This is a genomic window from Pseudomonas sp. R25(2017) (assembly GCF_002112565.1).
Taxonomy (GTDB): domain Bacteria; phylum Pseudomonadota; class Gammaproteobacteria; order Pseudomonadales; family Pseudomonadaceae; genus Aquipseudomonas; species Aquipseudomonas ekonensis.
In genome coordinates, this window is sequence record NZ_NEHZ01000001.1 from 510,187 (window position 1) to 558,185 (window position 47,999).

Consider the following 47,999-nt stretch of genomic DNA (forward strand, 5'->3'; position numbering starts at 1 on the left):
CCACCAGATAGCCGTCCTGACCGACCCGCAGGCACAGATCCACGACGTTGAGCGTCTGGGTCAGTTCCTGCTCGTCCAGCCCTCCCGCTGCCTGGAACAGCGCCTTGCGAATCATCAGGCAATCGCCGCCGACGGCACTCAAATCGTGGGCCGTCTGCAAGCGGTACATGTAGCCGTCCGCCTGCATCGGCTGACCGTAGAACGGCAGCCCGACGGCCCCTTGCATGCCCAGCACCAGGCCGGCGTGCAGCACGCAGCCGTCCGGGTTGTAGATCTTGGCGCCGACCACGCCGACCTCCGGGCGCTGGGCGTGATTGAGCAGTTCGTCCAGCCAGTCCGCCTGGGTGATCACCGCAAAGGAGTTGAGCATCAGCACGTATTCGCCGCGGGCCTGGCCCACCGCGAAGTTGTAGGTGGCGGCCGGGTTGCCCTGCTGCGGGTAACGCAACACGCGCAGCCGGTCGCTGCCCAACTGCGCCATGCCGTCCAGCCACGCCAACGCCTCGGCGCTTTCGCTGCCGTTGTCGACCAACAGCAGTTCGTACTCGCTGTAGGCGGTCTTTTCCAGCAGCGTCTCGACGCAGCGCTGCAAGGCCGCCGTCTGGTCCTTGGTGACGATGACCACCGACACCAATGGGCGGCGGGCATGGCGATAGTCGATGCGGTTGAGCAGGTCGATGCTGCCGCGGCGCAGCTCATGGGCAACGCCCAGGCGTTGCAGGTGCGCTTCGAGCACCCGCGGGCTCTGTTCGACGACGCCCGGTTCGGCCAGCCATTTGGCCAGGTCGAAGACCGATTCCAGCATCACTTCGGCGATATGGCCGACCACGTGCGTGCCGCCGCTTTCGACCATGCGCCACAGCACATCGTGAGGCGCCAGCTCAGCGAACTCCGGCGCAAAGCCGCCCAGGTCCAGGAAGCGCTCGCGCTGGAACGCCAGCGCACGTCCGACGTAGGGGTAACTGCGCATGAGGTCGAGGTTGAAGTCCGGCTTGAACGCCGGCTCCGCCGACTCGCCGTTGCGCAGGCTGCCTTCGTCGCCGTACAGGCAGGTCAGCGACGGGTTGTGCACGATCCGCTCGGCCATGACCAACAGCGCCGGGGCCACCGGACGGTCACCCGCCTGCAGCAGGTAGAACCAGTCGGCCCCTTCCAGTTGCGGCAGCAGCGCATTGATCTGCTCCAGGCCGTCGCCCTGCAACGGCATGCGGAAGACCTGGCCGTCCAGCGCCGGCTCGGAACAGTCGGCGGACAGCACCAGGATCAGTTCCGGCGGATAGTCTTGGGCGGCCAGCGCCTCCAGCGTGCGCTCGACGCCGTCGCGGCTGCCTTCTGCGTCGATGACCACCGGCACGATCCGCGGCTTGTGCGACCAACTGGCGAAGGTCTCCGGCAGCAGTCGGCGCTGGGCTTCGCTGAGCACGCGGCAGCCCAGCCATTGCGCGTAGAGCTCGGCAAAGCTCCAGCTGTCGATGCCGACGCACCACTCCTGACGGCTCTGCTTGGAGCCCAGGGTGCGGCTCAGGGGCAGCTCTTCCCAGGCGCGCGGCGACTCGTCGGCCTTGGCCAGCGGCACATAACGCACCCAACCCGGGGCCGGCGCCGATTCGCCGCTGCGGGCCTTGAGCATCTGCGTCATCCACTCGCGCTCGACCTCCACCGCATCCTTCATCGGCTGGCTGGCGCTCAGGCGCTCGGGGTACAGCCGCTCGGCGCTGAGCACGTTGTTGGAGATCGCCACGTTGCCGCGCCGCATCAGGCAGATGTACAGGGCGAAATCCAGAGACGCGGTGAAGCAGTGGCCTTCCTGGGTCAGCGCCGGCAACAGTTCCTCAAGATCGGTGCGCCGGAACAGGGCGTTGCTGAAGCCGCCCAGGACGTTCACCGGAAACTTCTCGAAGATCGCCAGCAGGTCGTCGCCCTTGAACAGGCCGCTGGCCGGCGACAGCGAGGTGTTTTCCAGGCGCGCCGGCAGGATGATGTCCTGCGCGTCCCAGAGCAGCCGCTGGGCCAGCACCAGGCTCACTTCGTCGCGCACCAGCTCGTGGGCCTGCTGCTCGATGCAGGAGGCGTAGAGGTGGTCGTCGTCGCACAGGAACTTGACGAACTCGCCCCGCGCCTCGGCCAGGCAGGCCTTGAGGTTGCCGATCATGCCCAGCGTGCGCGGGTTGCGCACGTAGCGCACCGCAACGCCGGACTGCTCGCTCACCGAAGCGACGATCTCCTGGATCTGGCTGCCGCGGCTGTCGTCGCAGACGATGATTTCAAGAGAACCGTAGGTCTGGCTCACGGCGCTGTTCAACGTCCGCTCGAAGAAGCGCGGGTTGAAGGCGGGGATGACGAGGCTGACAAGGGGGAGTGAATTCACGGCGGACTCGCAAGCGGCGGGAACCCGCCCGGTACAGCGAGCCCTTCGAAACCGCAAAAGAAGACAAAGAAAGAACGGTGGGGAAACGGGCGCTCGCGCGCCCGCTCATCCTCAGATCCTGTCGAACAGGCTCAACTGGGAGATCTTGCTGAACGCCAGTTGGGCGGCCTGCAGCATGGTCTGCTGCAGGGTCAGGCGGGTCATCACCTCGGCCGGATCCGAATCGCGGATCGAGCTCTGGGTGGTGGCGTTCGCCGCGGTCAGGCTGTCGTTGGTGGTGGTCTGCTCTTCCAGCGCCTGCCCGCGGGCACCGATCGAGGTGACCGCAGAGCCGATCTGGTTCACGGCGCTGTCGATGTTGCCCAACGCCGACTCCATGGTGCCCTGGAATTTCTGCTTGGCCACCGGGTCGCCGTCGATCGGCGCCTTCAGCGCGGTGATCATCTGCCCCAGGGTGTCGAGCACGTTCTGGGTCTGGTGGTTGTTCGACTGGATCGAGAACTGGTCGCCGTTGGCCGGTGTGCCGCCGATGGCGAAGGTCACGCCGGCGGCGACGGCGTTGCCGCCGACCATGGTGCCCGACGAGATCGGCTTGCTGTCGGCCGTGATCGGCGCGGCATACAGGTCGAAGGCGGTGGCGCTGGTGAACTTGAGCACCGTGCTGCCGTTCGCCGGGAAGGTGTTGGTGTAGTCCGACTGGTTGGTGATGGTGGAGCCGGTGATCACCGCCGTCGACGGGTTGCCCGGGCCGCGCGCCGTGGTGAACGAGTCAGGGCTGGCCGACAGCTGGAAGCTGTGGCCGGCGATGACGGCGTCCGGGTTGGTGTCGCCGGGCTTGAGGTTGATGTTCAGCTTCATGTCCACGCCACGGAAGCTGACCGTCTGGTTGGCGCCGTTGCTGTTGCTGATCACGCCGTTCTGGCTGGCTTCGGCGGTCACGTCGTTGCCCAGGGCATCGGTGATCTTGATCTGGGTGCTGCTCAGGAAGCTGACGGTGTACGGCTGGCCGCCGCTGAACTTGGCGTTGTAGGTCGCGGCGGTGCCGACGGTGCCGTTGGACAGCACCACACGGCCGTCGTCCACGGCCGGGGCGGTCATGGCGGTCTGGGTGCGGCTGGTGTTGATGGTCTGCTGGAACGCGTCCCAGCCGGTGGTGTTGGTGCCCACCGTCAGGCCGTCGCCGATGCCCAGGTTGATCTGGGTCTGGTCGCCGTTATAGGTGAAGGTGCCGTCGGCGTTCTGCGAGTACGGCGCGGTGTCGGTCTTGGAGCCGGAGAACAGGTAGTTGCCGTTGGCGTCCTTGGAGTTCATCAGGCCCAGCACCTGTTGCTGGATCTGGCCCAGTTCTTCGGCGTAGGCGCTGCGGTCGGCGTCGGTCTTGAAGCCGTTGTTGGCGGCCAGGCCCAGTTCCTTGGCGCGCGCCAAAGCGGTGTTGATCGCGTCCAGGGTGGATTCCTGCAGGTTCAGCGCGCTCTTGGTGCTGCTGATGTTGCCCTTGTACTGCTCCAGGATCGCGCTCTGCTGACCCAGAGCCAGCAGGCGGCCGGCGCCGACCGGATCGTCGGCGGCGGTGTTGATTTTGGTCAGGTTGCTGGCTTCGTTGCTGGTCGCCACGGCGTTGCTGTAGTTGCGCTGGTAGTTCGCAGCTTGCGTCTCGTAATACTGGGCGGTGGAAATGCGCATGGATTACGACTCCTTAAAGGCTGTTGATCAGCGTGCTGAAAGTTTCCTGCGCAGCCTTGATGATCTGCGAAGACGCGGTGTAGTACTGCTGGTACTTGACCAGGTTGGCGGCCTCTTCGTCCAGGACGACGCCGGACAGCGAGTCGCGGGCGCCCTTGGCCTGGTTCAGGATCACCGTGGTGGCGGCGCTGTCGGACTTGCCCTGGGCCGCCTGGGTGCCGACGTTGGTCACCAGCTTGTTGTAGGCGTCGGTCAGGCTGATGCCCTTGCTCGCCGAACCGGTGTCCACGGTCTGCTTGGTCTGCAGGCCGACCAGCGCCTGGGCGTTGCGGTTGTCCGAGGACGCCGCGCCGGTCAGGTTCATCGTGAAGGTCTCGCCGGCCTTCGGCGTGGCGCCCACGGTGGTCTGCACGGTGAAGGTCTTCTGCACCGGCGGCACGACGCTGTTGTCCATCACCGGCGCGCCGGTGGCGTCGACCATGCCCACGTTCAGGTTCAGGGTGTTGGCCTGGCCCGGCACGATGGTGCCGGTGCCGATGCTGTTGCCCTTGGCGTCGACCATGCTGTAGGACTGGCTGCCGCCGCTCACCGCGCCGAACACCAGCTTGACCGGCGTCGAGTATTTGAGCGCGGTCTGCATTTCCGCCTGGGCGGCCGGGTTGTAGATGTCGATGGTGCTGGTCAGCGTCGGCTGGGTGTAGGTGCCCGAGTTGTTGGCGCTGGCCACGCCGGTCAGCGGGCCGGCTGCGGCGATTTTCTTCGGATCGGTCAGCACGGTCTGGATGCTGGCGGCCGCGTTGCGGGTCGGCGTCACCTTGAACGAGTCGCCGGCGCTCAGGGCACCGCCGTTGAGCGACAGGGTGAAGCCGTCGATCACCGGAGGCGGCGTGGTGGTGGTGCTGAACGTGCCCAGGTCAGTGCCGTCGGAGCGCTTGACGGTGTAGTCGGTGGCGCTGGTGAAGGTCACCTGGTAATCGCTGGTGGTCAGCTTGCCGGTGTCCTTGATGGTCACATCGAGGTTGCCGGAGCCGGCGCTGTTGCCGTCTTTGCCGATGCTGCGCTGGCTGATCAGCGCGGCGCTGTTGATGTTGTTGAAGATCGCCGCGCCGAAGTCACCGTTCTTGTCGATGCCCTGGGCCTGCTGGCGGTTCATCTGGTCGGCCACCACCAGTGCGACGCGGCCCAGCTCGTTGAGCGACGGGTCGAGCACTTCTTTGCGGTAGGTGAGCAGGCCGCCGATTTCGCCGCCGCTGACCACCGAGGTGATGTCGATGGTGCTCGAGCCGCGGTCCATCTGCAGCGCCATGCGCGACGGGTCGTCCTTGCTCGGCACGGTGCTCAGGGTATTGATGGTGTTGCCGACGACCAGTGGCTGGCCGCTGCCGACATAGACGTCGAGGCTGGTGCCACGCTCGACGACCTGGGCGCCGACCAGCTCGGACAACTGGCGCACGGCCTCGTTGCGGCTGTCGAGCAGGTCGTTCGGCTGGCCGCCGCTGGTGGAGATCTCGCCGATCTTCTGGTTCAGCGTGGCGATCGAGGTCGCCAGCTTGTTCACCTGGGACGCCATGTCCGACAGGTTGCCGTTGATCGTGGTGTTCTGGTCGTTCAGTTGCTTGGCCAGCGCGTTGAAGCGGCTGGTCAGGGCCTGGGCGCCGGTCAGGACGGTCTGGCGGGACGTGTCGTCGGTGGGCGACGTCGCGACCGACTGCATCGACGAGAAGAACTTCTGCAGCACGCCCGTCAGGCCGGTGTTGGTTTCCGACAGCGAGGCATCCAGCGCGCTGGCCTGGACCTGGTAGGCGGCCGCTTCGCTGTTGAGCGAAGTGGCGGTGTGCAGCTGGGCCTCAAGGTAGGAGTTGTACACCCGGCGCACGTCGGCCAGGGTCGTGCCCGTGCCGATGAAGACGTTGCCGTACTGCTGCGAGGACTTGGTGCCCTGCACGGTTTGCTGGCGCGAATAACCGGCGGTGTCGACGTTGGCGATGTTATTGCCTGTCGTCGCCAGCGAGGCTTGGCTGGCGGACAGCCCCGACATCCCGATATTGAGCAAACTCATGATTTAAACCTTATTCCTTATGCCCTAGAGAGGCGTGGTGGAGGCACCCGCCGCAGCGTAGTTGGGGTAACTGCCCATCTGCCTGGCTATCTGCGAAATCTTGGTCGCGTAGTTCGGGTCGGTCGCGTAACCGGCCTTTTGCAACTCGCGTACAAACTGTTCTGGGTTATCGGCCGACTTCAGCACTTCTTGATAGCGATTGTTGCTCTGCAGCATCGTCACCAGATCGTGGAAGCTGTCCTTGTAGGAGGCGTAGGAACGGAACTCGGCCGTCTCCTTGACCATCTGGCCGTTGCGGAACTCGCTGGTGATCGCCCGGGCCGAATCGCCCTTCCAGTTGCCGCTGGCCTTGATGCCGAACAGGTTGTGGCTGCTGCTGCCGTCCTGGGCGCGCATGACCGACTTGCCCCAGCCGGTCTCCAGCGCGGCCTGGGCCACCAGGTAGCGCGGGTCGACGCCGATGCGCGCGGCGGCCTCTTTGGCCATCGGCAGCATGGTGTTGACGAATTCGTCGGCGTCGCTGAACGCGCGTTTCGCCGGCGCCAGCGGGATCTGCGCCATGGCGCGGCCGTAGATCTGCATCTGCCCGCCCGAGGCCTTGTCCGCCTCGGCCCGCGCCAGCCAGTCGCCGTTGTACAGCGGGCCTGCGCCGGTGTTGGCGGCCATGGCATTGGTGTTGGCGCCGACAGTGCTGCGCTGCGGCAACACGGTGTTCGTGGCCGTCGAGGCGGACGGCACCAGGCCGGCGAGCAAGCGGTCGGCCAGCTTCGGCGGCAGGGCCAGACGGCGCCGGTTGATCATTTCCATGTCGTTGCGGTGGGAAAGCTCGACGTTCGGCGCACGCAGCGAACGCGATGCCCACAGCGGACGCTCGCCGCTGACCCGCGACAGCGGGCCGGTGGCGGCGGTGCCGGCGGCGATCGGCGTTTCCACCGCGGCCGCCTTGGCCGCCGCCTCGCCCGGCGCCACCGGCTTGTTCTTGGTCATCTGCCGCATCAGCACGTCGGCCAGGCCGATGCCGCCGCCCTCGCGGGACAGCGACACCGCCAACTGCTGGTCGTACATTTCCTGGTACTGCTTGGCTTCCGCGGTGTTCATCGGGTTGTCCTTCCCGAGAGCCTCGGTGGCCGATCGCATCGACTTGAGCATTTCGCCCAGAAACAGCGATTCGAACTCCTGCGCCACCTTGCGCATGTTCGCGTCGCTGTTCTTGTCGCCGACCTTGAGCTGGTTCAGGCGATTGAGGTCCGAGTAGGCCCCCGAGTCGCTGCTGCTGACCAGACCGCTCTTGCGCATATCCATGGTCGCCGTCCTCAGATCACGATCAGATCGGCTTGCAGCGCGCCGGCCTGTTTCAATGCTTCAAGGATCGCCATCAGGTCGCCCGGCGCTGCGCCGACCTGGTTCACCGCACGCACGATCTCGTCGAGGGTGGTGCCCGGGCCGAACTTGAACATCGGCTTGGCTTCCTGCTCGGCGTTGACCCGCGAGCGCGGCACCACGGCAGTCTGGCCGTTGGACAGCGGGCCCGGCTGGCTGACGATCGGGTCTTCGGTGATGGTCACGGTCAGGCTGCCGTGGGTCACGGCGGCCGGTGCCACTTTCACGTTCTGACCGATGACGATGGTGCCGGTGCGCGAGTTGATGATGACCTTCGCCACGGCCTGGCCCGGATCGATTTCCAGGTTCTCCAGGATCGACAGATAGTCCACGCGCTGGCTCGGATCCAGCGGCGCGGTGACGCGGATCGAGCCGCCGTCGATGGCCTGGGCCACGCCCGGGCCGAGCATGTCGTTGATCTTGTCGACGATGCGCTTGGCGGTGGTGAAGTCGGAACGGTTCAGGTTCAGGGTCAGGCTGTTGCCCTGATTGAAACCGCTCGGCACCGCACGCTCCACCGAGGCGCCGCCGGGGATCCGGCCGGCCGACGGAACGTTGACGGTGATCTTGGAGCCGTCACGGCCTTCGGCGTCGAAGCCGCCGACCACCAGGTTGCCCTGGGCCACGGCATAGACGTTGCCGTCGATGCCCTTGAGCGGGGTCAGCAGCAGCGTGCCGCCGCGCAGGCTCTTGGAGTTGCCGATGGACGAGACGGTGATGTCGATCTGCTGACCCGGCTTGGCGAACGCCGGCAGGTCGGCGCTGACCGACACGGCCGCGACGTTCTTGAGCTGCACGTTGCCCGATCCCGGCGGCACCTTGATGCCGAACTGCGAGAGCATGTTGTTGAAGGTCTGCAGGGTGAACGGGGTCTGCGTGGTCTGGTCGCCGGTGCCGTTGAGGCCGACCACCAGGCCGTAGCCGATCAACTGGTTGGAACGCACGCCGGAGATGCTGGCGATGTCCTTCAGCCGTTCGGCGTGTGCGTTGAAGGCCGCCGACAACAACAGCGCGGCCATCATGAGGCGCTTGAAATTCAAAGTAGCCACCTAGAAAGGGAACAGCGGGCTGAGGAAGAAACGGTCGAACCAGCCTGGCTGGCTCGCATCGGCGAACGAACCGGTGCCCGAATAGGTGATGCGCGCATCGGCGACCCGGGTCGAGGACACGGTGTTGTCGGTGGAGATGTCATCGGCACGCACCAGGCCTGCGATCCGCACCAGCTCGTCGCCGGTGTTGAGGGTCATCCACTTCTCGCCGCGCACGGCGATGATGCCGTTGGGCAGCACGTCGGCCACGGTCACGGTGATCGAGCCGGTCAGGGTGTTGCCCTGGGCCGCCTTGCTGTCGCCCTTGGTCGCGCGGTCGCCGCTGTAGCCGACGTCCAGGCTCAAGTCATTGCCGCCCAACGGGTTGTTGGTGGTGCCGCTGCCGCCGAACAGCGAAGTCAGGCCGATGCCGGTCTTGCTGTTCTTGGCCACCTGGGAGTTGGCGTTCTTGCTGGCCTGGGTCTTCTCGTTCAGGGTGATGGTGATGATGTCACCGACCCGGAACGCCTTGCGGTCGCTGTACAGGTTCTGCTCGAAGCCGGCCTGATAGATCGAGCCGTTGTTGGCCGCCGACGGCAGCGGCGTGCGCGGCAGCACCGGGGCGTAATAAGGGTCATTGGGCTTGGGCGTCGGCGCGACGCAGCCCGCGAGCGAGACCGCCCCACTCAATGCCAGAACGGATACAAAGCGATTCATGACCCTTACCTCACGGTGTTGCCGGCGGCCTCATGGCCGCCGTTCGGACTTGATTACAGATTCTGCGTTACGAACGAGAGCATCTGGTCGGCGGTGGAGATCACCTTGGAGTTCATCTCGTACGCGCGCTGGGTGGTGATCATGTTGACCATCTCTTCCACGGTGCTGACGTTGGAGGTTTCCAGCATGTTCTGCTCGGTGGTGCCGAAGCCGTTCAGGCCCGGGGTGCCGACTTGCGGCGCGCCGGAGGCGGCGGTCTCCAGGAACAGGTTGCTGCCGATGGCCTGCAGGCCGGCCGGGTTGATGAAGTCGGCGGTCTGCAGGTTGCCGATCACTTGGGAGGCCGGGTTGCCGGCGACGGTGATCGACACGGTGCCGTCCTTGCCCACGGTGAAGGTCTTGGCGTTGTCCGGGATGACGATGGCCGGCTCCAGGGCGAAACCGTTGGCGTTGACGATCTGGCCGTTGGCGTCCAGGTGGAACGTACCGTCACGGGTGTAGGACGTGGTGCCGTCCGGCTGCAGGATCTGGAAGAAACCGCGGCCGTCGATGGCCATGTCCAGCGGCTGCTCGGTGGTCTGCAGGCTGCCGGCGGTGAAGTTCTTCTGGGTGCCGACGATGCGCACACCGGTGCCCACTTGCAGGCCCGACGGCAGTTCGCTGTCCTGGGTCGACTGGGCGCCTGGCTGACGCTTGATCTGGTACAGCAGGTCCTGGAACTCGGCGCGGTCGCGCTTGAAGCCCGTGGTCGACACGTTGGCCAAGTTGTTGGAAATGGTGGTCAGGTTGGTGTCCTGGGCGGACAGACCGGTTTTGGCAACCCATAGAGCCGGAAGCATTCGATTCTCCTCGTGCGCCTGTTTTACGGCGCGACGTTCTGATAATTAGCTGATCTGCAAGACCCGAGCCATGGCCTGGTCGTCGTCTTTGGCGGTGTTCATCATCTTGACGTGCAACTCGAACTGCTTGGCCAGGGCCAGCACCGAGGTCATCTCTTCGACGGCGTTGACGTTGCTCGACTCCAGGAACCCCGACACCAGCTTGACGTTGGCGTCGGCCGGCGCAGGCTGGCCGTCCTTGGTGTGGATCGAACCGTCCAGGCCCTTGGTGATGGTCTTGATGTCCGGGTTGACCAGCTTGATGCGGTCGACCTCGGCCATGACCCGCGGGCCCTCGCCCATCGCGCGGATGCTGATGGTGCCGTCTTCGCCGACTTCCACCTGCTGCTCCGGCGGCACGGCGATCGGTCCGCCGTTGCCCATGACCGGCATGCCGTTGCCGGCGCGCAGCACGCCCAGGGCGTCGATGTTCAGGCTGCCGGTGCGCACGTAGCTCTCGCCGCCGTTGGGGTTCTGCACGGCGATCCAGCCGTTGCCGCTCACGGCCACGTCCAGGTCGCGCCCGGTCTGCACCAGCGAGCCCGGGCTGAAATCCGTGGCAGGCCGTTCGCTCATGGCAAACGCACGCGCCGGAAAGCTGTCGCCGAACACCGGCATCGAACGCGCCTGTTCCAGGTCGCGCTGAAAGCCGTTGGTGGAGATGTTCGCCAGGTTGTTGGCATGGGCCTTCTGCGCCAGTGCGTTCTGGCTGGCGCCGGTCATTGCCACATAAAGGTACTTGTCCACGCTGTTTCCTCTGCCTGCCGGACGTTTGCCGCCCACTGCTGTACTGCGAAGCCATAAGCAATTTGCAGACCAACTTTTTTCTGGCGGCCGACAGCCCGGTAAACAAAGGGCTTGAGGGATTCAGCGGGGAATCGGGGGAATGGATCGAAGACGAAAAACCGGCGCGCTCCTGCCGCTTGGCGGCAATGTGTGGCGAGATGACCTGTGGCGAGACTGGCTCCCGCCGGACTGCGCAGCGTCCCCCAAGGATGTGAGCGCTTTGCGCTCAAGCGGGAGCAGGCTCCCGCGCCACTCCGGGGCTCGCTCAGGCCTCGGGGTCTTTGCCCACCTCGTACACGCGCAGTTTATTGGCGATCGTGGTGTGCGAGACGCCCAGCCGCTTGCCCAGTTGCCGGCTGCTCGGGTGCTCGGCGTACAACCGCTCCAGCACCGCCTTCTCGAAGCGCCCGACGATTTCATCGAGGCCGCCCTCCAGCGAGAAATCGCCAAGCGGCTGACGCACGCCGTAATCCGGCAGGCGGATGTGCTCGGCCTTGACCGTCCCGCCGTCGCACAGGGAAACCGCCTGGAACAGCACGTTCTCCAGTTGCCGCACGTTGCCCGGCCAGTGGTAATGGCTGAGGCGATCCATCGCCGCCGGCGCAAGCTTGGGCAGCGGGCAGCCGATCTGCCGGCTGGCCTGGTCGAGGAAGTGCTCCACCAAGGGCGTCAGGCCGTCGAGGCATTCGCGCAGGGGCGGAATGTGCAGCGACAGCACGTTGAGGCGATGGTAGAGGTCCTGACGGAACTCGCCCCGGGCGCACAGCTCGGACAAGTCCACCTGGGTCGCACAGATCACCCGCACATCCAGGTACACCTCTTCGTCGCTGCCCACCCGACGGAAGCAGCCGTCCTGCAGAAAGCGCAGCAGCTTCACTTGCAGGCGCGGGCTCATCTCGCCCACGCCGTCGAGAAACAGCGTGCCGCCCGCCGTCAGCTCCAGCAGCCCGAGCTTGCCTTCGGCCCGCGCCCCCTCGAAGGCGCCAGGGCCGTAGCCGAACAGCTCGGTCTCGGCCATCGACTCCGGCAGGCCGGCGCAGTTGAGCGCCATCAGCGGCGACTGCCCGCGCGGACTGGCCAGGTGGCAGGCCCGCGCCAGCAATTCCTTGCCGGTGCCGGTCTCGCCTTCGATCAGCAGCGGCGCATCCAGCGGCGCCATGCGCCGGGCCTCGCGCACCACCGCCGCCATGACCTTGGAACTCTGGAAGATGCTGTCGAAACCACGCAGCTCCTGCTTGCGCACGTTATAGATGCGCTCGCCGACCCGGTCCGCGCGGTGCAGGGTCAGCACCGCCCCGGCCATGGCCTCGCTGTCGTCATGCTCCGATTGCAACGGCGCGATGTCGGCCAGAAAGATGTCGCCCTTGACCTTGACCCGCATGCCGTTGATCCGCGACTTGTTGGCGCGCACCAGCTCCGGCAGGTCGAAGTCCTCGGCGTAGCGCGACAGGGGAATCCCCGGCACCTCGTCCACCCGCACCCCGAGCAGTTGCGCCGCTGCGCGGTTGGCCGCGACGATCGAGCCGCCCATGTCGATCGACAGCACCGGGAACTCTAGGGCCCCGAGCAGCGCGTTGAGTTCCATGTGCCGGCGCTCGCTGGGCATCAGCCCGACCCGCTTGACCCCGAACACCCCGGCGATGGCCTCGAACTTGGGTCGCAGCGCCTGGAACTGGAGGTTGATCAGGTTCGGGCAATGCAGGTAGATCGCGTTGCCGTGCTCCCCGCCCACCTCGCCGCGGGCGACGTTGATACCGTACTCCACCAGCAGGTTGAGAATGTCGCGCAGGATGCCGATGCGGTTCTGGCAGTGGACTTTGATACGCATAGGAAGCTCGGATAGCGGTGGATGGATGGAATGCCCGATGCAAAACCCTGTGGGAGCCAGCCTGCTGGCCCCTCCAGAGGGCGGCACCGCCCTGGATTTCTGTCGGGAGGCGAAAACAGTCGTCAAGATTATGTGACACACGAGCGCACTTTCAAACCCGAAAACCACCGCAAACGCGACGCGCCCCACAAAGCGTAACGAATAGTTTACGAATTATGGAGACCTTTCCTACGACAAACCCGTGCCGACCTGCTGCATTCCCGCCCCGCCTGCGCTAATTCTGAGTCCATCGCAGGACATAACAAGAACGAATTCCCCTCGCAGGAGAGCAGTATGAAGCACACGCAATACGTGGCCCGCGAGCCCGATGCGAACGGTTTTATCGACTACCCCGCCGAAGAGCATGCGGTGTGGAACACGCTGATCACCCGTCAGATGAAAGTGATCGAGGGCCGCGCGTGCCAGGAATACCTGGACGGCATCGAAAAGCTCGGCCTGCCCCACGACCGCATCCCGCAGCTGGGCGAAATCAACAAGGTGCTCGGCGAGACCACCGGTTGGCAGGTCGCCCGCGTGCCGGCGCTGATCCCGTTCCAGACCTTTTTCGAACTGCTGGCCAGCAAGCAATTTCCGGTGGCCACCTTCATCCGCACCCGTGAAGAGCTGGACTACCTGCAAGAGCCGGACATCTTCCACGAGATCTTCGGCCACTGCCCGCTGCTGACCAACCCGTGGTTCGCCGAATTCACCCACACCTACGGCAAGCTTGGCCTGCAGGCCACCAAGGAAGAGCGCGTGTACCTGGCGCGCCTGTACTGGATGACCATCGAGTTCGGCCTGCTGGACACCCCGCAAGGCAAGCGCATCTACGGCGGCGGTATCCTGTCCTCGCCGAAGGAAACTGTGTACAGCCTGTCGGGCGAGCCCGAGCACCAGGCCTTCGACCCGCTGGAAGCCATGCGCACCCCTTACCGCATCGACATCCTGCAGCCGCTGTACTTCGTCCTGCCGAACCTCAAGCGCCTGTTCGACCTGGCCCACGAAGACATCATGGCCATGGTCAAGCAAGGCATGGAGCTGGGCCTGCACGCACCGAAGTTTCCGCCCAAGCCCAAGGCCGCGTGACCCGCAGCTTTGACTTGCAAGTGAGTCTGTCCGTCGCCGCCGCTTTGGTTTAGCGTGGCGACACAGACGACCGATACGCCCCATAAAAAAAACACACACCCGATTTCAGGAAACATGCCATGTCCAGTTTGAACCAAGCCCATTGCGAAGCCTGCCGTGCCGATGCGCCACAAGTCAGCGACGAAGAGCTGCCGATCCTGATCAAGCAGATCCCTGACTGGAACATCGAAGTGCGCGACGGGATCATGCAGCTGGAAAAGGTCTACCTGTTCAAGAACTTCAAGCACGCGCTGGCCTTCACCAACGCCGTGGGCGACATCTCCGAGGCCGAAGGCCACCACCCTGGCCTGCTGACCGAATGGGGCAAGGTCACCGTGACCTGGTGGAGCCACTCGATCAAAGGCCTGCACCGCAACGACTTCATCATGGCCGCCCGCACCGACGACGTGGCCAAGACCGCAGAAGGACGCAAGTGATGCACTTCGACGCCATCGGCCGGGTGCCCGGCGACCCGATCCTCGGCCTGATGGAGGCCTACGCGCAGGATCCCAACCCGCGCAAGTTCGACCTCGGCGTGGGCGTCTACAAGGATGCCCAGGGCCTGACGCCGATCCCCGAAGCAGTGAAGATCGCCGAGGCGCGCCTGGTGGACAGCCAGACCACCAAGACCTACATCGGCGGCCACGGCAACCCGCTGTTCGGCAAGGTCATCAATGAACTGGTGCTGGGCGCAGACTCCGCCCTGATCGCCCAGCAGCGCGCCGGCGCCACCCAGACCCCGGGCGGCACCGGTGCCCTGCGCCTGGCCGCCGACTTCATCGCCCACTGCCTGCCGGGCCGTGGTGTGTGGCTGAGCGACCCGACCTGGCCGATCCACGAGACCATTTTCGCGGCGGCCGGCGTCAAGATCAGCCATTACCCTTACGTCGGCGCCGACAACCGCCTCGACGTGGACGCGATGATCGCCGCGCTCAACCAGGCGCCGAAAGGCGATGTGGTGCTGCTGCATGCCTGCTGCCACAACCCGACCGGCTTCGACCTGAGCCACGACGACTGGCACCGGGTGCTGGAGGTGGTGCGCAGCCGCGACCTGCTGCCGCTGATCGACTTCGCCTACCAAGGCTTCGGCGACGGCCTGGAGCAGGACGCCTGGTCGACCCGGCTGTTCGCCGCCGAACTGCCGGAGCTGCTGATCACCAGTTCCTGCTCGAAGAACTTCGGCCTGTACCGCGACCGCACCGGCGCGTTGATCGTCTGCGCGAAAACCGCCGACAAGCTGACCGACGTGCGCAGCCAACTGGCCCACATCGCCCGCAACCTGTGGTCGACGCCGCCGGACCATGGCGCGGCGGTGGTGGCGACCATCCTCGACGACCCGGAGCTCAAACGCCGCTGGGCCGACGAAGTGGAAGCCATGCGCCTGCGCATCGCCCAGCTGCGCAGCGGCCTGGTCGAGGCGCTGGAGCCCCATGGCCTGCGTGAGCGCTTCGCCCACATCGGCGTGCAGCGCGGGATGTTCTCCTACACCGGCCTGTCGCCGGAGCAAGTGAAGCAGCTGCGCGACCACCACAGCGTGTACATGGTCAGCTCGGGCCGGGCCAACGTGGCCGGCATCGACGCCACCCGCCTGGATCTGCTGGCCGAGGCCATCGCCAAGGTCTGCCGCTAAAACCCTTGCGGGGGCGGAAAAATCCGCCCCCGCAAGGGTTCGCAACCTCCCCTGTCGCTCACAAGCGTTGCATGCGCCACCAATACCTGTGGGAGCGGGCTTGCCCGCGATGACGTCAGCCCAGGCACCGCCGAACAGGATCCAGGCATCGGCTTCCACACTCCCGCCATTGACCTGTCTAGACAATCCCGCCCGTCGAAATAAACGGACATAAAAGCCTGATTGTCATTTTCAGTGCTGTATCCTTCCCAGGCTTTTTCAAAGCGCGGATCTACCAGATCTATCAACAGACTTAGCGAGGAGCGCAACCATGCACGAGATTCCGAATCTCCCCTTCCCAAGCCTGCACGTACCTGAGCAGACGACCACGCAACAGGCCGGCGCCCAACAGCCCGAGCCCAAAGAAGCCGCCGAAGGCCGCCCGGCCGACAGCGAAGAGTAAACCCCGCCGTACAGACCGTGTGGAAAGCGCTAACATGCGCTTTCCACACTGCCTGAAAGCCGACTCCGCCATGACCGACGAATCCTTCAACGAACAGCAGGCCGCCGTCCTGATCGACGCCACCGAGCGCATGATCGAGATCTGGAGCCGTCTGCCGCCGGAAAAACAGGCCGCCCTGCTCGCCCGCTTCGGCAGCGAAGAGAACGCCGTGGCCGCATTGGTCACCACGCAACTGGTCGCACCCGACAAATAGTTTTACTTTTGCACGCCCCTGCCCCATCCACGCCGGTATCATAAGCAGCCTATCTATCCTGCCTGTCCCGTGGATCGTTCCCCATGTCAGAAACCCGGCGCCCCTTGGCGGTCACGCTGCAAGTCGTCTCCATCGTCCTGTTCACCTTCATCGGCTACCTCAACATCGGCATTCCGCTCGCCGTGCTGCCCGGCTACGTCCACAGCGACCTGGGCTTCGGTGCGGTGATCGCGGGCCTGGTGATCAGCGTGCAATACCTGGCCACCCTGCTCAGCCGCCCTTATGCCGGCAAGATCATCGACAACAAGGGCAGCAAGCGTGCCGTAATGATCGGGCTGGCGGGCTGTGGCCTGAGCGGCGTGTTCATGCTGATTTCGGCGTGGACGCCCCATCTGCCGCTGCTCAGCCTGATCAGCCTGTTCATCGGCCGGCTGGTGCTGGGCAGCGCGGAAAGCCTGGTGGGCTCGGGCTCCATCGGCTGGGGAATAGGCCGGGTCGGCGCGGCGAACACCGCCAAGGTCATTTCCTGGAACGGCATCGCCAGCTACGGCGCCCTCGCGGTCGGCGCGCCGCTGGGGGTGTGGCTGGTCAGCCGCCTGGGCCTGTGGAGCATGGGCGTGAGCATCATCCTGCTGGCGGCGCTGGGGCTGCTGCTGGCCTGGCCGAAGACCGCCGCGCCTATCGTCGCCGGCGAACGCCTGCCGTTCATGCATGTGCTGGGGCGCGTCTTTCCCCACGGCTGCGGCCTGGCGCTGGGCTCGATCGGCTTCGGCACCATTGCCACCTTCATCACCCTGTACTACGCCACCCGCCAGTGGGACAACGCCGTGCTGTGCCTGAGCCTGTTCGGCGCCAGCTTCATCGGCGCGCGGCTGCTGTTCGGCAACCTGATCAACCGCCTCGGCGGCTTCCGGGTGGCGATCGCCTGCCTGTCGGTGGAAACCCTCGGCCTGTTGCTGCTGTGGCTGGCGCCGGACGCCCACTGGGCGTTGGCCGGGGCGGCGCTCAGCGGCTTCGGTTTCTCGCTGGTGTTCCCGGCGCTGGGCGTCGAGGCGGTGAACCTCGTACCGGCCTCCAGCCGCGGCGCGGCGGTGGGCGCCTACTCGCTGTTCATCGACCTGTCGCTGGGGATCACCGGGCCGCTGGCCGGGGCGATCGCGGCAGGGTTCGGCTTCGCTTCGATCTTTCTGTTCGCGGCGCTGGCGGCGCTGAGCGGCCTGGCGCTGAGCGTCTACCTGTACCGGCACACGCGCAAATATCCGCAGGACTAGAAGTCCACCTTGCCCCGTCCGGCCTTGATGTTGCCGCGCTTGGCCTTGGACTCCAGCCGACGCTTCTTGGAACCCAGGGTCGGCTTGGTCGGACGGCGTTTCTTCTCGACCTTGACGGCGCCCTGGATCAGCTCGGCGAGGCGCTCCAGCGCATCGGCGCGGTTCTGCTCCTGGGTGCGGTACTGCTGGGCCTTGATGATCAGCACGCCGTCGGCAGTGATGCGACTGTCGCGCAGCGCCAGCAGGCGCTCCTTGTAGAACTCCGGCAACGACGAGGCCGGGATGTCGAAGCGCAGGTGCACGGCGCTGGAGACCTTGTTGACGTTCTGCCCGCCGGCGCCCTGGGCGCGGATGTAGGTCAGCTCGATCTCGGCGTCGGGCAGGTGCACGTTGTTGGAAATCGCCAGCATGGAAAAGCGTCCGGATTCAGAGCGCGCAGGATACCGCGAAACCGCCCCGCCCTTGCCGCCAATCCATTGCGCAAAGGCCAGAAACGACAAACCCGGCACGGGGCCGGGTTTGTCGTTTCTGCACCTGACGCTTACTTGGCGATGCCCGCCGCAGGCACGGCGTGCTGCGCGCTGCGCTTGTTCTTGATCACGTAGCAGACCCACATGAACACGACCCACACCGGAATCGCGTACACCGACACCTGGATGCCAGGGATCAGCAGCATCACGCCCAGGATGAACAGGACGAACGCCAGGCAGACATAGTTGCCGTACGGGTACCATAGCGCCTTGAACAGCGGCTTCTGGCCGGTCTTGTCCATGTGCTGGCGGAACTTGAAGTGCGAGTAGCTGATCATCGCCCAGTTGATCACCAGGGTGGCCACCACCAGCGACATCAGCAGCTCCAGCGCATGCTGCGGCATCAGGTAGTTGAGCAGCACCGCCACCAGCGTCACCGCGGCCGAGGCAAGGATCGAACGCACCGGCACGCCGCGCTTGTCGATCTTGGCCAGGCCTTTCGGCGCGTCGCCCTGCTCGGCCATGCCCAGCAGCATGCGGCTGTTGCAGTAGGTGCCGCTGTTGTACACCGACAGCGCGGCGGTCAGCACCACGAAGTTGAGGATGTGCGCGGCGGTGTTGCTGCCGAGCATCGAGAACACCTGCACGAACGGGCTGCCGCTGTAGGAGTCGCCGGAAGCGTTCAGGGTCGCCAGCAGCGTGTCCCACGGGGTCAGGGACAGCAGGATCACCAGGGCGCCGATGTAGAAGATCAGGATGCGGTAGATCACCTGGTTGATCGCTTTCGGGATCACGGTCTTCGGCTTGTCGGCTTCGGCTGCGGTGAAACCGAGCATCTCCAGGCCACCGAAGGAGAACATGATGATCGCCATGGCCATCACCAGGCCGCTGACGCCGTTGGGGAAGAACCCGCCGTGGGACCACAGGTTGCTCACCGAGGCCTGTTCGCCGCCGTGGCCGCTGACCAGCAGGTAGCTGCCCAGGGCGATCATGCCGACGATGGCCACGACCTTGATGATCGCGAACCAGAACTCGGCCTCGCCGAAGACCTTGACGTTGGCCAGGTTGATCGCGTTGATCAGCAGGAAGAAGGCCGCTGCGGTGACCCAGCTCGGGATCTCCGGCGCCCAGTAATGGATGTACTTGCCGACCGCCGTCAGCTCCGACATGCCCACCAGGATGTACAGGATCCAGCAGTTCCAGCCCGACAGGAAGCCGGCGAAGCCGCCCCAGTACTTGTGCGCGAAATGGCTGAAGGAACCGGCCACCGGCTCTTCGACGATCATCTCGCCCAGCTGGCGCATGATCATGAACGCGATGAAGCCGCAGATGGCGTAACCGAGGATCATCGACGGGCCGGCGGACTTCAGCACCCCGGCCGAGCCGAGGAACAGGCCGGTGCCGATGGCGCCGCCGAGGGCGATCAGTTGAATGTGGCGATTTTTCAGGCCGCGTTTCAGTTCGCCTGATTGCGGGTTTTGTCCACTCATGAAAAGGGTCTCACGCAGGGTTTGATGTTGGTCAGTAGACGTTGCTGCACGGTCGCGATTTTCAGGCGACCCCGATCAAACCCCAGCGCAGGCACCAGGAATTAAGCTCTTTAACAACACTCATGCGTCACCTGTTTGTTCTTGTCTGTGACGAAATCGAACCCGGCACGCTTGTGGCGCGACGGAGTGAACAAGGCGGATAGCCTTGAGGTTTGCGCGATTACGCAGGGAGTCACAGTTCAAACGCGGCGCATTGTACACCGCCAACCCCCTGCTGCCAGACATCACTGGATCAGCGTTGCCTTGGGCCGGGATTGCACGTGTCCGCCCCGGGAGGCCCGGGCGGCTGCAAAAGAAGGGTCAGGCCTTTGCGGGCCATCGGCGCGGACGTCGGAAAACACGTCCCACGGGGTGAGAAAAAACGGATTGCGGCGTTCATTGCGCCTCCTTCTTGTTATGCACCTGCACGACAGGCATGGGGCGCATCTCACCTGCCAAACGCCCCTGAAACAAGCACGCCAGAGCCTTGGGAAGCCCCCGGGGGCGGGCACTTCGGCAGGTTTTCCTTACACCCCGAAAAACACGCGGCACTCAGGTCGTTTCCTCGGTATTTGCGTAAATATTTCTGTACAAGCCGTAACGAAAAAATTCCATTTCAGAAAATTCCGACAGCCGTCTGCAAATTGACGGTAGGAGGCTAACGGTCAGGTGAATCGATTTAGTCACTGTTTTGCAATGAGAAAGATTCACCCGGAAAAATGGAATAAAAAGTCCATTTAAAAATTAAATAGAGGATTTTTTGCAATGCAAAAAGCGCTGGTCTACGTTCTTCACGTCTCGCCGAGCCGCATCGACCGGCGAGTCAGTGTGTGACCCACCCTTGGGCCGCACTGTTGCTCCCACCGTGAACGTTATCTAGGAGATAGACCATGCAAGCGATCGAAAAAGACCTGGACTCCGAACTGCAACTGGACGAATGGTTCGAAGCCCCGACCCATGAAGCCGCCGTGGAAATGATGCAAGCCGACGCGGTCGTACCGTTCGGCACGGCGATGTGGCCTCTGTAAGCCATTCCCGGGCGGGCACGATCGGCCGGTCGTGCCCGCCGCATTCCACACGGTCTGTCAGGGAGCATTCATGGACAAGCCACGCGCGATAGCGCATTTCCTGTACTACCTCGAACATCATCCTGCCCTTGCCGGCCTCGAATCGGCGAAGGTACTGCTCGGCCACACCGCCGACTACGAAGCGCTGACCGGCGCCATCGCCGAACAGGCCGGCGACCACCCGCGCTTCAGCTTCAACGCCATGCGCCTGGACCTGGAATCCACCGCCGTGCTGGCCTCGGCGATCGCCGACACCGATCTCTACATTTTCTTCTACGACTCCTCCACCCTGCCCAACCCGCGTCCCGACGGCCCGGACTTCGTGCGCGCCCTGCAAGGGGTGATGGCGGAGAACTGGAAGAAGTCGCTGCTGTTCAAGGACTACGGCGATTATTTCTACGACACCTTCAGCATCGCGCCGCAGCGGATCGCCGGGCTCAACAGTCACCTGATCCAGCGCATGTCCCAGGCCACCACCTTGAGTTTCAGCGACGAGCACGGCTCGTGGTTCGAAACGCCCCTGAGCAGCATCAAGAAGTGGACCGACATCAACGGCGTCGGCAACTTCGACCTGGCCCCCGGCGAGATCGCCACCCACAGCGAGGCCATCAACGGCCACGTGAAGTTCAAGGGCACCTTCCTCAGCACCATTCCGTTCGCCCGCAAGTACGGCGTGCTGGAATCGCCGCTGGAACTGTGGATCGAGAACTCGACCATCCAGCGCATCGCCACCGACGTGCCGGGCCTGGAGCACGACTTCAACAAGTACCTGGACGCCAACCCGTCGAACCGGCGGATCGAGGAGCTGGGCATCGGCACCAACGAAGGCGTGAAGTCGCTGTATGCGCGCAACGCCGGGTTCGAGGAACGCCATTGCGGCCTGCACCTGGGCCTGGGCGGCGGCGCCAAGGGCAGCCATCACCTGGACCTGATCTTCTCCGGCGGCGTGCTGGCCCTGGATGACAAGCCGGTGTTCGACGGGCGGTTTGTGCTCTGAACCCGGCTGTTGGAGGACAACCTGTGGGAGCCAGCCTTCTGGCGATAGCGGTCTGCCTGACGCATCGATGCCGGATGTGCCGCCGTCATCGCCAGCAGGCTGGCTCCCACAGGGATCTTGGGTGAATGCGCAATCTGCGGACACCACAAGGCTGAACGCCGGGCAAAAAAAACGCCAACCCTGAGGTTGGCGTTTTTCGTTTATTGCATCGGCTGGAGCTTAACGCGGCTTCGGCGTGCTGCGGCGCTTGCCCGCTGGCTTGTCGCCGTCGGTCAGCTTGATCCCCGGACGCTTCGCCACCGGCTTGGCCGGGCGCTTGGTGTCGGCCGGACGCTCGGCCACCGGCGTACCGCGACCGGCAGGCGCACCGCGGCCTTCGCCACGCTCGCTGCGGCCACGCGGAGCACGCTCACCGTCCCCACGGGCGGCCGGCTTGCGGCCAGGACGCTCGCCTTCCAGCTGCGGCTCACGACCCGTGCGCGGCGTGGCCGGCGCACCGTTGGCCGGGCGCAGGGTGCGCACCCGGTCGGCCCGGGCCATCGGCCGCGACGACTTGCGCTGCAGGCGCTCCATCTTGTCCTTGCTCTTGGCGTTCAACTGCGGCAACGCCACCGGGGTCAGGCCGACCTCGGCGCTCAGGATGTCGATTTCGTACTGGCTCATTTCGCGCCAGCGGCCCATCGGCAGGTCGGAGTTGAGGAACACCGGGCCGAAACGCACGCGCTTCAGGCGGCTGACCACCAGGCCCTGGGATTCCCACAGACGACGCACTTCACGGTTGCGGCCTTCCATCACCACGCAGTGATACCAGTGGTTGAAGCCTTCACCGCCCGGTGCCTGCTGAATGTCGGTGAACTTCGCCGGACCGTCTTCGAGCATGACGCCGGCCTTGAGCCGGTCGATCATTTCGTCGTCCACCTCGCCGCGCACACGCACCGCGTATTCGCGGTCCATCTCGTAGGACGGGTGCATCAGGCGGTTGGCCAGCTCACCGTCGGTGGTGAACATCAGAAGGCCAGTGGTGTTGATGTCGAGGCGGCCGATGTTGATCCAGCGGCCTTCTTTCGGACGCGGCAGCTTGTCGAACACGGTCGGGCGGCCTTCCGGGTCGTCGCGGGTGCAGATCTCGCCGTCGGGCTTGTTGTACATGATCACGCGGCGCACGGACTCGGCGGACTCTTCGCGCTTGATCACTTTGCCGTCGATGGTGATGGCGTCGTGCAGGTCGACCCGCACGCCGAGGGTCGCGTCCTTGCCGTTGACCTTGATCCGGCCCTGGCTGATCCAGGCCTCAACGTCACGGCGCGAGCCCACGCCGATGCGGGCGAGAACCTTCTGCAGCTTTTCGCCTGCAGGTGGGGTTGGCTGGTCGTCTTGCTGTTCGATGTCGCTCATCTGGGCACCTCCCGGTGTGGTCTGTCCAGGGCCCCGGAACGGGTGCCCTGAAGCATTGGAAACAGTGTGTTCGGGCGAAGGGTTCGCCGAAGGGTCGCGAATCATACGCGGATCTGGCCGTTCGCGCATCAGAGACTAGCTGACGCGCGCCCGTTCATTTCTTTTTCCGCCGACCGGCGCCGCCCAACCGGGCCAGGCGCAACGCGGCCTCGGCCAGCACCGTGCGCCTGTCGTCCTTGTCGAGTTTCTTCCAGGCCTTGATCTCGCGCTTGCTGCGGCCGCAGCCCAGGCAGATGTCGTCGCTGAACTTGCAGACATCGATGCAGGGGTCTTTGGTTGAGCTCATGAACATCTCCCTTCAATGCCATTCCACAAGGGTCATGATGCAGGCAAACCTGTGGGAGCCAGCCTGCTGGCGATGGCGGTCTGCCTGACGCATCGATTCCGAATGGACCGCCGCCTTCGCGAGCAGGCTCGCTCCTACAGAGGTTTTGTGACGCCGCCAAACCTGTGGGAGCCAGCCTGCTGGCGATGGCGGTCTGCCTGACGCATCGATTCCGAACGGACCGCCGCCTTCGCGAGCAGGCTCGCTCCAACAGGTGTTGGCGTCAGTCTTCGCGTTCGAGGCGCTCGGCTTCGATGGCTTCGGCCAGGGCGCGGGCTTCGGCTTCTTCGTCGCTCAGTTCGGGCTCCGGCTGTTCAAGGGCGGCGACGGCGGCCAGCAGCTTTTCCCGGGCTTGGGCGACGCCGAGGATGTCCTCTTCGGGCTCAGGCTCAGGCTCAGGCTCGGGCTCAGGCTCAAACACCGACTCAGGTTCAGGCTCAGGCTCGGGCTCGAACACCGACTCAGGTTCCGGCACGTCTTCGAAACCGTCCGGCGCCCCGCCCTCTTCCAGTCCGTCGCGCAGCAGGTCGTCGAAGTCGGTCTTGATCCCCTCCTCCATGCTGTCCAGCTCCAGCAGCAGGGTGTGGAAGCTGGTTTCCTCCTTCGGCTCCTCCGGCTCGGCGCTGGCGTCGGCCTGTTCCTGGAGGCCCGGCGGCACCGGGGCGTCGTCGAAGTCGAGCATCGGTTCCGGCTCGATCTCGCGCAGCTCGGCCAACGGCGGCAGTTCGTCGAGGCTCTTGAGGTTGAAGTGATCGAGGAACAACTTGGTGGTGGCGAACATCGCCGGTTTGCCCGGCACGTCGCGGTAGCCGACGATGCGGATCCACTCGCGTTCGATCAAGGTCTTGACGATGTTGCTGTTGACCGCCACGCCCCGCACGTCCTCGATTTCGCCACGGGTGATCGGCTGGCGGTAGGCGATCAGCGCCATGGTTTCCAGCAAGGCACGGGAATAGCGCTGCGGGCGCTCCTCCCACAGGCGGCCGACCCACGGCGAAAACTTCTCGCGGATCTGCAGGCGGTAGCCGGAGGCCACCTCCTTGAGCTCGAACGCCCGGCCTTCGCAGGACTTGCCCAGCAGGGTCAGGGCCTTCTTGAAGACCGCCGGCTCCGGCCGTTCGCCCTCCTCGAACAGTTCGAACAGGCGCTCAAGGGATTGCGGCTTTCCCGAAGCCAACAGGAAGGCTTCAAGCAGGGGGGCCAGCTCGCGGGGTTCAGTCAGGTTCATGTTTCGACTCGTTATTCGGCTCGGGCTCGCACGTGGATCGCGGCGAACGGCTCATTCTGCACCAGCTCGACCAAGGATTCCTTGACCAGCTCTAGGACCGCCATGAAGGTCACCACCACCCCGAGCCGGCCTTCCTCGGCGGTGAACAGCTCGACGAACGGCACAAACCCGCCGCCCTTGAGGCGTTCGAGCACATCGCTCATGCGTTCGCGGGTGGACAGCGCCTCGCGGCTGACCTGGTGGCTTTCGAACATGTCGCCCCGGCGCAGCACCTCGGACATGGACATCAGCAGCTCATCCAGGATCACGTCCGGGTGCAGCTTGCGCACCTGAGCCTGGGGGGCATCGAGCTTGGGCACGATCACGTCGCGGCCGACCCGGCTCAGCTCGTCGATGCCTTCGGCGGCGGACTTGAAGCGCTCGTACTCCTGCAGGCGGCGGATCAGCTCGGCGCGGGGGTCTTCTTCCTCGTCCTCGACGGTCTCGGCCCGGGGCAGCAGCATCCGCGACTTGATCTCGGCAAGCATCGCGGCCATCACCAGGTACTCGGCGGCCAGTTCCAGGCGCACCGACTGCATCAGCTCGACGTAGCCCATGTACTGGCGGGTGATCTCCGCCACCGGGATGTCGAGGATGTCGATGTTCTGCTTGCGGATCAGGTACAGCAGCAGGTCGAGCGGGCCCTCGAAGGCTTCGAGGAACACCTCCAGCGCGTCCGGCGGGATGTACAGGTCAATAGGCAGCTGCGTGACGGCCTGGCCATAGACCATGGCGAACGGCAGTTCCTGCTGGGCTCCGGCCTGGGGATCGACGGTTTCGACGGCGGACATTCAGGCCTCGACCATGAACGGGGTCGGGTCGCCGCAGCCGACGCGGATCACTTCCGGATCGTCGCCGGTCAGGTCGATCACGGTGGAGGCCTTGATGCCGCCGAAGCCGCCGTCGATGATCAGGTCCACTTGGTGCTCAAGCAGTTGGCGCATCTCGTAGGGATCGCTCAACGGATCTTCGTCGCCGGGCATGATCAGGGTCACGCTCATCAGCGGTTCGCCCAGCTCGTCCAGCAGCGCCAGGGCGATCGGATGGCTCGGCACCCGCAGACCGATGGTGCGCTTCTTGGGGTGCAGCAGCAGGCGCGGCACTTCGCGGGTGGCGTTGAGGATGAACGTGTACGGCCCCGGCAGGTGGGCCTTGAGGATGCGGAACGTGCCGGTGTCGATCTTGGCGTAATTGCCCAGTTGCGACAGATCGCTGCAGATCAGCGCAAAGTTGTGCTTGTCATCCAGTTGGCGCAGACGGCGGACGCGCTCGATGGCGCTCTTGTCGCCGATCTGGCAACCGATGGCGTAGGAAGAGTCCGTGGGATAAATCACCACCCCGCCCTTGCGGATGATCTCGACCGCCTGTTTGATCAGGCGCGCCTGCGGGTTTTCCGGATGGATCTGGAAAAATTGACTCACATTCTCTTCCTGTTCAGACGGCCGCGATAACTGGGTCATGTTTGAACCGGCGCCACAGGGGCGGCAGGTCCTCCGGCACCGGCCGGTACTGGCCGATCTCGGACCAGCCACCAGGGCCATGGAAATCACTGCCGGCGGTGACCAGCAGACCGAATTCGCGGGCCAGGATCGAGAGGCTGCCCACCTGCTCCGCCGGTTGGTGGCCGTTGACCACCTCAAGCGCCTGTCCGCCCGCTTGAATATAGTCGGCAATCAGCCGGCGGCGCTTGCTGCGGGTGAAATCGTAGTGCCAGGGATGCGCCAGGCTGACCCAGGCCCCGGCGTCCCGCAGGGTCGCGACGGTGTCCTCCAGGGTCGGCCAGTGCTGTTTGACGTCCCCCAGCTTGCCGGCGCCCAGCCATTTGCGGAACGCCTCGGCGCGATCCTTGACGAAACCTTCGCGCACCATCCAGTCGGCAAAATGCGGACGGGCCGGCGCGTTGCCGCTGTCGCCCAGCGCCTGCTGGATCTGCCGGGCGCCTTCGAACGCGCCGGGCATGCCCTTCTGGGCCAGCTTGCGGCCGATCTCCTCGGAACGCAGCCAGCGGCCGTCGCGCAGTTTGGCGATGGCCTCGACCAACGGTGCGGCGTCGACGTCGAAGCCGTAGCCCAGCACATGAATGGTCGCCCCGCCCCAGGTGCACGACAGCTCGACGCCGTTGATCAGCTGCATGCCCAGGCTTTCGGCGGCGGTGCGCGCTTCGGCCAGGCCTTCCAGGGTGTCGTGATCGGTCAGGGACAGGATCCGCACGCCGTTCTCGAACGCTCGCGCAACCAGTGCCGCCGGCGCCAGGGCGCCGTCGGAGGCTGTGCTGTGGCAGTGCAAATCGACATTCACGGGGATGTGTAACCTCAAATCAGCTGGCGCTATCGCGCGCCCGTATGTTTGTTATTATGCCGCCACATCCAGCTTCTGGCTCTCACTGTGAAACAATTCATCGATTTCATCCCGCTCCTGCTGTTCTTCATCGTCTACAAACTCGATCCGCGCACCGTCGACGTCGCCGGCCACGAGCTGACCGTAGGCGGCATCTACAGCGCCACCGCGATGCTGATCGTCAGCTCCCTGGTGGTCTACGGCGCGCTGTTCATCAAGCAGCGCAAGCTGGAGAAGAGCCAGTGGCTGACCCTCGTCGCCTGCCTGGTGTTCGGCAGCCTGACGCTGGCCTTCCACAGCGAGACCTTCCTGAAATGGAAAGCCCCGGTGGTCAACTGGCTCTTCGCCCTGGCCTTCATCGGCAGCCATTTCATCGGCGACCGCCTGCTGATCAAGCGCATCATGGGCCACGCCCTGAGCCTGCCGGAACCGGTGTGGCTGCGCCTGAACATCGCCTGGATCGCGTTCTTCCTGTTCTGCGGGGCCGCCAACCTGTTCGTCGCCTTCACCTTCCAGAGCATCTGGGTCGACTTCAAGGTGTTCGGCAGCCTGGGCATGACCGTGCTGTTCCTGGTCGGCCAGGGCATCTACCTGTCCCGTCACCTGCACGACGCCGATACCACAACGCCAAAAACCGAGGACTGACATGCTTTACGCCATCATTGCCACCGACGTCGCCAACTCCCTGGAAGCCCGCCTGGCCGCGCGCCCTGCACACCTTGAGCGCCTGCAAGCGCTCAAGGGCGAAGGCCGCATCGTGTTGGCCGGCCCGCACCCGGCGGTCGACAGCAATGATCCGGGCGCGGCGGGCTTCACCGGCAGCCTGATCGTCGCCGAGTTCGATTCCCTGGCCGCCGCGCAGGCCTGGGCCGACGCCGACCCGTACGTCGCCGCCGGCGTCTACGCCAACGTCATCGTCAAGCCGTTCAAGCAAGTCCTGCCGTAACTTTTCCCTCCGATGTCCCCACGCGATGAACCTTCCCGGTTCATCGCGTTCTCAATCGCTCATTATTCTCGTTTGCCGGCCGACAACCTGCCCACTATCCAATGGGAAACAGGAGTCGCGATGCGCAAGGGTCCGTTGTGTCTGATGTGGGTCACGCTGTCGGTCATGGCGCCTGCCCATGGCGAAGAAAGCGTCGAAAACGGCAATTCCACGCCGCTGTCGCTGAGCGCCGGCACGCAGATCACCGAGTTGCAGCAGCGCCTCAAGGCCAGCGAGCAGCAGCGGGAAGAACTGAGCAAACAGCTGCACAATGCCGACAGCGAACGCGAAAGCCCGCAGCTGGCCCGGTTGCGTCAGGAGAACCAGCGCCTGAAACTGCAGCTCAAGGAAGCCCAGTCCAGCCCGCTGCCGCGTCTGCTGACCGAGCAGCAGCAATGGTTTGTCACTGGGGCCGCCGTTGCGCTATTGGCGCTGCTGTGCGGTATCTTTGCCGGTGGAGGACGCAGAACGCGTCGGCAATGGCTAAATTGAGTGAGTCATGAGCGAGCTGTTACTGATTGATGACGACCAGGAGTTGTGCGAACTCCTGACCAGTTGGCTGAGCCAGGAAGGTTTCCAGGTGCACGCCTGCCACGACGGCCAGAGCGCCCGCAAGGCCTTGGCCGAATCCGCGCCGGCGGCGGTGGTGCTGGACGTGATGCTGCCCGACGGCAGCGGCCTGGAACTGCTCAAGCAACTGCGCAGCGAACACGCCGAGCTGCCCGTGCTGATGCTGTCGGCCCGGGGCGAGCCGCTGGACCGCATCCTCGGCCTGGAGCTGGGCGCCGACGACTACCTGGCCAAGCCTTGCGACCCCCGCGAGCTGACCGCCCGTCTGCGCGCCGTGCTGCGCCGCAGCCATCCGGCCGCCGTATCGACCCAGCTTGAGCTGGGCGACCTGAGCTTCAGCCCGGTGCGCGGCGTGGTCAGCATCAACGAGAAAGAGCTCACCCTCACCGTCTCCGAAAGCCGCCTGCTCGAAGCCCTGCTCAAGCAGCCCGGCGAGCCGCTGGACAAACAGGAACTGGCGCAGATCGCCCTCGGCCGCAAGCTGACCCTCTACGACCGCAGCCTGGACATGCACGTCAGCAACCTGCGCAAAAAGATCGGCCCGCACCCCGACGGCCGCCCGCGCATCGTGGCCCTGCGCAGCCGCGGCTACTACTACAGCCTCTGACGCTGCGTCAGTTTTGTCAGGCCGGCGCCGGAACGTCTTTACTCAAGCTTTACCCAGCGCTGACCGCCGCTGACCTTGATCTCCGTAATCTGTACCCATCCGGAACGTACCGGGAACGAGACAAGGAGATACACCATGCGCAAGACCCTCATCGCTCTGATGTTCGCCGCTGCCCTGCCGACCGTCGCCATGGCCATGCCGGAAGGCGCAGGCCCGATGGGCGGCCCGCAGGAAGGCCCGCACCACGGCCAGATGCACGGCATGCACGGCAAAGGCCCGTACAGCCAACTGGACCTGTCCCGCGAACAGCGCGAGCAGATCCGCAAGATCATGGGCGAGCAGATGCATGAGCGCCGTCAGGTGGTCGACAAGTACCTGGAGAAGCTGTCGCCGGCCGACCAGAAAGCCATGAAGGATGAAATGGCGGCCAACCACAAGAAAGCCGAAGCCGACGTGCGCGCCGTGCTGAAGCCGGATCAGCAGAAGAAATTCGACGAGATCCAGAAGAAGCAGGCCGAGCGCCGCGCCGAATGGGCCGAATTCAAGGCCTGGAAAGCGCAACAGCCGCAAAAGGCGCAATAATGTCCTGAACCCCGGACCCGACGGCCTCCCCCGTCGGGTCTGTCTTGTTTGTTCCCCTGTGGGAGCGAGCCTGCTCGCGATGGCGTCGTGTCGTTCGACATATCCATGTCTGTAACAGCGCTATCGCGAGCAGGCTCGCAACTGCAGGGATGTAGGTCTGACCGAGGATTTTCAGTGCGTTCACTGTTCTGGCGTATCCTGGCCAGCTTCTGGCTGGCCATCGCTCTGGTGGCGGGGCTCTCCATCCTGATGGGGCACATGCTCAACCAGGACGCGTGGATCCTCAGCCGCCACCCGGGCCTCAACACCCTGGCCGCCGAGTGGACGCAGACCTACGAAAGCCAGGGCGAAGACGCCGCCCAGGACATCCTTCAGCAGCGCAAGCGCCAGTACCACATCGACGTGCAGGTGCTCAACGAGAGCGGCGATCCGGTGGTGCGCGGCACCTTCCCGCGCCGCGCCGCCGCGTTCGAGGCCCGCCAGAACAACGACGACCGCCGCCTGCCCTGGCGGCGCCTGACCGACGAATACACCAGCGCCAAGAGCGGCGACACTTACCTGTTCATCTACCGCATCCCGCACCCGGAACTCGACGCCTGGCACCGCGAAAGCCTGCTGTGGCCGTTGAGCGCGCTGGGCATCGCGCTGGTGGTGCTGACCCTGTTCAGCCTGTTGGTGACGTTTTCCATCACCCGGCCGCTCAACCGCCTGCGCGGCGCCGTGCACGACCTGGGGCAGACGACCTATCAGCAGAACAGCCTGGCGCAACTGGCCAACCGCCGCGACGAGTTCGGCGTGCTGGCCAACGACTTCAACCGCATGGGCGCACGCCTGCAAAGCCTGATCGGCAGTCAGCGGCAACTGCTGCGCGACGTCTCCCATGAGTTGCGCTCACCCTTGGCCCGCCTGCGCATCGCCCTGGCGCTGGCCGAACGGGCCAGCCCCGAAGAGCGGGAAAGGCTGTGGCCGCGCCTGGCCCGCGAATGCGACCGGTTGGAGGCACTGATCAGTGAGATCCTGGTGCTGGCGCGGGTCGACGCCGACAACGCCAGCGCCGAAGACGTGGACCTGAACGCCCTGCTCGGCACCCTGCAAAAGGATGCGCAGCTCGGCTCGCCGGAGCAGGTCGTGCGCCTGGAGGCCGAACCGCACCTGGCGCTGACCGGCTGGCCGACCATGATCGAACGGGCCGTGGACAACCTGCTGCGCAACGCCCAGCGCTTCAACCCAGAAGGCCAGCCGATCGAATTGCAGGCGGCGCGCCAGGGCGAGCGAATCGTGGTCAGTGTGCGCGACCACGGGCCGGGGGTTCAGGACGAACATTTGAGCCAATTGGGCGAGCCGTTCTACCGCGCCCCAGGCCAGACCGCCGCCGGCCACGGCCTGGGCCTGGCTATCGCCCGCCGTGCGGCCGAACGGCACGGCGGAGCGCTGGTGCTGGCCAATCACCCGCAGGGCGGTTTCATCGCCAGACTGGAACTGCCCCTCGTGCCCGGCGCCGTCACCCAACCCTGACCCCCTGCAGGAGCCAGCCTGCTGGCGATGGCGGCGCATCAGCCCCATGACTTCTGCCTGACAGACCGCCATCGCGAGCAAGCTCGCTCCCACAGTGTCCGAGGGGTTCACAGATCCGGCGTTCGCCCGCGATACCTGTGGGAGCGGGCTTGCCCGCGATGGCGGTGCATCAGCCCCATCATTCTTGGCTGACAGACCGCTATCGCGAGCAAGCTCGCTCCCGCAGTGTCCGAGGTGTTCACAGATCCTGCATTCGCCCGCGATACCTGTGGGAGCGGGCTTGCCCGCGATGGCGGTGCATCAGCCCCATCATTCTTGGCTGACAGACCGCTATCGCGAGCAGACTCGCTCCCGCAGTGTCCGAGGTGTTCACAGATCCTGCATTCGCCCGCGATACCTGTGGGAGCGGGCTTGCCCGCGATGGCGGTGCATCAGCCCCATCATTCTTGGCTGACAGACCGCTATCGCGAGCAGACTCGCTCCCGCAGTGTCCGAGGGGTTCACAGATCCTGCATTCGCCCGCGATACCTGTGGGAGCGGGCTTGCCCGCGATGGCGGTGCATCAGCCCCATCATTCTTGGCTGACAGACCGCTATCGCGAGCAGACTCGCTCCGCAGTGTCCGAGGTGTTCACGGGTTCAGTGTTCAGCCGAGATCCCTTGTGGGAGCCAGCCTGCTGGCGATGGCGCCGGCCAAGGCGCCGGGGATGCCGGGGCTCAGGCCTCGGCCGGCCAGGCGCTGACGAATTCGGTCAGTTCGACCTTCTCCGCCACCCGCGGCTCTTTCAACGGGGTGCCCAGGTACAGGAAGGCAATCACCTGTTCGTCCTCAGTCAGCCCCAGGCCCTTGGCGACGTGTTTCGAGTAGGCCAGCTCACCGGTGCGCCACACCGCACCGATTCCCTGGGCATAGGCCGCCAGCAGGATCCCGTGGGCCGCGCAGCCCGCCGCCAGCAGTTGCTCGGATTTCGGGTACTTGACGTGATCCTGCAGTTTCGCGATCACCACAACCACCAGCGGCGCACGCAGCGGGCCGTTGCGCGCCTTGTCGATGGCCGCCTCGGTGACTTCGCCGTCCTGCATCTGCGCCGCCTCGGCCAGCAGCTCGCCCATCCGCTCGCGGGCGGCACCTTCGACGGTCAGGAAACGATACGGCTGCAAGTGCCCGTGGTCCGGCGCGCGCAGGGCGGCGCCGAACAGGGCCTCGCGCTGTGCGGCGGTCGGGGCCGGGTCGGTCAGTCGCGGAACGGAAACACGGTTGAGCAAAGCGTCGAGAGCCTGCATCGGCCACCTCCTGTCAAAAATGTCGGGCTATTCTAGCGGCAAGTGCCCGCTCGATGCCGGTTTACATGCCTTGCCCCGCGGGTAGAATGGCGCCCTTCCCCCTTCAGCCCGAGTGGATTTCATGGCGTTGCCGACCTTAAGGATCATTGGTTTCATCATCGGCATCTTCCTGATCACCCTGGCCATCGCCATGATCGTGCCCATGGCCACCTTGGTGATCTTCGACCGCACCGGCGACATGCCGTCGTTCCTCTGGTCGAGCATGATCACCTTCGTCGCCGGCCTGGCGCTGGTGATCCCCGGCCGCCCGGAGCACGTTCATCTGCGCCCCCGGGACATGTACCTGCTGACGGTCAGCAGTTGGCTGGTGGTGTGCATCTTCGCCGCGCTGCCGTTCCTGCTGACCCAGCACATCAGCTACACCGACTCGTTCTTCGAGAGCATGTCCGGCATCACCGCCACCGGCTCGACCGTGCTCACCGGCCTGGACAGCATGTCACCCGGCATCCTGATGTGGCGCTCGCTGCTGCACTGGATCGGCGGCATCGGCTTCATCGGCATGGCCGTGGCGATCCTGCCGATGCTGCGCATCGGCGGCATGCGCCTGTTCCAGACCGAATCCTCGGACCGCTCGGAAAAGGTCATGCCCCGCTCGCACATGGTCGCGCGGCTGATCGTGGCGGCCTACGTGGGCATCACCATTCTCGGCAGCCTGGCGTTCTGGTGGGCCGGGATGAGCCCGTTCGATGCGGTCAACCACGCCATGTCGGCGATCTCCACCGGCGGTTTCTCGACCTCCGACCAGTCCCTGGCCAAGTGGACACAGCCGGCGGTGCACTGGGTGGCGGTGGTGGTCATGATCCTCGGCAGCCTGCCGTTCACCCTGTACGTGGCGACCCTGCGCGGCAACCGCCGGGCCCTGATCAAGGACCAACAGGTGCAGGGCCTGCTCGGCATGCTGCTGGTCACCTGGCTGGTGCTCGGCACCTGGTACTGGTGGACCACCAACCTGCATTGGCTGGACGCGCTGCGGCACGTGGCGCTGAACGTCACGTCGGTGGTCACCACCACCGGATTCGCGCTGGGGGACTACAGCCTGTGGGGCAACTTCTCGCTGATGCTGTTCTTCTACCTGGGTTTCGTCGGCGGCTGCTCCGGCTCGACGGCGGGCGGGATCAAGATCTTCCGTTTCCAGGTCGCCTACATCCTGCTCAAGGCCAACCTCAACCAGCTGATTCACCCACGGGCGGTGATCAAGCAGAAATACAACGGCCACCGCCTCGACGAAGAGATCGTGCGCTCGATCCTGACCTTTTCGTTCTTCTTCGCCATCACCATCTGCGTGATCGCCCTGCTCCTGTCGCTGCTGGGCGTCGACTGGATGACGGCGCTGACCGGCGCCGCCAGCACCGTGTCGGGCGTCGGCCCCGGCCTTGGCGAGACCATCGGCCCGGCCGGCAACTTCGCCAGCCTGCCGGATGCGGCCAAATGGATCCTGTCGTTCGGCATGCTGCTGGGCCGGCTGGAGATCATCACGGTGTTTGTGCTGTGCATTCCGGCGTTCTGGCGTCACTGACCGCGCTCGGCGCGTCCAGCAGGCGCGCGCGGTAGTCGCCGGGGGTGGTGTCGAACCAGCGCCGGAAGGCGCGGAAGAAGTTGCTCGGGTCGGCGAAACCCAGCAGGTAGGCAATCTCCAGCAAGGTCATGTTCGGCTGCGCCAGGTACTGCTCAGCCAGTTCGCGGCGGGTGTCGTCGAGCAACTGCTGGAAGCTGGTGCCCTCCTCCTGCAGACGGCGTTGCAAGGTGCGCTGCGACAGGTGCAGGGTCTGCGCCACCGCATCGCGCTTGGGCTCGCCCTGGGGCAGCAGCCGGCACAGCACCTGGCGCGCCTTGTGGGTCACGCGGCTTTCGGAGAACCGCGCCAGGTACTCCCCGGCGAACCGGTCGTGCAGCAGCGCCATCGCTTCGTTGGCGGTGGGCAGCGGCGCTTCCATGTCGGCGCGCTCGAAGATCAGCGCATCGTACGGCGCATTGAACACCAGTGGTGCGTGGAAGGCCTGCCGATAGGGCTCCAGGTCGTCCGGCTCGTCGCCCTGCACCAGCACCTTGCGCGGATGCAGGGTGCGCCCGGTCAGCCAGCCGCACAGGCTCAGTGCGCAGGCCAACGAGGCCTCGGCGCTCTGGCGGGTCGGCGGCAGGTGGTCGCCGTGCACCGTCAGGATCAGCGCATAGCCTTCATCGAGCAGGCGGAAACTCAGGTCGGCGCTTTCGGCGATGATCCGCTGATAACGCACCAGGCGCTGAAAGCCTTCGGCCAAGGTGTTGCTGGACATCAGCGCGTAGCCGGCGACATGGAAGGAGGCCGGGCGCACCACCTTGCCCATGTTCAGGCCGATCGCCGGATTGCCCGACAGCTCGACCGCCCGCTGCCACAGACGGGTCATGGAGTCCTGCGGGAAGCGTGCGTCCGGATCGTCCAGCGCCGCGTAGTCGAGCCCCAGTTGCCTGAACAGAACCCGGCAATCCAGGCCGTCCATTTCCAGTGCCTTGACAATCCCCATCGCCCAGCTTGAAGAAGTCGTTCGTTCGCTCATGGCGTTTATTCTTAAATGACATGACGGGCCGCATACTACGGCGGATTTTCCAAGGATAGTAAAGTGGCGCCGATTGTCACTGGCCAGCACCGACGATCACTCTAGACTCAAATAGGCTACCCGCCGAACAACTCGCCATCAGAACAATAACCACAGAGATCGCAGTCGTGGACACGCTCAAGCCTTTCAGCAGCTTCGCCGAGTTCTATCCGTATTACCTCAGCGAGCACAGCAACACCGCCTGCCGGCGCCTGCACTTCGCCGGCACCACACTGGTGCTGTTCATTCTGGCGCTGGCCATCGCCCAGGGCGCATGGCTGCTGTTGCTGGCACTGCCGCCGGCCGGCTACGGCTTCGCCTGGGTCGGGCATTTCTTTTTCGAGAAGAACCGCCCCGCCACCTTCCAGCATCCGTTCTACAGCCTGCTCGGCGACTTCGTCATGTACCGCGACATGATCCTGGGCCGCGTGCCGTTCTAGAACCCAGCAAACGAGGACGGCCGATGAACGCCAATGCCCGTTTCACCCACATGAAGGACGGCACCCAGGAAGACTGGGCGATCATCGCCGCCGATTTCAGCGCCTACGCCCGCCAGCTGCCCGGCCGGATCCTGGCGCACCTCAAATTGCTGGAGGGGGATTTCGGCGGGTTTGCGGTGGATCGCCTCACCCACTCCTTGCAGACCGCGACCCGCGCCTGGCGCGACGGCCGCGACGAGGAATACGTGGTCTGCGCCCTGCTCCACGACATCGGTGACACCCTCGGCTCCTACAACCACCCGGACATCGCGGCGGCGATCCTCAAGCCGTTCGTCAGCGCCGAGAACCTGTGGATGGTGGAGAAGCACGGCATTTTCCAGGGCTATTACTTCTTCCATCACCTGGGGATGGACCGGCACCTGCGCGAGCAGTTCAAGGGACACGCGCAGTACCAGGCGACGGTGGAATTCTGTGCCCGCTACGACGCCGCCGCGTTCGACCCGGCCTATGACACGCTGCCGCTGAGCTTCTTCGAACCGATGCTGGAGCGGGTGTTCGCCGCGCCGAAGAATTCGATCTACAAGGCGGCGATGCAGGAACACACCCCGGCCTGAATGACCTTGGGAGCGCTGCGCGGTTCATCGCCAGGAGGCTGGCTCCCACTTCGATTGGCGGCGACCACAGATTCTGCCTTCAGCCCTGAACCCGGTGGGAGCCAGCCTGCTGGCGATGGCGTCAGTGCGGGCAGCTAGCTAGGCCAGCTCAGCCACCTTGGCCGCCTTCAACTGCGCCTCCCGCGCCTGCGCATCCGCCAACCGGTACAGCTCGATGGTGCCGTCCCAGTGCTCGATCAGGGCCGTGCACGATTCCACCCAGTCACCGCAGTTGAGGTAATCCACCTCGCCCACCTTACGGATCTCGGCGTGGTGGATGTGGCCGCAGACCACTCCGTGCAACTCGCGTTTGACGCATTCGTGGGCGATGGCTTCCTCGAAGTCGCTGATGAAGTTCACCGCCGTCTTCACCTTGTGCTTGAGGTAGGCCGACAGCGACCAGTAGCCATAGCCGTACTTCGCCCGCCAATGGTTGAGCCAGCGGTTGAGGGTCAGGGTGAATTCGTAGGCCGAATCGCCGAGGAACGCCAGCCAGCGGTGATAGCGGGTGATCACGTCGAACTGGTCGCCGTGGATCACCAGCAGGTGCCGGCCATCGGCGGTGACGTGCACCGCTTCGTCCACCAGCTGGATGTTGCCCAGGATCAGCTTCGAATAGCGGCGCAGGAATTCGTCGTGGTTGCCGGTGACGTAGATCACCTCGGTGCCGCGCTTGCTCATGGTCAGCAGGCGGCGGATCACGTTGGTGTGCGCCTGGGGCCAGTACATGCCGCCGCGCAGTTTCCAGCCGTCGATGATGTCGCCGACCAGGTAGACCTTATCGGCATGGTAGCCCTTGAGGAACTGCGACAGGTGCTCGGCCTGGCAATCCCGCGTGCCCAGGTGCACATCAGAGATCCACAAGGTGCGCACCCGTTGTTTACGGCTGGGTCTGGCGAGCTCGGCGCTGGTCATGGACAACCCTCTGCAATGTTTTGCAAAGCTTGCGCCTGCGCGGTGAACCGACCATGACAACCGTGCGTCAGTCCCGTGACAGCGCACAACCCCCCGGGCGGTGTAGACTGAACGCCACTTCGGAGACCTGCGGCCATGCGACCGATCCTGACCCTGCGCCACTACACACACGATCTGATCGTCCACAGCCACGACCACGCGCAACTGGTGTTCGGCCTGTCCGGCGCGCTGGACTTCGAGGTCGAAGGCTGCGGCAGCCAGGTGCGCCAGCAGAGTTTCGTGGTGGTCCCCGGCGGTGCCCGCCACGCCTGCGGCAGCCCCGACGGCAGCCGCTGCCTGGTGCTGGACGTGCCCGAGGGGCCGTGGGTCGCGGACTCGCTGGGCGACCACGCCGACGCCAGCCGCCGCCTGCTCGAACGTCCCGGGCGCCTGACGCTGGACAGCGGGCAAAGCCAGTTGGTCAGTTGGCTGGCCAACAGCCCGATCGGCGATCCCCTGATCGCCCGCCAGGGCGCGGTTCTGCTGCTGGCCAGCCTGAACAGCGCCCGCCCCGCCGAACTCGCCGCACGGCGCCTGCCCTACGCGGCGCTGGATGCGCACATCGATCAGTACGCCGCCTACCCGTTGCAGGTGGCTGACCTGGCGCGGATCGCCGGCCTGTCCAGCGCCCGCCTGCACGCGCGCTTCGTCGCCGAATGCGGGCAGACGCCGATGGACTACATCCGCAGCCGCCGCCTGCACAAGGCCGCCGACCTGCTGCGCGAAACGGCCCTGCCCATCGGCGAAATCGCCAGCCGGGTCGGCTACAGCTCCCAGAGCGCCTTTGCCGCCGCCATGCTGCGCGAGTTCGGCGCCTCGCCCGGCACCCTGCGCCGCGAGGCCGGCGACAAAGGACAATAGTCTGCCGACAGACATCCCGGGCGTGGTGTCCCTAAACTGTCGTTGTGTTGAACCCGATTCCCAAGGATCGCAATGACTCCCCGCACAGCCCTCGGCGCCCTGCACATCGGCGCACTGATGTTCGGCCTGACCGGCGTATTCGGCAAACTCGCCGCCGCGTCGCCTGCGGTCATCGTGTTCGGACGCGCCGCCTTCGCCGTCCTCGCGCTGGCGTTCTTCGCCCGGTTCGCCAGCCACAACGCCTGGCAACGGCTCCAGGCGGCGGACTGGCGCCGCCTCGCCCTCGGCGGCGTGCTGCTGGCCGGGCACTGGGTGAGTTTCTTCCTGGCGGTGAAGGTCGCCGGGGTGGCGATCGCGACCCTGGGCTTCGCCAGTTTCCCGGCGTTCACCGTGATCCTCGAAGGGCTGGTCTTCCGCGAACGTATCCGCACCAACGAAATCGTGCTGGTGGCGCTGGTGAGCGTCGGCCTGGTGCTGGTGACGCCGGCGTTCGACCTGGCCAGCGGCGCCACCGCCGGCCTGCTTTGGGCGATCCTGTCGGGCCTGCTGTTTTCCCTGCTGTCGCTGACCAACCGCGCCAGTTCCGGGCGCATCCCCGCAGTGCAGGCGGCGCTGTGCCAGAACGTGGTGGTGGGGCTGTGTCTGCTGCCGGTGGCTGCGCCGCAGCTGGGCGGCGTGCGGGCCATCGACTGGCTGTGGATCGCCCTGCTCGGGGTGTTCTGCACCGGCGTCGCCCACAGCCTGTTCGTGGCCAGCCTGGCCGTGATCAAAGCCCGCACCGCCGCTGTGGTGTTCGCCTTGGAGCCGGTGTACGGCATCACCGTCGCCTGGCTGCTGTTCGATGAAGACCCGACCCTGCGCATGCTGGCCGGCGGCGCGTTGATCATCGTCGCCATCGTGGTGTCGAGCCGGTTGTCAGGCGGTTCCGGCAAGAATGCCGTCGGGGCCCAGGCGCCGTCTCACTGAGTGCGGTCGTTGTGGCCGAGGTCGCGGTCAGGGTCGATCCGATCGCGCACCCGCTGCTTGAGCACCTTGGCCTCGGGGAAGCCGCCGTCCGCCTTGCGCTCCCAGATCTGCACGCCGTCGCAGGCGATGTGGAACACCCCGCCGGTGCCCGGCACCAGCGACACCTTGCCCAAATCGTCGGCGAAGGTGCTGAGCAGTTCCTGCGCCAGCCAGGCGGCGCGCAGCAGCCACTGGCATTGGGTGCAATAGGTGATGACGATTTCCGGTCTTGGGGCGGACATGTTCGCTGAAACTCCTGAGGCAGAGGGCGCCGCTATAATAGCCGGCTTTATCGCTCGCCCCGAGACTCACCATGCGTCGCCTTCTGATCTGCCTGCTGCTTGGTTTCCTTCCGCTGCTCGTCCATGCCGATGAAACGGCGCGGCCCAAGGTCGGCCTGGTGCTGTCCGGCGGCGCCGCCCGGGGGCTGGCGCACATCGGCGTGCTCAAGGCCCTGGAAGAGCAAGGCATCAAGATCGACGCGATCGCCGGCACCAGCATGGGGGCGGTGGTCGGCGGCCTCTACGCCTCGGGCTACAAGATCGACGAACTGGAGAAGCTCGCCCTGTCCATCGACTGGCAGCAGGCGCTGTCCGACGCCCCGCCCCGGGAGGACGTGCCCTTCCGGCGCAAGCAGGATGACCGCGACTTCCTGGTGAAACAGAAGCTCAGCTTCCGCGACGACGGCAGCCTCGGCCTGCCGCTGGGGGTGATCCAGGGCCAGAACCTGGCGCTGATGCTCGAAAGCCTGCTGGCCCACACCAGCGACACCCGCGACTTCGACAAACTGCCGATCCCGTTCCGCGCCGTGGCCACCGACATCGCCGACGGCGAGAAAGTGGTGTTCCGCAAGGGCCACCTGCCCCAGGTGATCCGCGCCAGCATGTCGATCCCGGCGGTGTTCGCCCCGGTCGAACTGGACGGCCGCCTGCTGGTGGACGGCGGCATGACCGACAACATTCCCCTCGACGTGGCCCGGGAGATGGGAGTCGATGTCGCCATCGTCGTCGACATCGGCACCCCGCTGCGCAACCGCAAGCAACTGGCCACGGTGGTCGACGTGCTGAACCAGTCCATCACTCTGATGACCCGGCGCAATTCCGAAGAGCAACTGGCGGCGCTGCACCCCGACGACGTGCTGATCCAGCCGCCGCTGGCGAGCTTCGGCGTCACCGATTTCGGCCGCGCCCAGGAGATGATCGACGCCGGCTACCGCGCCACCCGGATCCTCGACGCCCGCCTGGCCCGCCTCAAGCCCTCCCAACCCCAGGACACCGAACTGGCCGCCGCCCGCTCGCCGGGGCAACGTACGCCGGTGATCACGGCGATCCGGGTCGAGAACGACTCGAAGGTCGGCGACGACGTGATCCGCTACTACATTCGCCAGCACATCGGCGAACCGCTGGACCTGGGCCGCCTGCAGACCGACATGGGCACGTTGTACGGCCTGGACTACTTCGAGCAGGTGCAGTACCGCGTGGTGCACAAGGGCCCGGACCACACGCTGGTGATCAGCGCCCGGGGCAAGCGCAGCGGCACCGACTACCTGCGCATCGGCCTCAACCTGTCCGACGACATGCGTGGCGACAGCGCCTTCAATCTCGGCGCCAGTTACCGGGTCAACGGCATCAACCGCCTCGGCGCCGAATGGCTGACCCGGGCGCAGATCGGTGACAAGCAGGAGCTGTACACCGAGTTCTATCAGCCGCTGGATGTCGGCTCGCGCTACTTCCTCGCCCCCTACGCGGCGTTCGCGGCGCAGAACGTCGACTCGGTGCTCGACAACGACCCGATCGCCCAGTACCGCGTCGAGCGCTACGGCTTCGGCCTCAATGTCGGCCGACAGATCGGCAACAGCGGCGAGGTGCGGCTGGGCATCGGCGAGGCTTGGGGCAAGGCCGACGTGCGCATCGGCGATCAGAACCAGCCCAGCGAGCACTTCAACGAAGGTTTCTATGCGCTCAAGTACTCGTTCGATTCGCTGGACAACGTGTACTTCCCCCACGAGGGCGAGGACATCGGCCTGACCCTGGCGCAGTTCGAGCCGGGCCTGGGCTCCGACACCCGCTACCGGCAATGGGAGTTCAAACTGGACAAGGCCATGAGCCGCGGCCCGGACACCCTGGTGCTCGGCGGCCGTTACGGCCGCACCCTGGACGATGCCAACGTGGTGGTCTCCAGCTTTCTGCTCGGCGGCGCCCGGCAGTTGTCCGGGTTCCGCGAAGATGCGGTCTCCGGCCAGAACGTCAGCCTGATGCGCGCCGTGTATTACCGCCGCCTGACCCCGCGCTCGTTCCTGCCGCTGGACTTCCCGCTGTACGCCGGCGCCTCGCTGGAGCGCGGCCGGGCGTGGAACAACGACAACGAGTTCGACAGCGGCTACATCAACGCGGCCAGCGTGTTCATCGGGTTCGACACGCCGTTGGGGCCGCTGAACTTCAGCTACGGGCTGAACGATGCGAATGAGCAGGCGGTTTACCTGAATCTGGGGCAGACGTTCTGAGGCCGGCCTGGATTTTCTGCGGCGCCTGACCTGTCGCCATCGCCAGCAGGCTGGCTCCCACAGTATCCGAGGGGTTCACAGATTCGGCATTCGCCCGCAATACCTGTGGGAGCGGGCTTGCCCGCGATGGCGGAGTGTCAGTCCCAGTGGTTTGGCTGACAGACCGCTATCGCGAGCAGGCTCGCTCCCACAGTGTCCGAGGTGTTCACGGATTCTGCGTTCAGCCGCAATACCTGTGGGAGCCAGCCTGCTGGCGATGGCGCCAGCTCAGGCACCGCAGGGCAAGATCCCAAACGTCTCAGCGGATCCCCGCCAACAGCGTCCGCGCCGTCTGCCTGAGGGGTTCGTCGCCCTCCTTGAGCAACTCGTTGAGCAAGGCGATGGCGCTGTCGATGTCACCGTCGTCGATGCAGGTCTGGGCCTGCTCCAGTTTCCCGGCACCGGCCTGCGGCCCGGGCGGTTTGCCGGGGTCGCCGAACGCGTTGAGGAAGTCTTCGTCCAGCGTGGGTTCTTGCGGTTCGGCGATCCATTCCAGCTCCGCCGCTTCGGCCTCGGCGTCCTGGGGCAGTTCGAAATCCTGAGGCAGAATCTCCAGGCTGTCGCCCAGCGCGGACACCTCCTGCGCAAGCGCATCAGCGGGCCGTTCATCGTTCAGGTCCCAGCTCGAATCCATCGACAGATCGCCGTCGTTCAGCTCGAAGCTGTCCTCCGATGCCACCGGTGGCGCAGCCGTGACAAGCGGTGCTGCCGCCGTCACGGGCAAGACCGGCAGTAGCGGCGCGACAGGGGCCAGTTTCGGACAACGGCTGCGGATCTCCTGCAGCGCCGTCTCCGTCACCCCCTGCCCGCGCAGGTGGCTTTCCTGTTCGTCATAGGCGGCGCCATCGCCCTGCCGGCCCAGCACCTCAAGCAATTGCAGACCGAGGTCGGTGCGCTCCGGCTCCTTGCCCAACGCGTCACGCAGCAGGCCGGCCGCTTCGCCCAGCCGCCCGTAGGCCAGATAGATGCCGACCGCCTCCAGCACCTGGCCGGCGCCGGATTCCTCGCGGTGTTCGGCGGCGTGGTGAACCGCAGCGAGCGGGGATGTACCGGCCCCTTCAACCTGGGGCTCATTGCGCAGCGCCGGGGCCGGCCGCGCAGCCTGGGTTTGCGTCGTCTGCCGGCGCCGGCGAAGCACGAACAGGCCGGCCACCAGCGCGACAAACAGCACCAGCAATCCGCCGTACAACGGCCAATCGCTCGACGCCTCCCGGGGTTCGACCGGGGCGGCGACCGGCGCCGGCGCGGGTGCCGCCACCGGCGGTGGCGGAGCCTGCTGAAGCTCGGTCAGGCGGCTTTGAAGGTCGCTGACCTGCTTTTTGCCGTCGGCGATCTGGACATCCTGGGCCTGAAGCCTGGCGTTCAGCTCATCGAGAGATTTCTGCAACTGCTGGTTCTGCAGGACGCTGGCCGCCAGTTGCTCGGCCAACGCGTCGTTGGCAGGTGCCGCAGGCGTGGCCGGCGCGCTGGCGGCCGGTTGGGCGGCAGGCTTGCCGGGGGCGGTGGGCGCAGGCGCCTCGGGGGTAGGAAAACCGGAGTCCTGGGCGCGCACGTCCGGTTCGTCGGTGGCCGGCACGATGCCAGGCGAGCCCGGCGGGTCGATCAGCACCGTGTACTCGCGCAGCAAGCGGCCGTTGGGCTGATTGACCTGCACCAGGAAATTCAGGAAGGGTTCGTTGACCGGTTTGCCGGAGGTCACCCGGATCAGCTTGCGCTCGCCCCGCAGGATCGGGGTGAACCTGAGGTCATTGAGAAAGAACACCCGCTCGACCCCGGCCCGGCTGAACTCGTCGGCCGTGGCCAGGCTGACCGACAGTTCGCTTTGGCTGAGCCCGCCGACGTCCAGCAAGGCGATGTCGGCCTTGAACGGCTGATCGAGGCCCGAATGCACGGTGATGTCACCGAGCCCCAGCGCCAAGGAGGCGGTTGACCAGACAAGCACGCCGGCCACCACCAGCGGGCGGGCGCAACGCAGTACCACGTGCCGACTTCCGAGCATGAGCATCCCTTATATAAGCAAAACCGACTTCTATGCGTTCGCACATCCGGTACGAACACGATATTGCCCAGTAGTTCTTATAGTCGGCCCAGCGCGATCCCTCAAAAAAACGGCACGGGGTTTTGCCTCAGGATTTTTCCAGGTTGCCCAGAATGTGCGCGTGAACGCGCATGCAGACCTTCAGATCCGCGTCGTCCACGCCCTCGAACAGTTCGTGGCGCAATTGCGTGGCGATGGTTTCGATCTGGTCGATCAACGGCCGGGCCGGGGGGCACAGCACGATCTTTTTCGCCCGGCGGTCTTCCATCACGGACTGGCGTTGCACCAGCCCCTGGCTTTCCAGGCTGTCGAGCAGGCGGGCCAGGGTCGGCCCTTCGACGCCGACGCTCTGCGCCAGCTCGCGCTGGGTCGGCGCCTCGTCGAAGCGCGCCAGGTGCAGCAGCACCAGCCAGCGCGCCTGGGACAGGCCCATGCCGGCCAGCCGGCGATCCAGTTCGGCACGCCACCCACGGGACATCTGCGCCAGTTGCATGCCAAAGCGGTGTTGATCGGTTAACGGCATAAAACACTCATGGTTAGACTGAAGAAATAGAAAAAAACTAATTATTAGTCAGCTAAGCATGACATTTGGCTATAGGCAAGAGGATGTCTTGCACTGAATCGTTACATCAAAGCAACGGGTCGTGTAAGCCCAGGCTCACATCTCGAATTCCGACTGCAGCGCCGCGCGCACGCAATAGAGCACGCCTTCCGGCACCCGGCTGCCGAACAGCGCCGCCACTTCGGCCACCGACGGCAGTTCGCCTTCGCCGTCGAGGAAGGCGTCGTGGACTTCGCCCATCAGTTCTTCCGGCAGATCCAGCGCCTGCTCCAGCGACAACTGCTGCTGACCGATGGCCTCGGCCAGCATGCTGTAGACGTTCTTTTCCGAGCACTGCAACTGGCCGGCGATCTGCAGCGGCGTCATGCCGGCGCGGGCCAGGGTGATCAGCTCATGCCGCACGTCGGCCACGGCCTTCGGCGTTTCGGCCTCGCCGCCAAGCACTTCGAGGAAGGCCTCGCCGTAGCGCTCCAGCTTGCGGGCGCCGACGCCGCTGACCCGGGCCATTTCCGCCAGCGTGGTCGGCTGGCTGCGCAGCATTTCCACCAGGGTCGAATCGGGGAAGATGACGTAAGGCGGCACGCCGTGCTCCTGGGCCAGCTTGCGCCGCAGGGTGCGCAGGGCTTCCCACTGCTCGCGCTCTTCGGCACGCACCAGTTGGCTGGCCGGGCTCTTGCTGAGCCCCTTGGCGCTGACCTGCGGCTTGAGGTCGCGGCGCAGCTCCAGGGTCACCTCGCCCTTGAGCAGCGGCCGGCAGGTGTCGCTCAGGCGCAGGCCGCCGTACCCTTCGTGGTCGACGTCGGCCAGCCCCCGGGCCACCAACTGACGGAACAGCGAGCGCCATTCGCCCTCGCTCATCGCCTTGCCGACGCCGTACACCGACAGGTGCTGATGGCCGAAGCTGCGCACCTTTTCGTTGTCCTTGCCCAGCAGCACATCCACCAGGTGGCCGACGCCGTAGCGCTGGCCGGTGCGGTAGATCGCCGACAACGCCTGGCGCGCAGGTTCGGTGGCGTCCCAGGTCTGCACGCCGTCGACGCAGTTGTCGCAATGGCCGCAAGGCTCGGGCATGTCTTCGTCGAAATAGGCCAGCAGCGCCTGGCGGCGGCAGCGGGTCTCTTCGCAGAGCGAGAGCATGGCGTCGAGCTTGTGCTGCTCAAGGCGCTTGTGGCGCTCGTCGCCTTCGGAGTTCTGCAGCATCTGCTTGAGCATCACCACGTCTTGCAGGCCGTAGGCCATCCAGGCATCCGCCGGCAGGCCGTCACGGCCGCCGCGCCCGGTTTCCTGGTAGTAGGCCTCAAGGGACTTGGGCAGGTCCAGGTGGGCGACGAACCGCACGTTGGGCTTGTCGATGCCCATGCCGAACGCCACTGTGGCGACCATGATCAGGCCTTCCTCGTTGAGGAAACGCTGCTGGTGGTACGCGCGCAGGTCGTTGGGCAGGCCGGCGTGGTACGGCAGCGCCGGGAACCCTTGCTCGGTGAGGAACGCCGCGACTTCCTCGACCTTCTTGCGCGACAGACAGTAGACGATGCCGGCATCGCCGCGCCGCTCGCCGAGGAACGCCAGCAACTGCTTGCGCGGCTGCTCCTTGGGCACGATGCGGTAGAAGATGTTCGGCCGGTCGAAGCTCGACAGGAAACGCTCGGCGTTCTGCAGGTGCAGACGGGTGACGATCTCTTCGCGGGTGCGCTTGTCGGCCGTGGCGGTCAGGGCGATGCGCGGCACGTGGGGGAACATTTCAGCCAACTGGCCCAGTTGCAGGTATTCCGGGCGGAAGTCGTGGCCCCATTGCGACACGCAGTGGGCTTCGTCGATGGCGAACAGGGCGATGTCCAGGCCTTGCAGGAAGCTCAGCATGCGCGGCTGCACCAGGCGTTCGGGGGCCAGGTAGAGCATCTTCACTTCGCCGCGGCGGATCCGCGCCGCCAGGTCGCGCTGCTGCTCGGCGCTCAGGGTGGAGTTCAGCGCGGCGGCGGCCACGCCCAGTTCCTCAAGGGTGGCGACCTGGTCGTCCATCAGCGCGATCAGCGGCGACACCACCACCGCCAAGCCTTCGCGCAGCAGCGCCGGCACTTGGAAGCACAGGGACTTGCCGCCGCCGGTGGGCATCAGGACCAGGGCGTCGCCGCCGCTGGCCACGCGCTCAATGATCGCACCCTGGCGGCCACGGAAACTGTCGTAGCCGAAGATGTCCTTGAGGACGCGCTGAGCCTGTTCGAGCATAGAAACTCCAAAAATCACCGAAACATCCCTGCACAGGCTGGTTCAGGGCAGCCGAGGCTGCTTAAACAAAACGTAAGGGCGCATTGCATGATCATCGTCATGCCGGCAGGGATCGCAAAGCGCGGCAGTATACCCGAGCGTCTCCCTGCGCAGGGCGCCGCTGAGAAGCCGGTTGCACGAAACCTTGGGATAACACAAAACCTGTGGGAGCTGCGGTGCGACGACTCGACTTGCCAGCGATGACGTCGGCACCTTCAACATCAATTCCGACATTGCCACCGCTATCGCTGGCAAGCCAGCTCCCACAGGGCCTGTACCGTGAACCGGGATTTCAGGCAAATCTGCCGTGCGGCTGGCTTGAGGGCTCAAGAAGGCCTAGAATTCCCGCATTGTTTATTCCCCCAAGGTAGCCCCGTAATGTCCTTCGCTGAGCAACTGACCCGCCTGCAAGTCTTCCTCGACGCCGACGAGCTGCATGAAGAGGCGCTGGATTACGTGGCCGCCCACGGTTACCTCACCGCCCTGTCGATCTGCTCGGACGTGGTGCCGGACCGTGAATGGATCGACGCGCTGTTCGCCGAAGAGCCGCACTACACCAGCGACGCCCAGCGCGAAGAGATCGAAGCCACGCTGATCGGCCTCAAGGCCCACATCGCCCGCCAACTGGCCTCCGACGAAGAGTTCGAGCTGCCGTGCGACCTGGACCTGGGCGACGAGCCGGACGACTCCGAGTTGCGCGGCTGGTGCATCGGCTTCATGGAAGGCGTGTTCCTGCGTGAAGAGGCCTGGTTCGAGACCGCCGAAGACGAAGTCAGCGAAATGCTCCTGCCGATCATGGTCGGCTCGGGCCTGTTCGACGAGCAGCCGGAGTTCGAGGACATCGCCAAGGACGCCAACCTGATGGACGACATGATCGTGCAGATCCCGGAAGCCCTGACCGCGCTGTACCTGCTGTGCCAGGCGCCGGACGAAAAACCGGCGATCCTCAAGCCTCGCCACCACTGAGTTCCCGCCTATGGACAACCCCATAGGCAACCGTCCCCTGATGCTGCGCTACCTCCTGCTGGCCGTCGGCTGGCTCAGCGTGGCATTGGGGGTGATCGGGATTTTCCTGCCCGTCCTGCCCACCACGCCTTTCCTGCTGCTCGCGGCGGCCTGCTTCGCGCGCAGCTCCGAGCGCTTCTACCGCTGGCTGGTGGAGCATCCGAAGCTGGGCCCGTGGATCCGCGGTTACCTCGACGGCAACGGCATTCCGCTCAAGGGCAAGGTCTACGCCATCGGGCTGATGTGGGCGAGCATCCTGCTGTCGTGCTATCTGGTGCCGCTGCCTTGGGCCCGGGGGTTCATGCTGACCAGCGCAACGCTGGTGACGGTCTACATCCTGCGGCAGAAGACCCTGAAAAAAACCTGACCTGCGGCGAGGGCGCTTGCTCCCTCGCCGCAGGCGCATGACCGCCGGTCGCAAACCCGCCCGCCCCTGTCAGATCTGACAGTAGCCACCCTGCCCCTTCCGGCTTCCAATGACTCCGTCGCCCACCCGCACCGGAGTCTTTGCCATGCTCATCCAGCCCCTGCGAGCCGTCGCCCCCCTGGCCCTGCGCGAGCCCGA

At 65.4% G+C, this 47,999-nt stretch carries 46 protein-coding genes (1 of these 46 running past the window's edge); 22 read left to right on the forward strand and 24 right to left on the reverse strand.

Annotated features, from left to right (window positions below; genetic code table 11):
• The 9 genes from CAG31_RS02265 to CAG31_RS02305 form a co-directional block, all read right to left on the reverse strand.
• Positions 1-2,368 carry the 5' portion of a glycosyltransferase gene (locus CAG31_RS02265; RefSeq protein WP_085577839.1) on the reverse strand. The gene continues 1,226 nt to the left of window position 1, outside the view, so the window shows 2,368 of its 3,594 coding nt (coding positions 1-2,368); it begins with the start codon at positions 2,366-2,368; the stop codon falls past the left edge of the window.
• Between the two features lie 111 nt (positions 2,369-2,479).
• Positions 2,480-4,051 carry a flagellar hook-associated protein 3 gene (locus CAG31_RS02270; protein ID WP_085577840.1) on the reverse strand — a complete coding sequence of 524 codons (1,572 nt, stop codon included), beginning with the start codon at positions 4,049-4,051 and terminating at the stop codon, positions 2,480-2,482.
• 13 nt (positions 4,052-4,064) lie between these two features.
• On the reverse strand, positions 4,065-6,110 hold the full coding sequence (flgK, locus tag CAG31_RS02275) for a flagellar hook-associated protein FlgK (RefSeq protein WP_085577841.1): 2,046 nt from the start codon (positions 6,108-6,110) through the stop codon (positions 4,065-4,067).
• A 24-nt stretch (positions 6,111-6,134) separates the two neighbouring features.
• Positions 6,135-7,412, reverse strand: coding sequence for a flagellar assembly peptidoglycan hydrolase FlgJ (gene flgJ, locus CAG31_RS02280; protein WP_085577842.1), 1,278 nt, complete (start codon positions 7,410-7,412; stop codon positions 6,135-6,137).
• Between the two features lie 11 nt (positions 7,413-7,423).
• Entirely contained in the window at positions 7,424-8,512 is a 1,089-nt protein-coding gene (locus CAG31_RS02285) for a flagellar basal body P-ring protein FlgI (protein WP_085577892.1), read from the reverse strand.
• Between the two features lie 27 nt (positions 8,513-8,539).
• Positions 8,540-9,235, reverse strand: a complete 696-nt coding sequence (gene flgH, locus CAG31_RS02290; protein WP_085577843.1) for a flagellar basal body L-ring protein FlgH — start codon at positions 9,233-9,235, stop codon at positions 8,540-8,542.
• A gap of 53 nt (positions 9,236-9,288) precedes the next feature.
• A complete protein-coding gene (gene flgG / locus CAG31_RS02295; RefSeq protein WP_085577844.1) occupies positions 9,289-10,074 on the reverse strand; it encodes a flagellar basal-body rod protein FlgG in 786 nt (261 codons plus the stop codon).
• Positions 10,075-10,119: 45 nt separating this feature from the next.
• Positions 10,120-10,860: a flagellar basal body rod protein FlgF gene (locus tag CAG31_RS02300; protein ID WP_085577845.1), complete on the reverse strand. Its 741-nt coding sequence runs from the start codon at positions 10,858-10,860 to the stop codon at positions 10,120-10,122.
• A 304-nt stretch (positions 10,861-11,164) separates the two neighbouring features.
• Positions 11,165-12,727: a sigma-54-dependent transcriptional regulator gene (locus CAG31_RS02305; RefSeq protein ID WP_085577846.1), complete on the reverse strand. Its 1,563-nt coding sequence runs from the start codon at positions 12,725-12,727 to the stop codon at positions 11,165-11,167.
• Positions 12,728-13,015: 288 nt separating this feature from the next.
• Here CAG31_RS02305 and phhA point away from each other — a divergent pair, with 288 nt between their 5' ends.
• From phhA to CAG31_RS02330, 6 genes are all read left to right on the forward strand, one after another.
• The gene (gene phhA, locus CAG31_RS02310; protein ID WP_256575465.1) at positions 13,016-13,852 is read left to right on the forward strand and encodes a phenylalanine 4-monooxygenase; all 837 of its coding nucleotides are present in this window, start codon (positions 13,016-13,018) and stop codon (positions 13,850-13,852) included.
• Between the two features lie 119 nt (positions 13,853-13,971).
• Positions 13,972-14,328, forward strand: coding sequence for a 4a-hydroxytetrahydrobiopterin dehydratase (locus CAG31_RS02315; RefSeq protein WP_085577848.1), 357 nt, complete (start codon positions 13,972-13,974; stop codon positions 14,326-14,328).
• A complete protein-coding gene (locus CAG31_RS02320) occupies positions 14,328-15,521 on the forward strand; it encodes an amino acid aminotransferase (RefSeq protein WP_085577849.1) in 1,194 nt (397 codons plus the stop codon). The genes CAG31_RS02315 and CAG31_RS02320 overlap by 1 nt, the downstream gene beginning before the upstream one ends.
• A 310-nt stretch (positions 15,522-15,831) precedes the next feature.
• Positions 15,832-15,963: a hypothetical protein gene (locus tag CAG31_RS28635; protein ID WP_256575451.1), complete on the forward strand. Its 132-nt coding sequence runs from the start codon at positions 15,832-15,834 to the stop codon at positions 15,961-15,963.
• 34 nt (positions 15,964-15,997) lie between these two features.
• Positions 15,998-16,216 carry a hypothetical protein gene (locus CAG31_RS02325; protein ID WP_085577850.1) on the forward strand — a complete coding sequence of 73 codons (219 nt, stop codon included), beginning with the start codon at positions 15,998-16,000 and terminating at the stop codon, positions 16,214-16,216.
• 83 nt (positions 16,217-16,299) lie between these two features.
• Entirely contained in the window at positions 16,300-17,487 is a 1,188-nt protein-coding gene (locus CAG31_RS02330) for an MFS transporter (protein WP_085577851.1), read from the forward strand.
• On the opposite strand, the gene arfB is transcribed toward CAG31_RS02330, so the two are convergent.
• Both arfB and CAG31_RS02340 read right to left on the reverse strand, forming a co-directional pair.
• Positions 17,484-17,897, reverse strand: coding sequence for an alternative ribosome rescue aminoacyl-tRNA hydrolase ArfB (gene arfB / locus CAG31_RS02335; RefSeq protein WP_085577852.1), 414 nt, complete (start codon positions 17,895-17,897; stop codon positions 17,484-17,486). The genes CAG31_RS02330 and arfB overlap by 4 nt on opposite strands.
• Positions 17,898-18,028: 131 nt before the next feature.
• Positions 18,029-19,447, reverse strand: a complete 1,419-nt coding sequence (locus CAG31_RS02340) for an amino acid permease (protein ID WP_085577853.1) — start codon at positions 19,445-19,447, stop codon at positions 18,029-18,031.
• A gap of 929 nt (positions 19,448-20,376) precedes the next feature.
• On the opposite strand from CAG31_RS02340, the gene CAG31_RS28380 reads away from it, so the two are divergent.
• Positions 20,377-20,514 carry a hypothetical protein gene (locus tag CAG31_RS28380; protein ID WP_170930044.1) on the forward strand — a complete coding sequence of 46 codons (138 nt, stop codon included), beginning with the start codon at positions 20,377-20,379 and terminating at the stop codon, positions 20,512-20,514.
• A 70-nt stretch (positions 20,515-20,584) separates the two neighbouring features.
• Entirely contained in the window at positions 20,585-21,550 is a 966-nt protein-coding gene (locus CAG31_RS02345; protein ID WP_085577854.1) for a leucyl aminopeptidase, read from the forward strand.
• Positions 21,551-21,769: 219 nt separating this feature from the next.
• On the opposite strand, the gene rluB is transcribed toward CAG31_RS02345, so the two are convergent.
• The 6 genes from rluB to CAG31_RS02375 form a co-directional block, all read right to left on the reverse strand.
• Positions 21,770-22,945, reverse strand: a complete 1,176-nt coding sequence (rluB, locus tag CAG31_RS02350; RefSeq protein ID WP_085577855.1) for a 23S rRNA pseudouridine(2605) synthase RluB — start codon at positions 22,943-22,945, stop codon at positions 21,770-21,772.
• Between the two features lie 154 nt (positions 22,946-23,099).
• Positions 23,100-23,291, reverse strand: a complete 192-nt coding sequence (locus CAG31_RS02355) for a DUF1289 domain-containing protein (RefSeq protein WP_085577893.1) — start codon at positions 23,289-23,291, stop codon at positions 23,100-23,102.
• A 262-nt stretch (positions 23,292-23,553) separates the two neighbouring features.
• Positions 23,554-24,558 (reverse strand): SMC-Scp complex subunit ScpB, encoded by a 1,005-nt coding sequence (gene scpB, locus CAG31_RS02360; RefSeq protein WP_085577856.1) that lies wholly within the window; start codon positions 24,556-24,558, stop codon positions 23,554-23,556.
• Positions 24,559-24,569: 11 nt separating this feature from the next.
• Complete coding sequence (locus CAG31_RS02365) at positions 24,570-25,268, reverse strand: ScpA family protein (RefSeq protein ID WP_170930049.1); 699 nt, start codon at positions 25,266-25,268, stop codon at positions 24,570-24,572.
• 120 nt (positions 25,269-25,388) lie between these two features.
• A complete protein-coding gene (locus CAG31_RS02370) occupies positions 25,389-26,018 on the reverse strand; it encodes an L-threonylcarbamoyladenylate synthase (protein WP_139831323.1) in 630 nt (209 codons plus the stop codon).
• Positions 26,019-26,031: 13 nt separating this feature from the next.
• The gene (locus tag CAG31_RS02375; protein ID WP_085577859.1) at positions 26,032-26,895 is read right to left on the reverse strand and encodes a PHP domain-containing protein; all 864 of its coding nucleotides are present in this window, start codon (positions 26,893-26,895) and stop codon (positions 26,032-26,034) included.
• An 87-nt stretch (positions 26,896-26,982) separates the two neighbouring features.
• Here CAG31_RS02375 and CAG31_RS02380 point away from each other — a divergent pair, with 87 nt between their 5' ends.
• The 6 genes from CAG31_RS02380 (at position 26,983) to CAG31_RS02405 (ending at position 31,193) form a co-directional block, all read left to right on the forward strand.
• Complete coding sequence (locus CAG31_RS02380; protein WP_085577860.1) at positions 26,983-27,579, forward strand: septation protein A; 597 nt, start codon at positions 26,983-26,985, stop codon at positions 27,577-27,579.
• 1 nt (position 27,580) lies between these two features.
• Positions 27,581-27,880, forward strand: a complete 300-nt coding sequence (locus CAG31_RS02385; protein WP_085577861.1) for a YciI family protein — start codon at positions 27,581-27,583, stop codon at positions 27,878-27,880.
• 120 nt (positions 27,881-28,000) lie between these two features.
• On the forward strand, positions 28,001-28,411 hold the full coding sequence (locus CAG31_RS02390) for a translation initiation factor 2 (RefSeq protein WP_085577862.1): 411 nt from the start codon (positions 28,001-28,003) through the stop codon (positions 28,409-28,411).
• A gap of 7 nt (positions 28,412-28,418) precedes the next feature.
• The gene (locus tag CAG31_RS02395; protein ID WP_085577863.1) at positions 28,419-29,096 is read left to right on the forward strand and encodes a response regulator transcription factor; all 678 of its coding nucleotides are present in this window, start codon (positions 28,419-28,421) and stop codon (positions 29,094-29,096) included.
• 135 nt (positions 29,097-29,231) lie between these two features.
• On the forward strand, positions 29,232-29,678 hold the full coding sequence (locus tag CAG31_RS02400; protein ID WP_085577864.1) for a Spy/CpxP family protein refolding chaperone: 447 nt from the start codon (positions 29,232-29,234) through the stop codon (positions 29,676-29,678).
• Positions 29,679-29,852: 174 nt separating this feature from the next.
• Positions 29,853-31,193: a HAMP domain-containing sensor histidine kinase gene (locus tag CAG31_RS02405; RefSeq protein ID WP_085577865.1), complete on the forward strand. Its 1,341-nt coding sequence runs from the start codon at positions 29,853-29,855 to the stop codon at positions 31,191-31,193.
• Between the two features lie 716 nt (positions 31,194-31,909).
• Here CAG31_RS02405 and CAG31_RS02410 read toward each other — a convergent pair.
• Positions 31,910-32,476 carry a nitroreductase family protein gene (locus tag CAG31_RS02410; RefSeq protein WP_085577866.1) on the reverse strand — a complete coding sequence of 189 codons (567 nt, stop codon included), beginning with the start codon at positions 32,474-32,476 and terminating at the stop codon, positions 31,910-31,912.
• 121 nt (positions 32,477-32,597) lie between these two features.
• Here CAG31_RS02410 and CAG31_RS02415 point away from each other — a divergent pair, with 121 nt between their 5' ends.
• Complete coding sequence (locus CAG31_RS02415; protein WP_085577867.1) at positions 32,598-34,052, forward strand: TrkH family potassium uptake protein; 1,455 nt, start codon at positions 32,598-32,600, stop codon at positions 34,050-34,052.
• Here CAG31_RS02415 and CAG31_RS02420 read toward each other — a convergent pair.
• A complete protein-coding gene (locus CAG31_RS02420) occupies positions 34,009-35,070 on the reverse strand; it encodes an AraC family transcriptional regulator (RefSeq protein ID WP_170930045.1) in 1,062 nt (353 codons plus the stop codon). The genes CAG31_RS02415 and CAG31_RS02420 overlap by 44 nt on opposite strands.
• Positions 35,071-35,237: 167 nt before the next feature.
• Between CAG31_RS02420 and CAG31_RS02425 the strand changes: the two genes are divergently transcribed.
• Together CAG31_RS02425 and CAG31_RS02430 are read left to right on the forward strand one after the other, a co-directional pair.
• Complete coding sequence (locus CAG31_RS02425; protein ID WP_085577869.1) at positions 35,238-35,549, forward strand: DUF962 domain-containing protein; 312 nt, start codon at positions 35,238-35,240, stop codon at positions 35,547-35,549.
• Positions 35,550-35,572: 23 nt separating this feature from the next.
• Positions 35,573-36,163, forward strand: coding sequence for an HD domain-containing protein (locus tag CAG31_RS02430; RefSeq protein ID WP_085577870.1), 591 nt, complete (start codon positions 35,573-35,575; stop codon positions 36,161-36,163).
• A 138-nt stretch (positions 36,164-36,301) separates the two neighbouring features.
• Here the strand turns inward: CAG31_RS02430 and CAG31_RS02435 are convergent, their stop codons facing one another.
• The gene (locus CAG31_RS02435; RefSeq protein ID WP_085577871.1) at positions 36,302-37,117 is read right to left on the reverse strand and encodes a UDP-2,3-diacylglucosamine diphosphatase; all 816 of its coding nucleotides are present in this window, start codon (positions 37,115-37,117) and stop codon (positions 36,302-36,304) included.
• Between the two features lie 135 nt (positions 37,118-37,252).
• On the opposite strand from CAG31_RS02435, the gene CAG31_RS02440 reads away from it, so the two are divergent.
• Entirely contained in the window at positions 37,253-38,017 is a 765-nt protein-coding gene (locus CAG31_RS02440; RefSeq protein WP_085577872.1) for a helix-turn-helix domain-containing protein, read from the forward strand.
• Between the two features lie 72 nt (positions 38,018-38,089).
• Positions 38,090-38,983, forward strand: coding sequence for a DMT family transporter (locus CAG31_RS02445; RefSeq protein WP_085577873.1), 894 nt, complete (start codon positions 38,090-38,092; stop codon positions 38,981-38,983).
• On the opposite strand, the gene CAG31_RS02450 is transcribed toward CAG31_RS02445, so the two are convergent.
• Positions 38,977-39,264 (reverse strand): SelT/SelW/SelH family protein, encoded by a 288-nt coding sequence (locus CAG31_RS02450; protein WP_085577874.1) that lies wholly within the window; start codon positions 39,262-39,264, stop codon positions 38,977-38,979. The genes CAG31_RS02445 and CAG31_RS02450 overlap by 7 nt on opposite strands.
• Positions 39,265-39,335: 71 nt before the next feature.
• On the opposite strand from CAG31_RS02450, the gene CAG31_RS02455 reads away from it, so the two are divergent.
• Positions 39,336-41,525, forward strand: coding sequence for a patatin-like phospholipase family protein (locus CAG31_RS02455; protein ID WP_085577875.1), 2,190 nt, complete (start codon positions 39,336-39,338; stop codon positions 41,523-41,525).
• A 298-nt stretch (positions 41,526-41,823) separates the two neighbouring features.
• On the opposite strand, the gene CAG31_RS02460 is transcribed toward CAG31_RS02455, so the two are convergent.
• The 3 genes from CAG31_RS02460 to recQ form a co-directional block, all read right to left on the reverse strand.
• A complete protein-coding gene (locus CAG31_RS02460) occupies positions 41,824-43,563 on the reverse strand; it encodes a FimV/HubP family polar landmark protein (protein ID WP_085577894.1) in 1,740 nt (579 codons plus the stop codon).
• 127 nt (positions 43,564-43,690) lie between these two features.
• Positions 43,691-44,125 carry a MarR family transcriptional regulator gene (locus tag CAG31_RS02465; RefSeq protein ID WP_085577876.1) on the reverse strand — a complete coding sequence of 145 codons (435 nt, stop codon included), beginning with the start codon at positions 44,123-44,125 and terminating at the stop codon, positions 43,691-43,693.
• A 135-nt stretch (positions 44,126-44,260) separates the two neighbouring features.
• Positions 44,261-46,390: a DNA helicase RecQ gene (recQ, locus tag CAG31_RS02470; protein WP_085577877.1), complete on the reverse strand. Its 2,130-nt coding sequence runs from the start codon at positions 46,388-46,390 to the stop codon at positions 44,261-44,263.
• Between the two features lie 417 nt (positions 46,391-46,807).
• On the opposite strand from recQ, the gene CAG31_RS02475 reads away from it, so the two are divergent.
• Entirely contained in the window at positions 46,808-47,395 is a 588-nt protein-coding gene (locus CAG31_RS02475) for a YecA family protein (protein WP_085577878.1), read from the forward strand.
• A gap of 10 nt (positions 47,396-47,405) precedes the next feature.
• A complete protein-coding gene (locus CAG31_RS02480; RefSeq protein WP_085577879.1) occupies positions 47,406-47,801 on the forward strand; it encodes a YbaN family protein in 396 nt (131 codons plus the stop codon).
• Positions 47,802-47,999 lie beyond the last annotated feature (198 nt).

What these genes read in the sequence shown, in the direction of transcription:
- CAG31_RS02270 (WP_085577840.1), bottom strand. Translation starts at nt 4,051, where the DNA reads ATGCGCATTTCCACCGCCCAGTATTACGAGACGCAAGCTGCGAACTAC.
- flgK (WP_085577841.1), bottom strand. Translation starts at nt 6,110, where the DNA reads ATGAGTTTGCTCAATATCGGGATGTCGGGGCTGTCCGCCAGCCAAGCC.
- flgJ (WP_085577842.1), bottom strand. Translation starts at nt 7,412, where the DNA reads ATGGATATGCGCAAGAGCGGTCTGGTCAGCAGCAGCGACTCGGGGGCC.
- CAG31_RS02285 (WP_085577892.1), bottom strand. Translation starts at nt 8,512, where the DNA reads ATGATGGCCGCGCTGTTGTTGTCGGCGGCCTTCAACGCACACGCCGAA.
- flgH (WP_085577843.1), bottom strand. Translation starts at nt 9,235, where the DNA reads ATGAATCGCTTTGTATCCGTTCTGGCATTGAGTGGGGCGGTCTCGCTC.
- flgG (WP_085577844.1), bottom strand. Translation starts at nt 10,074, where the DNA reads ATGCTTCCGGCTCTATGGGTTGCCAAAACCGGTCTGTCCGCCCAGGAC.
- CAG31_RS02305 (WP_085577846.1), bottom strand. Translation starts at nt 12,727, where the DNA reads ATGCGTATCAAAGTCCACTGCCAGAACCGCATCGGCATCCTGCGCGAC.
- CAG31_RS02315 (WP_085577848.1), top strand. Translation starts at nt 13,972, where the DNA reads ATGTCCAGTTTGAACCAAGCCCATTGCGAAGCCTGCCGTGCCGATGCG.
- CAG31_RS02320 (WP_085577849.1), top strand. Translation starts at nt 14,328, where the DNA reads ATGCACTTCGACGCCATCGGCCGGGTGCCCGGCGACCCGATCCTCGGC.
- CAG31_RS28635 (WP_256575451.1), top strand. Translation starts at nt 15,832, where the DNA reads ATGCACGAGATTCCGAATCTCCCCTTCCCAAGCCTGCACGTACCTGAG.
- CAG31_RS02325 (WP_085577850.1), top strand. Translation starts at nt 15,998, where the DNA reads ATGCGCTTTCCACACTGCCTGAAAGCCGACTCCGCCATGACCGACGAA.
- CAG31_RS02330 (WP_085577851.1), top strand. Translation starts at nt 16,300, where the DNA reads ATGTCAGAAACCCGGCGCCCCTTGGCGGTCACGCTGCAAGTCGTCTCC.
- arfB (WP_085577852.1), bottom strand. Translation starts at nt 17,897, where the DNA reads ATGCTGGCGATTTCCAACAACGTGCACCTGCCCGACGCCGAGATCGAG.
- CAG31_RS02340 (WP_085577853.1), bottom strand. Translation starts at nt 19,447, where the DNA reads ATGAGTGGACAAAACCCGCAATCAGGCGAACTGAAACGCGGCCTGAAA.
- CAG31_RS28380 (WP_170930044.1), top strand. Translation starts at nt 20,377, where the DNA reads ATGCAAGCGATCGAAAAAGACCTGGACTCCGAACTGCAACTGGACGAA.
- CAG31_RS02345 (WP_085577854.1), top strand. Translation starts at nt 20,585, where the DNA reads ATGGACAAGCCACGCGCGATAGCGCATTTCCTGTACTACCTCGAACAT.
- rluB (WP_085577855.1), bottom strand. Translation starts at nt 22,945, where the DNA reads ATGAGCGACATCGAACAGCAAGACGACCAGCCAACCCCACCTGCAGGC.
- CAG31_RS02355 (WP_085577893.1), bottom strand. Translation starts at nt 23,291, where the DNA reads ATGAGCTCAACCAAAGACCCCTGCATCGATGTCTGCAAGTTCAGCGAC.
- scpB (WP_085577856.1), bottom strand. Translation starts at nt 24,558, where the DNA reads ATGAACCTGACTGAACCCCGCGAGCTGGCCCCCCTGCTTGAAGCCTTC.
- CAG31_RS02385 (WP_085577861.1), top strand. Translation starts at nt 27,581, where the DNA reads ATGCTTTACGCCATCATTGCCACCGACGTCGCCAACTCCCTGGAAGCC.
- CAG31_RS02390 (WP_085577862.1), top strand. Translation starts at nt 28,001, where the DNA reads ATGCGCAAGGGTCCGTTGTGTCTGATGTGGGTCACGCTGTCGGTCATG.
- CAG31_RS02395 (WP_085577863.1), top strand. Translation starts at nt 28,419, where the DNA reads ATGAGCGAGCTGTTACTGATTGATGACGACCAGGAGTTGTGCGAACTC.
- CAG31_RS02400 (WP_085577864.1), top strand. Translation starts at nt 29,232, where the DNA reads ATGCGCAAGACCCTCATCGCTCTGATGTTCGCCGCTGCCCTGCCGACC.
- CAG31_RS02410 (WP_085577866.1), bottom strand. Translation starts at nt 32,476, where the DNA reads ATGCAGGCTCTCGACGCTTTGCTCAACCGTGTTTCCGTTCCGCGACTG.
- CAG31_RS02415 (WP_085577867.1), top strand. Translation starts at nt 32,598, where the DNA reads ATGGCGTTGCCGACCTTAAGGATCATTGGTTTCATCATCGGCATCTTC.
- CAG31_RS02420 (WP_170930045.1), bottom strand. Translation starts at nt 35,070, where the DNA reads ATGAGCGAACGAACGACTTCTTCAAGCTGGGCGATGGGGATTGTCAAG.
- CAG31_RS02430 (WP_085577870.1), top strand. Translation starts at nt 35,573, where the DNA reads ATGAACGCCAATGCCCGTTTCACCCACATGAAGGACGGCACCCAGGAA.
- CAG31_RS02435 (WP_085577871.1), bottom strand. Translation starts at nt 37,117, where the DNA reads ATGACCAGCGCCGAGCTCGCCAGACCCAGCCGTAAACAACGGGTGCGC.
- CAG31_RS02440 (WP_085577872.1), top strand. Translation starts at nt 37,253, where the DNA reads ATGCGACCGATCCTGACCCTGCGCCACTACACACACGATCTGATCGTC.
- CAG31_RS02445 (WP_085577873.1), top strand. Translation starts at nt 38,090, where the DNA reads ATGACTCCCCGCACAGCCCTCGGCGCCCTGCACATCGGCGCACTGATG.
- CAG31_RS02450 (WP_085577874.1), bottom strand. Translation starts at nt 39,264, where the DNA reads ATGTCCGCCCCAAGACCGGAAATCGTCATCACCTATTGCACCCAATGC.
- CAG31_RS02455 (WP_085577875.1), top strand. Translation starts at nt 39,336, where the DNA reads ATGCGTCGCCTTCTGATCTGCCTGCTGCTTGGTTTCCTTCCGCTGCTC.
- CAG31_RS02460 (WP_085577894.1), bottom strand. Translation starts at nt 43,563, where the DNA reads ATGCTCGGAAGTCGGCACGTGGTACTGCGTTGCGCCCGCCCGCTGGTG.
- CAG31_RS02465 (WP_085577876.1), bottom strand. Translation starts at nt 44,125, where the DNA reads ATGCCGTTAACCGATCAACACCGCTTTGGCATGCAACTGGCGCAGATG.
- recQ (WP_085577877.1), bottom strand. Translation starts at nt 46,390, where the DNA reads ATGCTCGAACAGGCTCAGCGCGTCCTCAAGGACATCTTCGGCTACGAC.
- CAG31_RS02475 (WP_085577878.1), top strand. Translation starts at nt 46,808, where the DNA reads ATGTCCTTCGCTGAGCAACTGACCCGCCTGCAAGTCTTCCTCGACGCC.
- CAG31_RS02480 (WP_085577879.1), top strand. Translation starts at nt 47,406, where the DNA reads ATGGACAACCCCATAGGCAACCGTCCCCTGATGCTGCGCTACCTCCTG.